The 50473-nt window shown below is 40.5% G+C and carries 34 protein-coding genes and 1 CRISPR repeat array (1 of these 35 running past the window's edge); of the genes, 1 reads left to right on the forward strand and 33 read right to left on the reverse strand.

All coding sequences use genetic code 11. From position 1 onward, the window contains the following. The 13 genes from FC093_RS18930 to FC093_RS18990 form a co-directional block, all read right to left on the reverse strand. Positions 1 to 637, reverse strand: the 5' portion of a protein-coding gene (locus FC093_RS18930; RefSeq protein ID WP_137263377.1) for a sugar kinase. 398 nt of this gene lie to the left of the window's left edge; the window shows 637 of its 1035 coding nt (coding positions 1-637); it begins with the start codon at positions 635 to 637; the stop codon falls past the left edge of the window. A gap of 21 nt (positions 638 to 658) precedes the next feature. Next, positions 659 to 1489 carry a 5-dehydro-4-deoxy-D-glucuronate isomerase gene (gene kduI / locus FC093_RS18935; protein ID WP_137263378.1) on the reverse strand — a complete coding sequence of 277 codons (831 nt, stop codon included), beginning with the start codon at positions 1487 to 1489 and terminating at the stop codon, positions 659 to 661. A 51-nt stretch (positions 1490 to 1540) separates the two neighbouring features. Further along, a complete protein-coding gene (locus tag FC093_RS18940; protein WP_137263379.1) occupies positions 1541 to 2308 on the reverse strand; it encodes an SDR family NAD(P)-dependent oxidoreductase in 768 nt (255 codons plus the stop codon). A 44-nt stretch (positions 2309 to 2352) separates the two neighbouring features. Next, positions 2353 to 3804 carry a glucuronate isomerase gene (gene uxaC / locus FC093_RS18945; RefSeq protein WP_137263380.1) on the reverse strand — a complete coding sequence of 484 codons (1452 nt, stop codon included), beginning with the start codon at positions 3802 to 3804 and terminating at the stop codon, positions 2353 to 2355. 195 nt (positions 3805 to 3999) lie between these two features. After that, a complete protein-coding gene (locus FC093_RS18950) occupies positions 4000 to 5643 on the reverse strand; it encodes a UxaA family hydrolase (RefSeq protein WP_137263381.1) in 1644 nt (547 codons plus the stop codon). Further along, positions 5644 to 7164, reverse strand: coding sequence for a tagaturonate reductase (locus FC093_RS18955; RefSeq protein WP_137263382.1), 1521 nt, complete (start codon positions 7162 to 7164; stop codon positions 5644 to 5646). It lies immediately after the preceding gene. A gap of 52 nt (positions 7165 to 7216) precedes the next feature. Beyond that, complete coding sequence (locus FC093_RS18960) at positions 7217 to 9142, reverse strand: glycoside hydrolase family 88 protein (protein WP_137263383.1); 1926 nt, start codon at positions 9140 to 9142, stop codon at positions 7217 to 7219. A 1137-nt stretch (positions 9143 to 10279) separates the two neighbouring features. Next, positions 10280 to 11776: a RagB/SusD family nutrient uptake outer membrane protein gene (locus tag FC093_RS18965; RefSeq protein ID WP_137263384.1), complete on the reverse strand. Its 1497-nt coding sequence runs from the start codon at positions 11774 to 11776 to the stop codon at positions 10280 to 10282. A 24-nt stretch (positions 11777 to 11800) separates the two neighbouring features. Then, positions 11801 to 14851: a SusC/RagA family TonB-linked outer membrane protein gene (locus FC093_RS18970; protein ID WP_137263385.1), complete on the reverse strand. Its 3051-nt coding sequence runs from the start codon at positions 14849 to 14851 to the stop codon at positions 11801 to 11803. Positions 14852 to 15136: 285 nt separating this feature from the next. Beyond that, positions 15137 to 15940, reverse strand: coding sequence for a glycoside hydrolase family 16 protein (locus FC093_RS18975; RefSeq protein ID WP_137263386.1), 804 nt, complete (start codon positions 15938 to 15940; stop codon positions 15137 to 15139). A gap of 66 nt (positions 15941 to 16006) precedes the next feature. Then, positions 16007 to 17221 carry a glycoside hydrolase family 27 protein gene (locus FC093_RS18980; protein ID WP_137263387.1) on the reverse strand — a complete coding sequence of 405 codons (1215 nt, stop codon included), beginning with the start codon at positions 17219 to 17221 and terminating at the stop codon, positions 16007 to 16009. 185 nt (positions 17222 to 17406) lie between these two features. Further along, positions 17407 to 19686, reverse strand: a complete 2280-nt coding sequence (locus FC093_RS18985) for a glycosyl hydrolase family 95 catalytic domain-containing protein (protein ID WP_137263388.1) — start codon at positions 19684 to 19686, stop codon at positions 17407 to 17409. A gap of 253 nt (positions 19687 to 19939) precedes the next feature. Beyond that, positions 19940 to 20161: a hypothetical protein gene (locus FC093_RS18990; RefSeq protein ID WP_137263389.1), complete on the reverse strand. Its 222-nt coding sequence runs from the start codon at positions 20159 to 20161 to the stop codon at positions 19940 to 19942. Between the two features lie 561 nt (positions 20162 to 20722). On the opposite strand from FC093_RS18990, the gene FC093_RS18995 reads away from it, so the two are divergent. Then, complete coding sequence (locus tag FC093_RS18995; protein WP_206106627.1) at positions 20723 to 23173, forward strand: alpha/beta hydrolase-fold protein; 2451 nt, start codon at positions 20723 to 20725, stop codon at positions 23171 to 23173. Here the strand turns inward: FC093_RS18995 and FC093_RS19000 are convergent. From FC093_RS19000 to FC093_RS19095, 20 genes are all read right to left on the reverse strand, one after another. Next, positions 23119 to 24513, reverse strand: a complete 1395-nt coding sequence (locus FC093_RS19000) for an NAD(P)/FAD-dependent oxidoreductase (RefSeq protein ID WP_137263390.1) — start codon at positions 24511 to 24513, stop codon at positions 23119 to 23121. The two genes, FC093_RS18995 and FC093_RS19000, sit on opposite strands and share 55 nt — an antisense overlap. Positions 24514 to 24669: 156 nt before the next feature. After that, positions 24670 to 25446, reverse strand: a complete 777-nt coding sequence (locus FC093_RS19005; RefSeq protein WP_137263391.1) for an alpha/beta fold hydrolase — start codon at positions 25444 to 25446, stop codon at positions 24670 to 24672. Positions 25447 to 25514: 68 nt separating this feature from the next. Continuing rightward, positions 25515 to 25706: a hypothetical protein gene (locus FC093_RS19010; RefSeq protein ID WP_137263392.1), complete on the reverse strand. Its 192-nt coding sequence runs from the start codon at positions 25704 to 25706 to the stop codon at positions 25515 to 25517. 301 nt (positions 25707 to 26007) lie between these two features. Next, on the reverse strand, positions 26008 to 26763 hold the full coding sequence (locus FC093_RS19015; protein ID WP_137263393.1) for an SDR family oxidoreductase: 756 nt from the start codon (positions 26761 to 26763) through the stop codon (positions 26008 to 26010). A gap of 176 nt (positions 26764 to 26939) precedes the next feature. Further along, positions 26940 to 27926 (reverse strand): alpha/beta hydrolase, encoded by a 987-nt coding sequence (locus tag FC093_RS19020; protein ID WP_137263394.1) that lies wholly within the window; start codon positions 27924 to 27926, stop codon positions 26940 to 26942. Between the two features lie 50 nt (positions 27927 to 27976). After that, the gene (locus tag FC093_RS19025) at positions 27977 to 29209 is read right to left on the reverse strand and encodes an NAD(P)/FAD-dependent oxidoreductase (RefSeq protein ID WP_137263395.1); all 1233 of its coding nucleotides are present in this window, start codon (positions 29207 to 29209) and stop codon (positions 27977 to 27979) included. 399 nt (positions 29210 to 29608) lie between these two features. Beyond that, complete coding sequence (locus FC093_RS24145; RefSeq protein WP_206106628.1) at positions 29609 to 32857, reverse strand: sigma 54-interacting transcriptional regulator; 3249 nt, start codon at positions 32855 to 32857, stop codon at positions 29609 to 29611. Positions 32858 to 33408: 551 nt separating this feature from the next. Further along, complete coding sequence (locus FC093_RS19035; RefSeq protein WP_137263396.1) at positions 33409 to 34830, reverse strand: Gfo/Idh/MocA family protein; 1422 nt, start codon at positions 34828 to 34830, stop codon at positions 33409 to 33411. Between the two features lie 412 nt (positions 34831 to 35242). After that, entirely contained in the window at positions 35243 to 35791 is a 549-nt protein-coding gene (locus tag FC093_RS19040; protein WP_317129055.1) for a sulfatase/phosphatase domain-containing protein, read from the reverse strand. Between the two features lie 17 nt (positions 35792 to 35808). After that, positions 35809 to 37669: a CRISPR direct-repeat array (repeat unit 37 nt; unit sequence GTCTTAATCCTTATTCTAATGGATGATGTTCTTCAAC). 102 nt (positions 37670 to 37771) lie between these two features. Beyond that, positions 37772 to 38245 carry a CRISPR-associated endonuclease Cas2 gene (cas2, locus tag FC093_RS19045; RefSeq protein WP_137263397.1) on the reverse strand — a complete coding sequence of 158 codons (474 nt, stop codon included), beginning with the start codon at positions 38243 to 38245 and terminating at the stop codon, positions 37772 to 37774. Then, positions 38242 to 39267 (reverse strand): CRISPR-associated primase-polymerase type B, encoded by a 1026-nt coding sequence (locus FC093_RS19050; protein ID WP_137263398.1) that lies wholly within the window; start codon positions 39265 to 39267, stop codon positions 38242 to 38244. Before FC093_RS19050 ends, cas2 begins: the two co-directional genes overlap by 4 nt. 3 nt (positions 39268 to 39270) lie before the next feature. Further along, on the reverse strand, positions 39271 to 40248 hold the full coding sequence (gene cas1, locus FC093_RS19055; RefSeq protein WP_137263399.1) for a CRISPR-associated endonuclease Cas1: 978 nt from the start codon (positions 40246 to 40248) through the stop codon (positions 39271 to 39273). A gap of 11 nt (positions 40249 to 40259) precedes the next feature. After that, on the reverse strand, positions 40260 to 41627 hold the full coding sequence (locus FC093_RS19060) for an ATP-binding domain-containing protein (protein ID WP_137263400.1): 1368 nt from the start codon (positions 41625 to 41627) through the stop codon (positions 40260 to 40262). A 158-nt stretch (positions 41628 to 41785) separates the two neighbouring features. Then, positions 41786 to 43255, reverse strand: a complete 1470-nt coding sequence (locus FC093_RS19065; RefSeq protein WP_137263401.1) for a hypothetical protein — start codon at positions 43253 to 43255, stop codon at positions 41786 to 41788. 29 nt (positions 43256 to 43284) lie between these two features. Next, on the reverse strand, positions 43285 to 44424 hold the full coding sequence (gene csm5 / locus FC093_RS19070; RefSeq protein ID WP_137263402.1) for a type III-A CRISPR-associated RAMP protein Csm5: 1140 nt from the start codon (positions 44422 to 44424) through the stop codon (positions 43285 to 43287). A 9-nt stretch (positions 44425 to 44433) separates the two neighbouring features. After that, complete coding sequence (csm4, locus tag FC093_RS19075; RefSeq protein WP_137263403.1) at positions 44434 to 45438, reverse strand: type III-A CRISPR-associated RAMP protein Csm4; 1005 nt, start codon at positions 45436 to 45438, stop codon at positions 44434 to 44436. 3 nt (positions 45439 to 45441) lie between these two features. Then, positions 45442 to 46170, reverse strand: coding sequence for a type III-A CRISPR-associated RAMP protein Csm3 (csm3, locus tag FC093_RS19080; protein WP_137263404.1), 729 nt, complete (start codon positions 46168 to 46170; stop codon positions 45442 to 45444). 26 nt (positions 46171 to 46196) lie between these two features. Beyond that, positions 46197 to 46712: a type III-A CRISPR-associated protein Csm2 gene (csm2, locus tag FC093_RS19085; protein ID WP_137263405.1), complete on the reverse strand. Its 516-nt coding sequence runs from the start codon at positions 46710 to 46712 to the stop codon at positions 46197 to 46199. A 23-nt stretch (positions 46713 to 46735) separates the two neighbouring features. After that, on the reverse strand, positions 46736 to 49384 hold the full coding sequence (cas10, locus tag FC093_RS19090) for a type III-A CRISPR-associated protein Cas10/Csm1 (protein WP_137263406.1): 2649 nt from the start codon (positions 49382 to 49384) through the stop codon (positions 46736 to 46738). After that, positions 49384 to 50070 carry a CRISPR-associated endonuclease Cas6 gene (locus FC093_RS19095; RefSeq protein ID WP_137263407.1) on the reverse strand — a complete coding sequence of 229 codons (687 nt, stop codon included), beginning with the start codon at positions 50068 to 50070 and terminating at the stop codon, positions 49384 to 49386. The genes cas10 and FC093_RS19095 overlap by 1 nt, the downstream gene beginning before the upstream one ends. Positions 50071 to 50473 lie beyond the last annotated feature (403 nt).

Genomic DNA, 50473 nt, shown 5'->3' on the forward strand with positions numbered 1-50473 from the left:
GAATGTATTCATCTACTTCAATGCCTAAGAGGGTGTTGGCGCTCCAGATGTTTGCCATTACCACATCGCAGTAAGCTACAAGCTCCGGCATTATTTCTTTTGGTTGCTTGCCCCACTGCCAAAGCTTTGCACGATAGTTTAAGTCGACAGATGTAGTAATTCCTTTTTTGGAAGCAGTTTCCAGCGCTTCTTTACACACGCTTACCAGATTACTACCAAGTGCGGGTGTAATAGCACTGAAGTGTAACCAATCTACATTTTCTAATATCGTGTTCCAATCAATGGTACCGGGTTGTAACATTGAAAAAGAAGAATAAGCGCGGTCATAAATAACGCTGGCATGTTTTAAATCGGCACCCTGCGGAAGGAAATACAAGCCAATACGATTGCCGTTATACACAATGGCAGAAGTATCTATGCCTGTATCATTCAGGCACTTTACAATTTCATGCGACAGATAATTATCGGGTAATGCGGTGCCATATTTTACAGGCATATTCCATTTTGCTAAAGCCTGCGCCACATTTAATTCAGCACCACCGGTATATACAGGCATCAGCGAATGATGCAACCAGTGTTGTTGTAACACCGGAGACATACGTAATAACAACTCGCCAAAACATAATACTTTTTTCATACTGCAATCGCTTTTTTATTATTATAACAGGTCTGCTACGGGCACCCCATCCATATCGGTAAATTCTTTATTCTCGCCAGCCATGCCCCAGATAAAACCATAGCTGGAAGTGCCACAGCCAAAATGTACTGACCACGGTGGCGAAATAATTGCCTCATGGTTCTCCACCACTACATGGCGCGTTTGCTGAGGCTCGCCCATACAATGAAATACACGCTGAGATGCAGGTATATCAAAATAAAAATAAGCTTCCATACGGCGGGTATGGGTATGTGGCGGCACCGAGTTCCAAACACTGCCCTCTTCCAGTATTGTTAAGCCCATTACCAACTGGCAGCTTGGAATACCATTATTATGAATGTATTTGTAGATAGTTCTTTTATTGGAAGTGGTTTGTTCACCAAGCGATACAGGAGCGGCTTCTTCTTTTGTCATTTTTAAAGAAGCATATTTATGATGCGCAGGTGCTGATAAAAAGTAAAATAAAGCGGGATTTGATTGATCGTAACTTTTGAATGTTACTGTTTTAGTTTCTTTACCAAGATATAAGCAATCCAGCTTATTCAGAGTAAATGTATTATCCTCCGTTATTATTTCACCAGTGCCACCAACATTAATAATCCCGGCTTCTCTTCTTTGTAAAAAATAGTCAGCTTTCAATTCGGGATGATTGGGTAGTGCAACAGCAGCAGTAACGGGCTTTATGCCACCAATGATCACCCGGTCATAATGCGAGTAAATAAGTCGTATCTTATCATCCTGCATCAGCGCTTTACAAAGAAAGTGCTCACGTAGCTCATCCGTATGCATCCCCGCTACTGCTTCAGGACTATTTTGAAAACGTACTTCCATGATAATAACTTGTATTGAATATGTTTTAATTAAGAAAATAATTGTTCCATCTTACCTTCCCATCCAGCCGCCATCTACTGTCAATATGGTTCCGTGTACATAATCAGCCGCTTTGGAGGCAAGAAAAACAGCAGGACCTTTAAAGTCGTTACTATCACCCCACCTGCCCGCAGGAATTCTATCCAGTATAGTTTTATTTCTTGCCGCATCGTTGCGCAGCGCTTCTGTATTATCGGTAGCAATGTAGCCCGGCGCAATACCGTTTACATTTACACCATGCACCGCCCATTCGTTAGCCAACGCTTTTACCAACGATGATAAGGCACCTTTGCTGGCTGCATAGCCCGGCACATTAATACCGCCCTGAAAAGAAAGCAGTGAACAGGTAAAGATGATTTTACCGGACCCACGCTGTACCATTTCTTTTCCAAATTCACGGGCAAGTATAAAAGGGGTATCAAGGTTAACTGACAATACTTTATCCCAGTAGTCATCCGTATGTTGCGCTGTCGGTGCACGTAATATGGTGCCTGCATTATTGATTAAAATATCAACAGTAGCGTGAGCTGCTTTTACTTTACTGATAAATTCATATAAGCTGCTTCTATCTCCTAAATCGGCCTGGTAAGGAGTGAATGTAGTACCTGCAGCTTTTATTGCTTTTTCAATCTCACTTCCTTCCAAAGCCATAGAACGCGATACGCCTATGATAGCAGCACCTGCTTCTGCAAGTCCAATTGCCATAGCCTTACCAATACCACGATCGCAACCTGTAACTAAAGCCGTTTTGCCAGAGAGATCAAATAAAGTGATGCTCATAAATAAGATAAGTAATTGAAATGCTGTACTTTGTTTACAGCCAGTTATACTTCCTGCAATGTTTCTCCGTTCAGTACCTTATCCTCAATCATTGAATCCCAGTTGAAGTACTGTTTTGCATTATTAAAACAAATGTCCTGTATAATTTTACCTGTCCATTCCATATCATCCGGCAATTCGCCGCTTTCTATTTCTTCGCCAAAAATGTTACATAATAAACGCCTGAAATACTCATGTCTCGGGAAAGAAAGAAAGCTGCGCGAATCGGTGAGCATACCTACAAACCGGCTCAGCAACCCCATGTTGGAAAGTGCATTCAACTGCCTTGTCATACCCTCTTTCTGATCTAAAAACCACCAGGCAGAACCCCATTGTATTTTACCGGGGATGGTACCATCATTAAAGTTACCGGTCATGGTTGCCATCACTTCATTATCGGCGGGGTTCAAATTATACAAAATGGTTTTAGTGAGCTTATCTCCTTTATCAAGGGTGTTTAAAAATTTAGCTAATGATCTTGCCTGCGGAGAATCGCCGATAGAATCCCAGCCTGTATCAGCGCCTAACTGCTGCATCATACGACTGTTGTTGTTGCGGATAGCACCTAAATGATATTGCTGCACCCAGCCCTTTTCATGGTCCCATCCGGCAAAGGTGATGAGCATGGCAGACCTGAATTTTAGCACCTCTTTTTCATCCAGCTGTCGACCACTTCTGATCTTATCAAAAATGCTTTTGATCTCATTTTCTGTATAATCTTCTGCATCTATTTTTTCTAATCCATGATCGGATACGCTGCAACCATTTTCAGCAAAATAATCATGACGTTTTTTAAGTGCTTCCAAATAACCGTTGTAATTATGGATGGAAGTATTGGCACTTTTTTCAAGCTTTGCTACATAGTTGTTGAATGTAGTAACATCGGCTACATTCATAGCAGCATCCGGGCGAAAAGCAGGGAGCACCGGAATTTCAAAACCTTCTTTTCTTAACTGCTGATGGAAGGCTAAATCATCCACCGGATCATCGGTAGTACAAACCAGCTTTACATTCATTTTACGCAGCAGGTTGCGAACACTATATTGCGGCGTACGCAGCTTTTCATTGCATTCTTCATAAATTCTTTTAGCACTCTCCGCATTTAGCAATTCATACACATCAAAGTAGCGCTGCAGTTCCAGGTGTGTCCAGTGGTAGAGCGGATTACGTAATGTATAAGGCACTGTTTCAGCCCATTTTTCAAACTTTTCCCAATCGCTGGCATTGCCGGTAATGTATCTTTCATCCACACCATTGGTACGCATTGCACGCCACTTGTAATGATCGCCATATAACCACGCCTGCGTAATGTTTCCAAACTGCATATCGGCAGCGATCTGCTGAGGCGGCAAATGGCAGTGATAATCTATAATGGGCATTGGCGCAGCATATTGATGATAGAATTGTTGTGCTGTTTTATTGTTCAGTAAAAAGTTTTCATCAAGAAATGGTTTCATATTAAGTTTTTAATTACTAACCGTTTATAAATAAGTGTGTCGTTAGCTAAGTTTGTTTAAATCTTGCCGGTGTTGCCCGCAATGACGTTTATTCATCTTTTAAAGTTTATGATGCTTAACATCCGAAATCTATTTGCTTATCCGAAATTTACTTAGTTGACAATGTAATAAGTTATACGAAAATTATTATTTTCATCACAAACTAATGCCCCGCTTCCACGGAATAAAATCATCCTGATTTAATTGCACTGCTTTTGGAATTATTTCTCCACTGGCTGCTTTAATACAATATTCTAAGATTTCTTCGCCCATCTGTTGTATTGTTTTTGTCCCTTCTATAATGCTGCCTGTATTGATGTCAATAATATCTTTCATACGTTTTGCTACAGATGAATTAGTTGCCACTTTGATGGTAGGACAAACCGGATTGCCGGTAGGCGTTCCCAGGCCAGTTGTAAATAAAATCAATGTAGCGCCGGATGCTGCTTTACCAGTAGTAGCTTCCACATCGTTGCCTGGCGTACATACTAAACTTAATCCTGGCTTTGTAGCTTGTTCTGTATAATCCAATACATCCACCACCGGTGAAGTGCCACCCTTTTTTGCTGCGCCGGCACTTTTAATAGCATCTGTTATTAAGCCGTCTTTGATATTGCCGGGCGACGGATTCATATAAAAACCGGAGCCTACCGCATGTGCTTTGGCATCGTAGGTTTGCATTAAATAAGTAAACTTTTCTGCCATCTGTTCATTCCGCATACGGTCAATTAAATTTTGTTCTACGCCACACAATTCAGGAAACTCAGCCAGCAATACTTTACCACCTAAAGCAGCTATCATATCGGCGCAATAACCCACTGCCGGATTAGCAGAAATACCGCTGAAGCCATCGCTGCCACCGCATTTTACACCAATGCATAAGTTGTTTAAAGTGGCTGGCTGGCGTTGCAGTTTGTTAATCTCAATCAAGCCTGCAAAGGTTTTTCGTATTGCTTCTGTAATCAACTGCTCCTCACTTCCAGATTGCTGTTGCTCGAAGACATGCAAAGGCTTATCAAACTGAGGATTGAATGCTTTTAAATCCTTTAAAAAATCCTGCACCTGTAAATTCTGGCAACCCAAACTCAGTACAGTAACGCCACCTACATTCGGATGATTAGCATAAGCTGCTAACAATTTGCTTAGGATTGCAGCATCCTGCCGGATACCACCGCAGCCGCCCTGATGATTTAAAAATTTTATACCATCCACATTTGGAAACAAGCGTTGGCTATACGGAGTATTATTGGCATTTGTCAACCCGGCAGTTAACACATCTTCACCCTGTTTATACAACTCAATCAGTTGCCTTGTTTTTGATTTATATTTTTCCGTTACGGCATAGCCCAATTCGTTTTGCAACGCTTCGCGTATCACATCCATATTACGGTTTTCGCAAAATACCAATGGAATAAATACCCAATAATTGGCAGTGCCCACACGTCCGTCGTTACGGTAATAACCCATGAATGTTTTGTTCTTAAACTTAGAAACATCCGGCGGCTGCCATTGATAACGATAGTCGCGCCAGGCATAACCTTTTGCAGCGTGTTTCACATTAGAAGTAGTCATCCGTTCACCACGGTAAACGGGTATTTGTGTCTTGCCCACCAGCACGCCATACATTTTTACCTCGCCGTCTGCAGGCATATCCTGCATAAAAAATTTATGCTTGGCAGGTATATTTTCTGTTACCGTACATTCTTCACCCTCATACACCACAGTGCTACCGGCAGCAATGTCTTTTAAGGCTACCAACACATTATCATCAGGATGAATTTTAATGACCGCTCTTTCCATTTACATGACTGTTTTTTGTTTATCTGCTTCATATAATGCGGGCTGAACACCATTATGCATCAGCTCATTCATAAAATAAATCACTTTATCTGCAAAACCGGATAACGAAAGCAAATCTTCGCCCCACAGCTCTTTATTTGAAAGGATAGTGGTGGCAACGGCTTCTACCCGTTTTTGTTGTTGCCATACTTCCGCATAATAAGCTGCATTATCATCATTCACTACATACGCTTGTCCATTGACTTTACCATGCCATTTTCCATCTTCTTCCTGCCGGCACCTCATAAAAAGCAGGTGCGCGGCAAAGCCCAATGCCATACGTACCGGAACGCTGTTAAACCGATGAAAATAACTTGTAATCAGCGGCACATTACGCATAGCCATTTTGGAGGAATATTGCAGCGTAATATTGAGCCATTTATGTTCTATAAACGGGTTTCTGAACCTATCCAAAACGCTCATGGCAAATTCTTCTTTCTTGCTTTCGGGGATAGATGCATCCTTTATTGCAGGCGCAATTTCATCGAGCATCAATGATTGTATAAAAGATGCAAAAGCCTCATTGTGCATAGATTCTTCTACCGAAACAAAACCTGCCAAATGTGCGAGCCCGCAACTAAATGTATGCGAGCCATTCAGCAGCCGCAACTTTAATTCGCGATACAACGAAATGTCAGGAGCAATAATAACAGTATCATCTGCCAATGCAAAAGACAGCATTTCTGTTGCCTTTGAATTAGCAGTTTCAATTGCCCAAAGGCTATAGGGTTCCGACATAATCAGCAAATCATCGGTATAACCAAGCGAAGCTTCAATGGCTCTCAGAAAAGGAGCTGCCGGTTTGCCAGGCACAATGCGATCAACCAAAGAATTACAAAATGTGTGGCTGTTCTGCAGCCAATTAATAAAGTCTTCAGGTAAATTGTTGTATCGTGCAAGTTGTTGTAGAATATCTTTCAGCTTTACCCCATTATCTATGATTAGCTCTGTGGGAACAATGACCATTCCTTTATCAGCCGCACCATTGAACACCTCAAAACGGCGATATAAAAAAGCTAATAATTTACCCGGAAAAGAAGCGGGTGGTGTATTGAAAATACTTTCTTCTGTATAAACAATTCCTACTTCGGTAGTATTGGAAATCACAATTTGCAATTCAGGGTTAGCGGCACATTCCAAAACAGCTTCCCACTGGCTTTTTGCATGTAATACGCGGCTAATGGCAGCATTGATAATATTGTAATTAACCTGCGCTCCTTTTTGCACACCACAAATACATTGCGTGTACAAGCAATCCTGGTTTTCAAATTCAGCCGTATCGCTGTTGCCGGTAGATTTTACCACTACGATGCGTCCGTTGAATATGCCCTGCTTATTGGCTTTATCAATGTAATAATCGGGAAGCCCACGCAGCAAAACGCCGGTGCCAAATTGTATTACTTTTTCAGGCAAATCGAAACAGGATGCCGGAGGTACTTCAGCACCTGTTATTTGTGATAGAATATGTTTTGAAAGTTGCATGTTTATCTTGTTTATATGCTTCCGTTTCTTATTAAATATATGCTGTTGAATATTACTTTTTATAGACTGTTTGCTTTATCAGCCATTGTGCCAGGTCTTCCGCAGCTATGTAATTTTCCAGATCAGCAGGCAATTTTCTGCCATCCAAATATTCATTGTACAACCAGGGATCACCTACAGCAAAAACGGTTCCTTTACCTGTTTTTGAAACAGCCATAATCACATCTCCACCTTCGGTAAATACCGCGTAAGCAGGCGGTTGTACATAGAATGTTGATAGTTCTTTTATATAAATTTTTTTGGCATTTTTGAATATAGAATCATCTGGCTGAATCTTAAATGTGCCGACTGCAAAATTGCGCCCCTGCACCCTATTGCGCGAATCTTCATTGAATCGTATTCCAAACTTTGCAGCCAGTTGATTGAAATGTTTGAACTCTACATTGCCGCTGTCATTTCCGAATAATAACAACACTCCACCATTTTTTACCCAGTTGTAAATAGTTGTTATGTTGCGTGGTTCGATATAATGCGAATGTGGATTTTCTTTGGTCCAATCAGGGTCAACAATCATGTACATATCCGCGCCATTCAATGCTGATGGCGTTACAGAAGTAGTCAACAATTTTGTTCCAATACCATATTTGGTAAAAACATTTTTCAACATGGAAAATCCATTATTATCTTCTTCCTTCCAGATGTAATGGCATTGAATGGTATCGCCTGTTATAGGGTCTGTTTTAGTCTCGTGGTTAAAATAACCATCTAATAAAATAGTCTTTCCTTTACCTAATTGTCTGGTAGGCAGCAGTTCCATCTCGCTGCACATTTGTATAAACGCACCAATGCCTTTCAAATCATTCGTTACTACTTTCTCCCGCAGGTAATATTCATAGCTGCCATCGCGGTAAGGATCACCGCCCAGTCCACTTACATTCACCGTTCCATTCAGACTCAATAAACCATTATCATCCTTTGCTATGAAGGTGTTGCAGATGCCTTTAAATCCCTTTTGAGCAGGTGTTAAATAAGTGTTGGGCAAATAGCCTAAACGCACCCCTTTTGCCAGTGTATAAACAAACATGCACGAAGCAGAAGCTTCAGGATAGTTGCCTTCGCGCGCCGGAAAATTGAGCACATTCCACCACAAGCCGGTGCCTTTATCCTGCACTTTTACAATGGCCGCTGCATAGCGATTTAAAATAGAGCGCAGTTCTTTTTTTCTACTATTGGTGTCTGGAAAATGTTCTAAGACATCTACCAACGCCATTCCATACCAGCCCATAGCGCGTGCCCAAAAGTTAGGAGAAGTGCCGGTGGTTTTGTTTGCCCATTGCTGTTGTTTGGATTCATCCCAACCATGATACATCAATCCGGTAGTACTATCTCTCGTATGCTTTTCTGCATATACAAACTGGTCAGCCACATCATTAAAAGCGGAATCATTATGTGTAATTTCAGCATACATGGTATAGAATGGCTCTGCCATATACAAGCCATCGAGCCACATCTGATAAGGATATACTTTCTTATGCCAAAAGCCTCCCTCGTTTGTACGCGGTTGTGTTTGCAGTTGATTATAAAGCAAAGAAGCAGCTTTCCGGTATTTCTCTTCACCTGTTATTTTATACAGGAGCAATAAAGCATCGCCATTTCGTATATTGTCTAAGTTGTAACGTTCTTTATCATATGTTCTGATACTTCCATCTTCCCCTACATAGTAATCAATATGTTTTTTTATAAATCTGAAATAATCTGCATTACCGGTATATTTCCAGAGGTCTGCCAAACCATTGTACACAACACCTTGGTCGTAACTCCAGGCTGCCGGTCTGGAGTGGCCGTACACCACAGAATCTTTCCACAACGTCATTATCGTAGCTGCCATCTGCTCGCCATAAGACAAAGTATTCTTTTGTGCAACTGCAAACTGCACGAAGAAACAAACAAAAAGCACTATGTTAAAACGATATTTCATGTAAGACAATTCAATCCCGATATGTTGAATATACTTTATGTACTATTCTTTTATTAATACATCTTCATTGGCTCCGGCGCCATATTGTATAGCGTTTAGGCACCTCCACTTTAATGGTATCGGCATGCAATAGGTTGATGTTTTTACACCGGTTTCTGGCAAGTTATAACAGCCTGTTTACGTTATCATTGCAACGCGCACCATTGAAAGTAATAGTACTGTTATTTAATGTACTGTAAGATTATCAGTCCGGCAAAACAAAGAGTAATAATACCTTTCAACATGGGCAATACGATAATTTCATCCCCTAAAAAGAATAGAATATAACACGTTGACAGTGCGACATGGTTACTTGCAAAACATACAATTTAATACTACACTGCTATTGTAATTAGAATGAACAGAATCGTACTACAATTCTTTTTTACAGATAAAGATGCCCCAGCATATCTTTCTCATGCAAGTGTACTCAATTATCTACAATGTATGTGATTGAGATGCTGATTTATTTACGCAAACGTTTTCATTCCGTGAAGTTCTTTGGACATTTTATTCATGTATTTCTTGCCCAACGAAGTGATTAAGTGTAAATTTTACTTTTATTGCATCAGTACTATAATATGCACCATTAAAACATTGTATTGACAAGCAGTAGCAGGAAAAGAACTGCAATGGAACAGGTGCTAAAGTGGGTTGCGCAGCAATTAATTAAAGAATTTAATTACTATTACTGCAAACGAACTTAACCGAAGTGTATTGAAAAGGTTTTTGGAATACCGTAGTTTCAAATATTACCTATGGAAATTCATGTTTAATTTCATTTTACGCTCTTTCGGAGTACTGCAAAACTTTTCAAGTGTTGAAATGTGAAAGTCTGGTTTAAATTTCTTCCGGACAAATTGAACCGGGTCAGGAAAAGAATTTTTGTAATGCCAATCAGATGATATCCTCAGTGAGGTAAACTTGCCGCTAAAGATCCTTATTAATGTTGCTGCATTTATGTATTCTTCAGGAAGATTGTGTGAAATTGATGCACTATCTGATAAAAGGTTTTCGGCGGGTGTACCCACCCGCCGAAAAGGAAAATAGTTTGTATTACATGTATTAAGCGGAGGTTAACGACAAAATAGAATACTATTAATAACCCGGATTTTGCTCTAAGTCAGGTTGATTGCGGTCAATTTCCGTTTGCGGAATTGGCCAAAACTGGTATTTATCCTCATATTTTGTTTTGATATTTGGAAACAAAGGATTGGGAACAAAACCATTCAGTTTTTCTGTTGCTATTCCCCACCGGCGCAAATCATGATAACGCAAACCTTCTAATGCAAACTCTACCCTTCTTTCGTGCCTGATGCGTTCCCGCATTTCTGCCTGGGATAAGCCTGCGGGCAATGGAGGCATGTTTACATCCGGCCTTGCACGCACCTCATTAACTTGCTGATAAACGCCTGCATCCGGACCTACGGCTTCGTTTTGGGCTTCGGCATACATCAGCTTAACATCTGCATAACGCAGCAGTACAAAATCATTATCATCCAGGGCGCCATAATCGGGGTTAACCATTCCGGGTGTAAGCCATTTTTTTACAGCATAATACCCGTCTATCCAGCTATCTTTTCCCGGAGTAGCTACTGCAAGGTCGCCGGTAAACGGCCATCCCTGTGCCTGCGTATCCCCGATAAAGAAGAATGTCATTGTTTTTCTCGGATCGCCGGGTTCATATTCATTAATCAAATCCTGCGTACCCAATTCGCCTTTCCATTTTTGTAAATGTACTGCCAACGCAACATCCTGGTGTTGCACGTTTGGCAACTGGTATTTTACAGAGAACATAATTTCGGGGCTGGCATTTTGATCGGGCTTATAAAAATTGCCGGCATAATTAGGATTGAGCGAAAACTTTCCACCATCAATGATTTCTTTGGCAAGTGCGGCAGCTTCCGCCCATTTTTCTTCTAATAGTAAAGTACGCAGCTTATAGCCCTGCGCTGTTCCCTTTACTGCATGACCGGTAGTATAAGGCTCATCGGGCAAGCCGGCAATTGCCGAATCGAGATCGGATTCTACCTGCTTCAATACCTCTGCTTTAGAAGATTTCCCTTGGGTAGATTTAAAATCAATCAAAAACGGATCTTCTAAAGTGATGGGAACATTTCCGTAAAGCTGCGCCAGCCATTCATAATAGAAACCTCTTAAAAAGTAAGCTTCGGCTTTATATTGCGTTAATTTATCGCCGGTTAACACCTTTCCTACATTGGCAAGAAAGGAATTGATAGCAGCTATTGCCTGGTAAGAATTTGCATAATAGGAATATACAAATCCACCCGATTGCGGGGTAATACCACCGGTAAGTGCAGAAGTACCGCCACCATAATCGTATTGTCCGTAAGCATCATCACTAAAGTTGTCCCACGACATTATTGTAAACTGCGAAGTGGCATAACCGCCGCCGGGAGCATACAAATAATTGTACAGCCCCGTTAATGCAAGGTCTGCATCCGATTCTTTTTGCCAAAATATGGCAGTAGAAAGTCGGTCAGTTGGTGTGCGGTCTAAAAAACCTTTTTTACAGGAAGATATGGACACTGCTATGGGAAGAAACAGGATATATATTATTGTAATTTTTTTCATTGTAATTCCGTTTAAAAGATTGAACTAAAATTGTACAGATGCACCAAACGTAATTGTTCTGTTTTGCGGATAAGAAACATACGTGCTGCTAAAACTGGTGCGTTCCGGGTCTAAGCCGGGAAACTTACTGGCGGTGAAAACATTGTCGGCTGAAACAAAAACACGCAAATTTTTGATGCCTGCTTTGCTCATAATGGAGGCAGGAAGCGTATAGCCAAGCTGTACATTTTTTAATCTTAAAAAAGAAGCATCTTTTAAGAAATAAGTAGAAGCATAATTCTGAACGGCAGGATAACTATCGGCTACGTAAATCTTAGGTAATGTAGTGGAATGATTTTCCGGTGTCCAACGGTTAAGCCAATCTGTAGTTGGTAGAGAGCCTTGGCGAAATGGCTCAATTCCCCAGCCGTTTACATAAATTTTTTGTCCTTGCGACCCAAACAACTGCGCACTAAAATCAAAGCCCTTAAAGGAGGCGCCCAGGTTAATTGCATATTGAAAAGACGGGTATCTGCCACCCGTATAAGTGCGGTCATCAGTATTAATAATACCATCTCCATTTATATCTTTAATTTTAAGATCTCCGGGAGTAGGCGTAACAGGCTGCGTGGGCGATTTATCAATTTCTTCCTGGCTCTGGAAAATGCCATCCCATTGATATAAAAAAAACTCATCGAGCGGGTGACCTTCTTCGCGAATAGTATTGCCTCCAATTTCGGTTTTTCCAAATTCTTCCAGCTTGTTCTTGTAGGCCTGTATATTGCCTCCTACATACCAGGAGAAATTTTTTCCGATCACATCCCTGTACTGTGCTTCCAATTCAAAACCGGTATTTCTTAAGGCACCATTGTTTATGGTAGGCGCATTTAAACCCAACCAGAGTGGCACTTGCGAAGCACGAAGAATATCAAAAGTGTATTTATTAAACCAGTCGGCTGTAAAAGTGAGCCTGTTATTCAGCACAGTCATATCAAGTCCTACATCAACCACTCTGGTCGTTTCCCAGGTAAGGGAAGGATCAACCAATGTACTGGCAGCAAAGCCTGTTTGTACGGTAGTTCCAAAAACATAGCTACGGTTATCAAGTGTTGCCTGATAGGGATAAGTACCAATGTTTTGGTTTCCTAACTGCCCCCAGGATGCACGTATTTTTAAATCATTCAGCCACGATGCATTCTTAAGGAAATTCTCTTTTGAAATGCGCCAGCCGCCCGAAAAAGAGTAAAACAAGCCCCATCTTGAATCTTTTGGAAGGCGTGAAGTGCCATCGTAACGAATACTTGCGCCTAACAAATACTTATCCTCAAAACTGTAATTGGCATTTCCATAAAAAGAGCGGATTGCCCATGCTGAAGAGGTTCCTCTATTGGTTTGTCCATCTGCAGGACCGGCGTTCAGCTCTCTTAAATCATTAGTAGGGAATTGGATTCTTGACGCATCAATGTTGCTGGCGCCATTGTATTCCTGCTGAAAACCTGCAAGCGCAGAAATATTGTGGCTGCCCAGTTGTTTTTTGTAAGTCAACTGACTGTAATAAACGGTATAAATATTATCAGCCCTGCCTACATTGAGTCCCGGCGTTCCATCGTCGAGGATACCTGCGGGACTTAAATCGTTGTAATAATACGTTTGTACCACCGGCCTGAAATCGTTGTATTTATTGGCATCAAAGTTCATCCCCGCACGGTTTTCCCATTTCAAGCCATCAATAATATCTACATCGAGCGATAGATTGCCTTGTGCATAGTAATCATCGTATCTGATTACCGCATCTTCTGCAACAATGGCAACTGTATTTTTATTACCTAATTCATTTGGATAAGCTCTTTTTATCCAAAGTCCGTCAGCAGTTCTTGGCGGATACAAGGGAGATTGAGCAATAGTAGATAAAAACATATCTGTTCCACCGTTTTCAGGAGCTAACCGGTGGCTATACCGCATCTGGATATTGGTACCGATAGTTATACGCTTGCTTACGCGTGAAGAAAGACCAAAATCCATTGTATATTTCTTTTCATTAAAACCAATCATCACACCATCCTGATCGGCGTAGCCTATACTCAGGCTGTAATTGGTATTTTCTGCTCCGCCGGTCATATTCAGATAATGATTTTGAACCGTAGCTGTTCTGAATACATCGTTTAGCCAGTTATGATTTGGATATTTTACGCGGTCGGTAGCATCTTTATATAAGTCAATTTGATCCTGCGTATATAAAGGTTGCAGCCCGGAATTAAGTCTCGCTTCATTGGACAATTCCATAAACCGGGCAGAATTGGTAACCAAATCGGGCAATGCTGTTGCTTTTTGTATTCCCAAACTGTAGTTGTAGTTGACGCTAAAACCGCTGTTCGGCTTGCCTTTTTTTGTTTTAATTACAATTACACCATTCGCACCCCTGGAACCATAAATAGCAGCCGATGCAGCATCTTTAAGCACCGAAACAGATTCTATATCGTTAGGGTTTAACACACTCAAACTGCCGGGCAAACCATCTACAATGATCAACGGAGCGGTACCTGCACCGCTAAAAGTTCCTACACCGCGTATCAGCAGGCTTACACCTTCATTACCAGGCTGTCCCGAATTTTGAACTACCTGAAGACCTGGCAATTGACCTTGCAATAAAGTAGCGGGGTTTGTTTGTACGCGCTTATTTAACTCGTCGCCGCTTACAGTAGCCACGGCGCTGGTAAGATTTCGCCTGCTTTGCGTATTGTAGCCTACCACTACTACTTCATTTAGTTTGGTTTCGCCTGGTTGTAATACAAAAGAAAGCGGCTCACTTCCATTAACTGTGATCTGTTGATTGATATAACCAACAATAGAAGCTTCTATAACATCGCCGGCTCTTGCAGCAATAGTAAACGCTCCATTGTTATCGGTAACAACTGCTTTGTTTGTATTCTTATTAGTCACCGATGCATAAGGCAAAGGCTCATTGGCAGCATTGGTTACGCGACCACTGATATTGGTTTGAGCAATTGCACTTGTAGCAAAAAGAAAAATCAGCACGTTGGAAATACAGAGTAAAAGCAATGTTTGTAGAAGATTTTTGTGTGGGGAATTCTTCATAGATTAGCAATTGTAATTATTAAAATGATTATGCTAATTTAGTTCACCACATACGATAAGCCTTATGCCCGGTTACCTTCTTTAGGGTTTTTATTATCAGCAACTATTCAGCGGAAAAAGATGAAAGTGCTTATTCAAGCGCTTAGCGGGTTAATGAGCGTATTATATGCGTCGCTTTTCCAATAACAAGTTTTTTTCATTTATTCATTTATTTGATTTTCTAAATTGTTAGTATAAAAACATTTATGGAAGTAACGTGAATGCAGGCTTTCTCAATAACACCTTTTATTTACTTTTATTTTTAAACTCATAAAACCTTACCCAATCAATTTCCATTTCTACAGGTAAATTGTCAGGATCTATTTTTCCTACCCAATTGCCGCCAAGCTGCATATCAATGAGCAAATAATGTTTGCCATCTGCATACGGGAACTGCGCTTCTTTATCGGTTTTTATGCGTGGGTAGGTAAAGGTTTTCTTATCGTTTACATAAAACACAAGACTATCCACATATTTTTCTACTGCATAGGTATTAAATTCGTTGGGATTGATAGCTGCGGTTGCGTAGTGTGGCGGATTGTCCTTGATGTTAAGCGTAACGGTGTAGTATGAATGAACGGTTTGATAAACGATACTATCAAAATTCAACCGTTCCATAATATCTATTTCGCCGCCTGCCGGCCATTCGGCATTTTCCGCCAGCATCCAGAAAGCCGGCCATGCACCTTTAGCCCCATTCAGTTTTGCCCTCACTGCTAAGCGTCCCAACCCAAAGACAACTTTATCTTTGGTGTACACTCCGCCGGTAAGATATGTTGAGGTGTCATCTGGCAAGCTATTGTTTTTAATGCCACGCAGTATCAGCTTTCCATTCCGCATACCATAACAAGAATCAAAATCACTCATGTGCCTGTTCCAGTCGCTGGTACCGCGAGGAATCTTTGACCACCTGGTAATATCAAACGATACCGGCTGGTTGAAATTTTCTTCCCACTGCAACGCACTTTTTTGTACGTAAGCAGGCTTTGAACATGCCCAAAAAAAAATCAATGCTGAAAGCACTGTAGCTGAAAGGAATTTTTTACTCATTGAAAAACTATTTTAACAGAGATGTATTTGTTACACAGCACGGACAATTTGTTTATAATAGATTTCCTATCGCATCATACGATACACTGTGCATGCATGTGCTTCGAGCTGATAAGAAAGCTTATCTGTTTTCTTTACAGTTTTGTTTTGAAAAACTTCTTTTGCAGCAGTAAAGGGTTTCCATATATCAAGGTCTTTTTGCAGGCTTAACAAACCAGACTTAGGGCTATTACTTCTATTTAAAATACAAATAGCCACATCGCCATTAGCCAATTCTTTTTTCAATACCTGTATATCTTCCTTTTTATAAATTGTTTCTGCCTGTTTACCCAGGCTGTCCTGATTGACAGCAATAAGGTCTTTGTTGGTTAGCAACTGCAAGGTTTCTGCAGAAAGGTGGCGCAAATCGGAATTTACAATTAGCGGTGCAGCCAACATGCACCACAATGCAAAATGCGACTTGTATTCTGCCGGAGTACAACCTTTACCATTCGTGCCTGCATTGGAAGACGAACCTTTGCCATATAAACCCACCATCAGCAAATCAGGGTCGTTCCAGCTGCCGGGGCCGGCATATTGCGTTAAGCCTTCCTGCTGGTCGAATACTTCCATAATGCCGGTAAGATTTTTATTATTCGATTGCCAGGTATCCCGCAGGTCCCAGGTGGTTCTCCATAACTGTCCGCCTGCAGCGCTTGCCCAAAGCCAGGGCTTACGCTGTCCCCATTCGCAAATGGCATATACAATAGGGCGACCTGTTGCCTTTAATGCATCGCCCATTTTTTTATAACGGGCAAATGCCGTTGTTACATCTTCCGGCGCATTACAGTAATCGTATTTGAGATAATCAATACCCCACGAAGCAAATGTTTTTGCATCTAATTCTTCAAAGCCATAACTGCCTGTAACACCACCACAGGTAAGCGGCGCAGCATCGGAATAAATACCCAGCTTTAATCCCTTTGAATGTACATAATCAGCCACCGCTTTCATCCCATTGGGAAAACGCACCGGATCGGCAATCAGCCTGTTTTTATTATCCCGTCCTCCTGTCCATAAATCATCAATGATAATGTACTTATAGCCTGCATCTTTCATTCCATTGGTAACCATCGCATCGGCTATTTCATGTAACAGGGAATCACTTACTTTCTCTTCAAACAAATTCCAACTGTTCCAGCCCATAGGCGGCGTAGCACATAACATAGCAGTACTGTCTTGTGCTTTAATGGAAGTGTATGTTGCCAACAGCAGGCAGAAAAAAAGACAAATTGTTTTCATTCTCATCAACAAATTAATTTATAAAGTCAAAAACTATTTGGTAGTGTTCATAATTGTATGGTAGCAGTTTTACCATGATAGCATCATAGGAACATAGAAAGAAACACATAAAAAAGTTATGTAAAATATTATGTTTCTATTGTGTTTATGTAGTTTGTTATGCAATTGAAAACATAGCAATTATTCTACTCATATCCATTCTTTAAAAGAATCATTCCGCCAGGATTGCAAGCGAGCGTTACAAATCCATCGCCGGTATTTTTTACTTCTACATTCCTTTGCGAAGCAATGACCATCGTTTTAAAAGGCAGCTTCAATTTGGTAGTACCACCTTTTTCCGAAATGACTTTTACTTCATCTGTAATGCCATTTGTTTTTTTTGCACTTATTAAAAAAGCGCCTTCTGCTCTTAAACTATCAAATGAAACATTTTGCCAGGAGGAAGGCACCGCAGGAAAAACCTGTAGATATCCATTCCTGCTTTGTAATAATAATTCCTGCACACCTTGTGCAAAAGCAAAATTGCCTTCAAGTGTAAACGGGCGATACGTGAAGTTGGAATACTGTCCGCCTTTTTGATCGCCATTTAAATGGAAACTATTGGGTGAGCAAAAATTAGAAGCAAAGATTTGTAATTGTTTTACTGCTTTATCCCCTTCGTACGCTCTTGCATACAAACAAGCCATCCAGGCAAATGAATATCCGCACCAGTTTTTGGTACCTTTTTCTTCCAACTGCTTAAAAGAATTATCAATAATTGTTTTATGCTTTGGATTATTTATATCCAATAATGCCAACGGATAAATTGCCATGTACGGCGATAGATGCCGGTGCGATTCATCTAAGTTTTGCCCCGGTGCTATGGTAAGTCCTGTTTCATTTACATCATAATCCGGTAACTGCTGAAGTACCTGTTGCCAGTGAGCAGCCTCGTCCGTCTTGCCCGATGCTTTTGCCACTTCGCTTGCTGCAGTGAATAAAAATTTTGCCAGCGATAAATCATAGTTTGTCCAGTTTAAAAACCATGCATTAACGTTATTGTCGTTATACTCCGGGCTTGAGCTTAATGGCAATTTTCGGATGCCGTTTTTTAATGGCGCAATGTTTTCCATGTAAGTAGCCACCTCATGAATGTAGGGATAAGCTCTGTTTTTCAGAAACTGTTCATCCATTGAATATTTCCATTGCCAGAAAAAATGCTGCGCACCCCACGCACCTATCGTTGGCGATAAGGAATATTGAATCCATCCACCCATCGGTTCTCCATCAAGCGTAACTACCCCGGGAACATTCAAGCCTGCAACCCCGAAATATTGTTTGGTGTATTGCTGATTGTTTGGTTTGATTTTCCATAACCAATCGGTATATGTTGCAGCTTCCTGCAAATGATTGCCGGTGTAAGAAGGCCAGTAACTGAGTTGCGTATTCAGGTCGTTGTGAAAATCCCCTTTCCATGGCGGAAGGCTGCCGTTATCTGCTGTCCATACAGCTTGCAAAGTGATTGCAGGTGCGCCTTTTCGGGACACACAACCCAACTTGTATTGTTCCAGATAATATTGTTTTTCGAGCAATGTATCGGGAATATTGATGGATGATTGTGACCAGAAATTTTTCCACCAGTTTACATGCGCATCCCATTCTGTTGGCTCTGATGCTTTAGCACTTAATGAGGAAAATACAGCGGGCTTATCATTCGAAATAGTCCAGGTGCCGATAATTTTATTATCCCGTATTTTTTTCCATTGTATCAACACCTCATAGTAGTGCCCGTTGTAAGTGGGTTGATGATACTGTATAGTATTTCCTGTTTGTGTAACAGTACCTTTTACATAACCAAGCTTTTGCAAACCTTCACCGGCATGGCTGTTATCATTTTCATGCTGAGTTTGATTGCCGGTATAATTAGGTGTGATAAGATGGGGTGCGATAAGTGCAGCTATTTTATCAACCGCTGCTGCAGGTACATGTTCAAAACTAAAATAGCCTTGAGGCTGTAATGCATGTATATAACAATTAAACACCACACCGTTTTGAAACTTTACAGTATTAAGCGCAGTTTTAATATCGAGTACATTGGAGACTACAATTCCAAGAGAGCTAATGTCAAACTCTATGGCAGCCGCCGGCAGTTTGGTGGGATAAACAGTATTATCATAAGGCGCATCGCCGAGTGCATGTACAGTATCATAATCATTTGCCAATACATGTTGTGTAACCCATTTGAAATTAAATGCAGAAAGGTCTAATGCTTTGCGCTCATCCCACAAGTCTGCCCTGTCAAGCGAAAGCCGCAGCCTGCTATCTTTTTGCCAAACCAAAGCGCCCAGCATACCATTGCCCAATGGCATTGCTTCGTCCCATCTTGTTGCCAGATGCTTGAACTGCAAGTTATATGCAGGCTCCGGCTGGGCAGATAACTTCAGCACACAAAAAATACAACAAAAAAGAGTAATTATTTTTTTCATCAGTTACTATTTAAAATCTGCGGTTTACTGGTAAGGGCCAATAAAGCAACCATTACTAACAGTCTTTTATGTCCTATTACCGTATAAGTATCCATCTTATTGTTTAACCGGATTGCTATCAGCAATGCTGCTTCCCTTTCAGGCTGACATACCAAAATTAGCCTTGCCTCCGATAAAATTACCAGCCCTCTATCTGTATTGTCTTTTTAGCTTTACAGATGAACAAAAGTCTTAAAATACATTTCAGCATACATTACTTTACTTCTGCCTTTGCCTGCTGAACCGGATGTACCCTTACATCTGCAAATGAAAAAGTCTTACCCTGCCAATCTTTGCCTAACGTTGCTTTCAGTGGTTTTTTATCTATATAAATCAGTTTATGCGAGCCTTGGAAAACAGCACGCCACGTAATCGTTTTTTGTCCGTTATTACTGAGCGAAGACTTCTTTTTACCTGAATGAGTTAGGTTGATCATCGTGCCGCAAACAGGTACATTATACGTTTAATACTTCACTACTTGTCAAAATACGTTTAGTAAAGTAAGTAAACCAACACCTTTAGATTAAAACATATACCGTATGATTTATGCACAAAAATGCACAATAGATTGCTGTCTGCACTCATCCCTCTCTCTGGCCAATGCCCGGCTGCCTAAGCACCTCATCACACAACCCTTAAGATAACTGGTGGTTATTATGCAACCCATAGCGATTGCTGCGCTAAACATAGTTATTGCAAGCAATAAATCCGGATTATTATTGAACAGCAGTGCGCTTGTTATTTAGCTGCCTTCCTGTTATGATAACCAATAGGCGCTCCTCCCCTGCCGCTGTATGTGAACCGATTAGCTGGATAGAGATTGATTGGCCATTTACATGTAAAAGTCATCATTAAACGCAAAGATTGCTTATCTGTTGTGACTTCATTTTTACCTCCCTCTAAAAAAAATTTCACCTCTTTTTTCATCTGCCTTATAACATTGCTACATTGCAGCAAACTAAGGTAATCCGCCTTCGTTTTTTAATTTCCATTGCTTATGAAAATTTATAGAATAGGCGCTTTATGCAGTTGCGTATTGTTACATTCTTTTTCTTTTTCGCAGGATACTGTCTCACTAACAAAGGCACTCGCCTTAAGAGATGCTTACCACTACGGCAGAGAAGCTGTATATACCGATGCGCTGGCATATCAGTTATTTAGCAATACGCTGCAGCAACCATTAGCAGGGCAAGCGCTTGATATAAATGCTAAAGCCGACTCTTTAAAGTGGGAAGCTGCTACAGCCGACAGCAACAATATATTCAGCAGCCGCGGACGCTACTTCAACAATCGTTATTTATATTTTACATACAGGGCAGATAAAGAAGGCGCTGCTATACTCAACACTACCGGCAGCAGCAGTGTATTTGTAAACGGTGTATTACATGCCGGAGACCCTTACGGTGCAGGCTGGCTCAACATTCCGGTATGGCTTAAAAAGGGAGAAAATCAAATCATAATCCGTGCTTATGGAAGAACAAAGGTCAATATCATCAAACCAAAAAAGCTTATTAGCCTGCAGGTGAGTGATGCTACTCTGCCCGGCATTGTTTTAAAACAGCAGGATAGCCTGTTGAAAGGTGCAATAGTGGTGCTCAATGCTACAAAACAGCCATTAATCAATTATACAATTACAAGCACCATCGCAGGCAAACAAAGTGTAACCAGCCTGCCTGTTGTACCTGCCATAAGCAGCCGCAAGGTTATCTTTACAATTGATCCATCGGCTGTTGATGCTACTGGCAAATATGATTGTGTATTAAAACTAACCGGTGCAAATGCAGCAGACCAGCAAACAATTACTATTGAAGCAGTGAATGCTACAGACAGGTACAACAATACTTTTATAAGTAATATAGATGGCAGCCTGCAGTATTTCGCAGTTACTCCGCAGCGTTCCAGGAATACAGCTAACAGTGCATTGTTTTTATCGGTACATGGTGCCGGCGTAGAAGCCACAGGACAAGCCGCTGCTTACGATTATAAAGACTGGGGCACTTTGGTAGCAGCTACCAACCGCCGTCCGCGTGGTTTTAACTGGGAAGACTGGGGACGAATAGATGCGCTTGAAGTACTGGATATTGCTACCCAAAAATTTAATCCCGATCCGGAACATATTTTTCTTACCGGACATTCTATGGGCGGGCATGGCACCTGGTTTTTAGGCGCCACTTATCCCGATAAATGGGCTTCCATTGGTCCATGTTCGGGTTATCCTTCACTCAAAGATTATGGCTCTGCTGATGGTAAAATTCCCGACAGCAGCCGTCTGCCGGCAGAAAAAATGGTATTGCGTGCCGGCAATCAAAGTGATGTACTAAAACTTATTCACAACTATAAGCCATTTGGTGTGTATGTGTTGCATGGCGATTCGGACCATGTAGTGCCTGTACAGTTTGCACGGCAAATGCGCGACTCTTTGGGTACTTTTCACACCGACTTTGCATACCACGAGGTGCCCGGCGCAGAGCATTGGTATGGCAATCAGAGCGTGGACTGGCCAGCATTATTTCAGTTTTTTAAGGATCGCCAGCGCCTGCCCGATAGTGCGGTAAACGAAATTGATTTTATTACTTCCAGTCCTGGCATTTCTGCTGCTTATCGTTGGGCATCGGTGCTGCAGCAAATTCATCCGCTGCAGTACAGTCATATTGTATTAAGAAGATACTTAGATAAAGACTCTATAGCTGGTACTACCGAAAATGTGCAGGTCTTACAACTTAATTTGAAAGATTTCGAAAGAAATAAACCTGTAAAAATACAGTTAGACAGTTTGAATACGCTTACTATAACTGCAGCAGGCAATACGAACATAATTTATTTAAAGCGGAATAATGATACCTGGATAATTGCAAGCAGACCAGATGAAACAGAAAAGAATCCTTTACGCTATGGCACCTTCAAGGAAGCGTTTAACAACAGGATGGTTTTTGTGTATAGTACCGGTGGTACTAAAGAAGAAAATGAAAATACGTACCACAAAGCCATTTACGATGCTGAAAGCTGGTACTATCGCGGTAATGGAGCAGTAGATATAATTGCCGATAAAGATTATACACCTGCAAAATATAAAGGACGAAACATCATCATTTATGGTAATGCCAACACCAATAGTGCATGGAAAACCTTGCTGGCAAACTGTCCGCTGCAGGTAAGCAGAGGCAAAATAACAGCAGGTGATAAATCATGGGCGGGCGATGACCTCGGTGCTTATTTTGTATGGCCGCAGGCAGATGCGCTTACCAGCGTAGGTGTAGTTGCAGGCACCGGCATTAAAGGTATGAATGCAGCTTCCGCCAATCAGTATTTCGCTGGCGGCAGCGGCTTCCCCGACTTTATGGTTTTCAGGCTTGCCATGCTAAAAGATGGCGCTAAAGCCATACAACTTGCCGGCTATTTTGATAATAATTGGAAATTGAGTAATAGTGAGATGGTGGCCACTGAATAACTCTTGAGACTTTCATCAAACGTCATTTTTTTTCTGTCAGTACCTTTTGCAGCTTCTCTTTCCCTGTCTTCCGAATGAAAGATCATCCGTAGAAACTGGTCTTTGGTAAGGTAAGCAATCGTCCAGCCATAGAGTGTTTTAATTTTGTTGTTGTAATTGACGAGTGATATGAGGTGTATAAACAACCAGCTTAACAATCCAGGCAATCCGCCAAAGTGCAGTTTGTGTTTGAAGAGGTCTGCCACCGCATAGTTTCTGCCAATGATTGCCATCTCACCTCTATCAAAATAATCGAAGGGTTTCATCGGTTTGCCTTCTGCAAGGCGTTTCAGGTTTTTCGCCAGTTGCGTTCCCTGCTGAATGGCAGGCTGCGCTAACTGTGGGTGTCCCTGCGGGTAAGCAGCATCACCAAACTGAATGCTGATATCGCCAACCGCATACACATTATCATAGCCCTGCACCCTGTTGTAATCATCCGTTATCATGCGGTTACCTTTATTGATGCTACTGATGGAAATACCATCGAATGTATTGGCTATAACACCGGCTGCCCAGATAAGTGTTTTGGCTTCAATGATACTGCCGTCTGACAGGTGCACTTTATCATTTTCGAAAGAATCAACTCTTGTGCTGAGTTTCACATGCACACCCATTTTTGTCAGCCTTTTCAAGGCATCGGCATGTGATTGGTCGCTCATGGGCTGCAGCAGATTGGGTGCTCCATCTACTACATGAATCTCCGTTCCTATGCTTTGCAATTCAGGATAATCTTTGCCAAAAATGTACTGCTTAAATTCAGCCAGCATACCGGCTACTTCTACGCCTGTTGGCCCGCCACCTGCAATAACCACGGTAAGTAGTCTCTTTCGTTCCGCCGGATCTGTTTCAACAGATGCTTTCTCCAATACTTTAATAAGCTCATTGCGCATTAGCAAAGCGTCATCAATGCCCTTTAATGAAAAAGCATTTCGCTGTATTACTTCATTGCCAAAGAAGTTGGTCTTAGAGCCGGCAGCCAGTACCAGTATATCATACGTCAATACGGCACCATCATGCAGATAAACGCTATTGGTAGCTGTATCAATGGAAGTTACAGTTGCCATCCTGAAATAAATGCCTTTGTTTCTAAACAACTTGCGGAATGGATAACTGATACTGGACGGCTCTAAAAAACTGGTGGCCACCTGGTATAGGAGCGGCGTAAAATAGTTGTAGTTATTTTTGTCAATTAATGTAATATCATAATAATTGCTGTTATATAGATGCCTGATAAAGTTGAGCCCCGCAAAGCCGCCGCCTGCAACAACGATGTGCTTTTTATTTGCTTTTATCGTATTCATATCAGTATGTTTGAATAATGATTATCTGTAAATAAAACTGCTCAAGCTGGCAACTTTGCCAGGCCGCTCCCATCCGGTAATCAATACATTTGCGCTTCACAAAGGTATTCCAATAGTAATTTCAATAAAGTTTATAATTGATACCGGTTTCACTCCTTACAATGCCTGCGTTGCGCTAATAATGAAATCTGCTACCTTATTCGGCTGCGATACCATAGGAACATGACTCGATGTAAGCTCCAGCGTTTTTGCTTTGATCATCTTTGCTTCTGCTCTTGCCAAATCAGGAGTTACCATATAATCTTCTGTACCAATGATAGCCCATGATGGTTTTATTTTCCAGGCTGCATTGGTTATTTTACGTGTTGTAGCTACTGCTGCCCAGGGAACCTGGGTGGCAAATATTACTTTTCTTTCTTCTTCGGGAAGGTCCTGGGCAAAATAGGAATTGATTCCTTTTAAAGAGAGCGACAAAAAGCCTGAAGCGTCCTGTTTAAACTCAGCACTGCCTGGTGCCTGTGGAAATGCACTTACAACATCTCCTACAGATTGTTGGTCGTTTGGTATCAACGCACATACATAAAGCAGTCCGGCTACTTCAGGATCGTTGCCCGCTTCGGTAATAACCATTCCGCCATAGGAATGTCCTACTAACAATACCGGTCCATCCATGAGTGCAATAGCACGTTTGGTAGCTGCCACATCATCTTCCAATGAAGTGAGCGGGTTTTGCACCGCAATTACATTAAGCCCTTTGGCATGTAACAAGGGAATAACCTTTGCCCAACTGGAACCATCGGCAAAAGCGCCATGTACTAATACTACATTTTTTACTCCTTTTGTTATAGATTGAGCCGGTGCAGGTTGTGGCCGGGATAAAATGGCAGCTTCTGCAATTGAAGCATCTGATGAAAATTCTTGTAATGTAGACATAAAACTTGTTTTTTTGATTAAGAATTGTTGAATTACAAAACCGTTTGTAGCAGTACTTGTTTGCCAGCTTATTCATTTTTATTCGCTGCTGTAATATCCAATGGCTGGTCTTCTATTGCAATAGCATCATCGAGAAATTCACTGCCTTCCGTTATATTTACTTCATGCAGATATGGATGTATGCTTTCCTGCATTTCTTCTGATGGATAATGGCTTCCCCCGGAATTTTCTTTAGGTGTATGAGAAAGAAATGTGAACATGGCTGAAGATTTTTGTGATTTGAATATGTGTTTAAAGCAATGCTTACTGATGTGCTTTTTTATTCTATAATCTTTGGAATGAATAAGTTCATTTTAATAAGAACAATGCGTTCCATTCAAATATGTTTGCCTTTACCTTCGAATCATTGTTTAGCTCATTGGTTTCCGCAGAGACGCCGCGCCTACGTGGGGTTGCCTCATGCACGAACGGGTGGAAAGTGCACGCCCTTACAGCCTTCTCAACGAACTAACACCCGTCATCTTCGTTTCAATTGGGAAGAAGCAAATACTCGAATGATAGTTACGCTATTGCGTGTTGGGCGTGCAGCCAGTCTTTAAACCCGATTTTACCAATGCGCGGATTTTCGCCGGGAACAAGTGTTTGATCGTTTACTACTGCTCCGAAATAAGGGGCATTTTTATCAGGCACCAACCTGCGTGAATCTTCTGTTTCTTTCAGAAACATTCCAACAAATTCATCCATACCCAGCCTTTCAGGACCGGCAACTTCCACAGTAGCATTGAGCGGTGCCCCAATGGTAATATCAAATAAAGCAGCTACCACGTCGTCGGAAGCAATGGGTTGAAACAATGCAGTTGTAACGTGCACTTCATTACCAACTTCACCAGATTTCGCAATCCCGCCTGCAAATTCAAAGAACTGTGTAGAATGTAAAATGCTATACGGAATACCTGATTCTTTGATGAGCTTTTCCTGCGCCTCTTTTGCATGGAAATAGCCAATGTTAGAAGGACGTTCAACACCTACGATTGACAAAGCAACATGATGACCAACGCCTGCTGCTTTTTCTGCTTTCAGAAGATTGGTGGTAGAAGTTTTAAAAAACGCCATCACTGCTTTGTCTTCGAAAGACGGCGAGTTGGAAACGTCAACAACAACCTGCGCATTGTTCAGCACTTCATCCAAACCTTCACCGGTAATGGTATTAACACCCGAAGAAGGCGATGCTGCTACTACTTCGTGACCAAGCTGGCGAAGCTTGTTTACGAGCTTTGAACCAATAAGCCCTGTTCCGCCGATTACTACAATTTTCATAGTTTTAATTTTTGCGGTCTTTTATTAAGACCATTGTTAGAGAAAAAATTACTGTTGAGAAATACGTGTGAGGAATGAGTTTGAGACATAGTATTATCCTTTCACTTCTGTCATTGTTTTTTAAAGAAGCAAATAATTAAATGGATCTTATCCTTCGGAAATAATGATAAATGGAATTAATCAGCGAGTGCTTTTCTGATACTCGCACCTGCATGAAGCAATGCAGTTTGCACCGCAGGAACGTAGGCTATCGCATTCAGCAAACCATAATCGTGAATCAAACCATTAAATCTCGTAATGGTTACGGGAACACCGGCTTCGTCTAATTTTTGTGCATAAGCTTCACCTTCGTCCCGAAGCACATCGTTTTGCGCTATTTGAATTAAGGCTGGCGGAAGATTCTTTAATTGATCAACACTTGCCTGCAGTGGGGATGCATAGATTTCTTTGCGCTTATTTACATCCGGCAAATAATTATCCCAAAACCAGATCATCATATTCCTGGTAAGAAATCTTCCTTCGCCTAATTCCTTATAAGAACCGGTATTAAAATCGGCATCGGTTACCGGCCACAAGAGTACCTGTAATTTTATTTCCGGGCCTTTTTTGTCTTTTGCCATCAATGCTACGGCTGCTGCCATATTTCCACCCACACTATTGCCTACTATAGCAAGGTTTTTTCCATTAACACCAATTTCATTGCCATGGTCAGCCACCCATTTTGTTACTGCATATATTTGGTTAATTGCTACCGGGTATTGTGCTTCGGGCGATGGCGCATAATCCGGAAATACCGCCACTGCCCCGCTTGCCACTACCAGGTCTCTCACCAATCTTCGGTGTGTTGGATAATCTCCCAGCACCCATCCACCACCGTGAATAAATATAAAAACAGGAGCATTGGGTTTAACGCCCACCGGTTTTACAATATGCACTTTAATCTCCTCATCATTGTGCACTACTGCTCGTTCGGACTCTTCAATACCAGCATAATCTACCGTTACTGATTGTTGTGCATTCACCAATACCTGGCGTGCATCTGCTGGAGTGAGCTGCTCAATGGGTTTTCCATCTCCTGAATTAAGCACTTTTAAAAACTCCCTGATTGTAGAAAGAATGCGGAGGTCATCTTCTGCTTTTACCCCTTTATTTTGCGGTGTCATAATTGAAGTATTTATAGTTGTTAAAGATTGTTGTAGTGCAAATTTTATTTTCAGAAACGGGATATAATGGATTGGGTATATTGAACCAGCATGTCAGGATCGGATGCTTTCACCGTTTCTTCAACATCCTGCCAGGGATACATCGTTATCCTGTTGATGTGTTTCTCCTTTGCTGTCTGGTAATATTTTTCCCTTTGCAGATCCCGCTCCGCATCGTTGATACATTGCGGTTGTGGTTCTCCTAAATCAATACAATTGGCATAACCTGGCTGCACATATTTTTTCATAGGAACACCAAATAAATCGTTTACTGCATTATGCCCAGCCCACCTTCCCTCAAACTGTGCATATTGACAATCCATTAATGAGGAAGTTCCTTGCCCGGACGAATGGGCGACATTGCCGGCTGCTATAACGTTATTATACGCTGGCAATTTCAAAAATTGATCAACATGAAGCCTGTCAAATTCATCTTTTGCACCCTTGAAAAACTGCGTAAGCGAACTGGCAGCCAAGCCTTTTGTCCAAATGACTGTTCTTGTGGCTATACGATCTCCATTGCGTAAAAGAACAAATGCTGGTTCAATCCTTATTATTTCGCTACCGGTTATAACCTCTATATTTTTTGATGTTATTACATCCTGTACATATTGGTTGCACGCTTTTGAAAACTGCGAAGCCATTCTGCTTTCACTTTCCAGTAGAATACTCCTGAATGTTGATTTTTTACCGGAATAATATAGCTGAATAGTATGTGCTTTTTGTTCAACGCTGGTTACCGTTTCAAGACCGGTAAACTCTGAACCTGCCACCACAAAAGTAGAAGCACCTTCTTCATTAAAATCTTTTTTTGCAAGCTCAATAAGGTGGTCTTCGAGTATCTGTGCATTAGCAAACGAATCAATTTTGAAAGTGTTGCCAATACCAGGTATATCCGGCATTCTTAATGAAGCTCCTGTTGTTAAAATAAGATAATCATAATGGAAGTTGCTAAGACTTTGAACTGTTGAGATGATAACTTCATTTTTTTCAGGATGAATTATTTCAGCTCTCCCAAAAATTTGATGAATGCCTAATGGCTTTAAATATTTATCCAGCTCAAAGCGCAGTCCTTCTAATAATGGCTCATTCAACGTTGGGCGTAGGGTAACTTCGTTATCGGGATTAACGAGTGTTATTTCAATATCTCCTCTCTTTTTAATTACCCTGCTCTGGCGAATGGCACTGATGGCACTCCAGAATCCGGCAAATCCACCACCTATTATTAAAAGTTGCTTTTTCATTTTTATCTTTTACAATTTCTTAAAACTCCTGCTACCAATCTAACAATTTCAAATAAGTCTGCACTGGATTTGCAATGTATGTGCCGCCATATAACCTGTTAGCCTACAATAAGTTGCGAAAAAGAGCTAACTTTTTTCACACGATATTTCGTCAAAGCACGTCAGGATTAACGAAATATCGTGTCTTGAATAAGAAATTATTACTTAATACTAAAGGCTGATGAGGAAAATAAACACTGTGGTTGTAGTAAGCAGTATCGGTTGCAGAAATTAAAAGTAGGAACGGGTATTTTTAGTGAAGGAATTTAGGAAGGAAATGTATTGTAGTAGTTATCATTTTATGATGTAAAAGGCCATGACGAAACGTTTAAAAATAGAAATATTATCAGCAATTAATTACTACTTTTTTTGGAAATAATCCTTTTTTGAAATACCTAACTTTTTCATCTTGGAGTGCAAGGTGGTAGGGGGCATTTCTAAAGCATCAGCCGCTCCTCCGATACCCGCAATTTTTCCATTGCACCGCACTAATACTTCTATAATGTGTGAGCGTTCAATTTCATGTAGTGTTTTATACGAGATATCAAGTTCATCCACTTTTCCTTTGCCGACGTTTTTGGGTAACTGTATTTCTTTCAAAACATTTCCACTCGTGAGCAGGATACTTCTTTCAATCAAATGTTCAAGCTCTCTTACATTGCCGGGCCAGGGATAAGCCTTTAATTCTTTAAGTACATTGGAAGAAATAGCGGTTACTTTCCTGCCCGTATTTTTACTGTACCTGGCGAGAAAAAAATAAGCCAGTGGCTCTATATCGTCAAGCCTTTCCCGTAGTGGCGGCAACTGAATGGGAAACACGTTTAGGCGGTAATAAAGATCAGATCTGAAATTACCTGCATTTACTTCTTCTTCAAGGTTGCGGTTGGTGGCGGCAATAATCCGTACATTAATGCTGATGGTGTTTCTTCCGCCTATTCTCTCCAGTTCCCGCTCCTGGATAACACGCAATAATTTAACCTGCATATCAAGTGGCAATTCGCCTATTTCATCCAAAAATAAAGTACTGTTATTCGCCAGCTCAAACTTGCCAATCCTTCGTTCGGTTGCGCCGGTAAAAGCACCTCTCTCATGACCAAACAACTCACTTTCTATGAGGTTTGGCGGCAGTGCGGTACAATTTACCTTTATCATCAGCTTGTCTTTTCTCGGCGATGCGTTATGAATAGCACGGGCAATCAATTCCTTGCCGGTTCCTGTTTCGCCCAGCAATAAAACGGTAGAATTGGATGCGGCTACCAGCGACATTAAATGATATACCTTTTGCATGGCTGTACCATTGCCAATAATTTCATTAAAATTGTAAATGGTTCTGATCTCTTCTTTAAGATGATCGTTCTCCATTTCGAGCATTCGTTTATAGGCAAGTAACTGTTCATTCGCCAGAATATTTGAAACAGCCACCGATAAATGGGAGCATACCGCTTTTAGTAAATTAGTTTTTATTTTTTCTGTTTCATTACGGTTGATATGCAGGAAAACACAACCAATGTTTTTTCCACCAACACGCAATGCCATGGCTAACACACACTGCAGCCCTACATGCTTCCAAAAGGTCACAAATTCAGGCATTCCTTGTTCCACTGCAATGTTGTTTATATCCAGGAGTACCGGATCTTCCGCATGCATAATACGGCTGAACAGCGGATCATTTACGCTGTATGCAGCAGAAGTAATTTCTTTAAAACCCGGATGATTGGTAATATTCCCGGTGAGGTCCATTACAAAGGCGCTGTAAGAGGATTGATCTTCGTCTATCTGCGCGATGCCAAACTCCTTAACTGAAAACAACGCTTTAATTCTGGTGTTCACGATATGCAACAAATCATTCCTGCTTCGTAGTGCCGCAATTTCTTCGCTTAAAGCAAGCAATATCGTCTTTTCAGCTTCCCTTTCTGCGATTTCCTGATTGGATTGTATGTTGGAAATCGCCACTGCAATCTGGTCGCATATTCCTTCCAAAATAGGCATGTTTATTTTGTTGGTTATTACCCAAAGAATGCCTAACGTGGCGCTACCAAACCTGAGCGGCGTGCCTATAATTTTTTGAAAAGCATCCTTACCCGATTTTAAGTTCTTCCAGAATTCTATATACGCATCTGTATTTCCTTTACCCGCCTCCTCTCCAAGATCAATCAATAACGGAGCATGACTGCTTAATACTTTTGCTGTTATACCAACATTTACCGGAATTTTAGTGGCAAGCAATTCCTTAAATTCGGGCGTATTGATATAATGCACTTCATCATCGTGCATAAACGGACTCATGGTAACGCCATCTTCATTGATGGTGCGTATAAAATAAGCGCTTATCTCGCTTAACTTTTTTAGGGACTGATGGATGGCTGCACTAAGCTCGTTTTTTGTTCTTGCAGACGCTATATCATGGCTGAATTCCAGCAGGAAGGATTTGTCTTTTTCTTTTCTCAGTATCTCCTCATTTGCCGAAATATTGCTTGCAGCGGTGGATAATTGGCTGGAAATGCGTTCAATAATATTTATTGACTTATCGGTGAAATTATTCAGTCTGTTTGAAAATAAGATGATACCATGCTTGTGTTTGGCTTCACCCGGCAGTATTTTCATCAACATTTCTTTTGCACCCGCTTCATAATTAAGCCGGAACCAAAGTGGGGCTTTGGAAAGTTCAATGGAGGACATATTAAACACTACGGGTTTATCGGAGACTGCTGCAACATCATAAATGCCATCTTGTACTGGATTTGGCGTAGTGATGGCTTCGGTATATTCGGGAAACCTTTTTGCCTGCGAATCCGGATCAAGTAAAAAGGCATGATAGGTTTCGCCGGTTTCACTTAATTCAGTCATTACACTGTGTGTGAAATAGATCAGTTTCTTTAAACCAAAGTTGATCACTTTCAGCAAGTCTGTTCTACTCCGAACGGTTACGGTATCATTACTTAGTGAAAGCAAAATCTCATTCTCCCTTTCTTTATAGCTCATCTCGTCATTAATGATAATGTTAGCAACTGCATTGGACAAGTGTGGCACTATAGCTTGTACCACCTTTTTAAAATCATCCGAAAAACTATCGTTCCGGTCAGAATAAATAAACAGAAATCCAATGGTTTCCATTTTATTCTTCAACTTCGCGATCAATGTTTCTTTTATACCACATTCATAATTCACTTTTAGAAATGCCGGTATGCCGGGCTTATCTATTATTTCATCCAATAGAAAAGACACTGGTAATGCTGCATCGGCAACCTGGCTAATAAATGGATCACTTAAAACATAATGCAGGTTTAATAATGTGGGAAGTTCAGTCCGGTGCTTAATGGGTAATGCCGCTCTGTCGAGCAGGAAAGGATAGTAAGTGTTGCTTTTTCGATCAATCAATGAAACAACAGCATGTGTAAAATAGAAATAACTTTTTAGCCTCGACGAAAGAATCCTGATCAGGTCATTCTTCTCGCGAACTTTCGTAATATCATTACTTAAATCGAGGAGAATATGTTTTTCCTGTTCATAAGAAGCAAGCTGCTCCCGAAGCGGGTTGATATCGTTTTGTGCCAGGTTCGCCTGGGTCTTATTTTCTCTTACATTTTCAACCTTCGGGGCAGTTTTCATGTTGAATGCATTTTGCAGTTATCCTGGAAGTTCATTTTCCGTAGAAAGCCTTATCATAACCATAATGAGGTCCAAAGTCTTATGAGTCAGAAAAAGCTGGCTAAAACTACAAAATTGTTTACCGGGTGGTCCTTATTTTGTTTTAAGTGGAACACAAACCGGATAATTGCGCTTTATTATTGCTTGTTAGTGTTTTCAAATGTATATGCAGGTTGATTGCGTTTGCCTAAGATGCGCTGATAAATACATAGAGTGAAATTGCCTGCATTAGCAATTCAAATGAAAGGAAGGGGGGACAGGTACAGGGGTGATTAAAGTTGTGCAACGGGGCAAATATATGGAAGGTAGCAAGTGGTATTGGATGCATTTCAACTTTTCGCTGATAACAGTTTATTGCCCGGCATGTATGTTGGCAGATGAGGGTTATAGCCAAAAGTACGTACGCTGTTTGGTTACAACCCTTATCCTGCCCCGTTTACCACTCCCGGCAAACATGCCGGGGCTATGATGCGAACATTTGAAATGCACCTTTCAGTATCATGGTTAATAGCCTATAATTTCACCTGTGTATTACCACCTTCCTTCAATAAAATATCAACCGGCTTATTGGTTTCCCAGGATCCGGAAGTGAAGTCGGGGACATCTACAGTGGCGGAACGGTTAGCTACCGACTGCTCGGTAAGCGGCGCAATAGCACTCCATAAGGCAGCATCATATACATCCTGATCGAGCGGCAATCCGTTGCGCAGGCAATCTATGGTGCGCCAGTCCATCAAAAAGTCCATGCCGCCGTGACCGCCTACTTTCTTTGCCAGTTCGCCCACCTTTTTTACAATAGGCGGCTGGTATTTTTCTGTTAATGCTTTTATTTCCTGCTCATTCAACCAATCCTCACCGCCGTTAGAGATTTTTCCCGGCTCAGGATATTTTAATGCCGTTCCGTTGGTACCCACTACTTTGTGGATTCTGGAATATACATTGGGAGAAGTAACATCGTGCTGTATCATAATGGTTCTCCCGGTATTGGTACGAATAGAAGTGGTGTTCATATTGCCACGGTAATGCGCATACGCATATGGCTCAAAGAAATTATCTTTTGCAGCCAGTTCTTTTGCTTTGCCTGCCATGATAAAATCTTTGCCTGACATAGAAACCAGATAATCCATTTTTTCTCCGCGATTAATATTCATGAGCTGGCAAATAGGTCCCAAACCATGGGTAGGATACAGGTTTCCGTCTCTCCGGACGTTTTCCCGCAGGCGCCACATTTCGTAATACCCATCTTTATCAAAATTAAGTCCCAACAGATTATGAATATAAGCACCTTCGCCATGTACAAGTTCTCCAAAAAAACCTTGCCTTGCCATGTTTAATGTAAGCAGTTCAAAGAAATCGTAACAACAATTCTCCATCATCATACAATGTTGGCGGGTTTGTTCAGATGTTTCCACCAGTTGCCAGCATTCCTCCAGCGTTACGGCAGCCGGTACCTCAATACATACATGTTTGCCCTGCTGCATGGCATATACCGCCATGGGCACGTGCATATCCCAGGGCGTAGCAATAAATACGAGGTCAATGTCTTTACTATCGCACAACTTTTTCCAGGCATCAGAAGTACCCGAATAAACCTGCGGGTTATGACCAGCACCTTTGGCCATTTTTAGTGCCTTATCAGCAAAATCAGGACGAATGTCACACACGGCTTTAATTTCAACGCCCTCCAGTTTGGTCATGTTATTTAAATGTGTAGGGCCGCGCATGCCCAACCCTATAAAACCTACCCGCACGGTATTTAGTTTAGGTGCGGCATAACCACTCATGTTAAAGTGCTGTTTCAGCGGCTGGTAGTATTTACCGTTAGCGCTGGTATTCGCCAATTCTCCCGCCACGCCTTTCAGAACGCCGCCACCTAAAATTCCAAATCCTGTTAATCCGCCAAGTTTTAAAAAGTCTCTGCGATTATTTTTCATTTACTAAATATTTATACTTATTTAAAAATAGAATTTATTTCGCTTGAATCAGTTATGTTGTCCTGCATTTACAAGTGATATTGTGCCGGAAAGGCAAACAGCATGATGTTTACGCCAGGCAATCGTTTAATGACATAAACATACATACTTAATGCTTTCATTTTTTACGAAAACGTTTGCTTAACTTTTTAATTACAGGAAATTACAGGTATTATACATCTTCTTTCAGAATTTTTATACATACGAACATATTTACGGCTACACAACAGCAGCATGAAAACAAATACCTGCACAGATGACTGCCAAACACTGCCCATCTATTTTTAAATAAGTAGCAGGATATGCTCATAACCCGCGGCTCACCGCTTGCAGCTTATACATAACCTACTTGAATTCCGTTCTATTGCTTATTTCACGGATAGGCTTTGAAAAGCGTTAGCAAATGTTGCTTTTGCATCTCATATTTCGCATCTTCAAAAAGATTCACTCTTTCCGAAGGATCCCAGGAAAGATTATAGAGTTCGTACAGTTGTGTGCTATCTTTCTTTGTTATCCGCAGCTTCCAATCGCCGTCCCGCACGCCTTCCGGCTCATAGTTGTGATAATAAATGGGGCGATGTGGTTCATTATAATTTTTATCAGTAAGCAGCCCTGCTACCGATTGTCCGTCGAGCATTTTGCGTGGCAGTGAGGTATGTGTCCATTCGGCAGGCGTGGGTAATATATCCAGATTTGAAAAAGATTGGGTTAATGCAACATTGGAAAGCGTATGGTCCTTCCAGTAAACAATAAAAGGAACGCGATGACCACCTTCGTATGAAATACCCTTGCATCCTCTGAATATGCCCGCCGAACCTACATGATACAGTTTGGTAAAGCCATCCTGAAACATGCGTGGCGGTGCATTCAGCCATGGACCATTATCACTTGTAAAAATGAAGATGGTATAGTCAACTGGTATCTTACGGTCTTAACAGAGTCTTAATCCTTATTCTAATGGATGATGTTCTTCAACTACCTGCTCGAACAAATAATGCAGGATATAGAGTGTCTTAATCCTTATTCTAATGGATGATGTTCTTCAACTGGCAGCACTTGGCTCAATTGAAAAACAAAAGCGTCTTAATCCTTATTCTAATGGATGATGTTCTTCAACCTATGTAGTAATGTTTGTGGACAAAGGCACAAGCACCAAGTCTTAATCCTTATTCTAATGGATGATGTTCTTCAACACAACTACGATAACAGCAAAATGGAAACAAAATTTAGTCTTAATCCTTATTCTAATGGATGATGTTCTTCAACTGTTTCTACAGTGGCTTTTATTTAAAGTAATTATAAAGTCTTAATCCTTATTCTAATGGATGATGTTCTTCAACTGTTTCTACAGTGGCTTTTATTTAAAGTAATTATAAAGTCTTAATCCTTATTCTAATGGATGATGTTCTTCAACTGAAGAAAACGAGGATGATGAAGAATAGGTCGCGTGTCTTAATCCTTATTCTAATGGATGATGTTCTTCAACAAGCTTATCTAAAAAGGATAGGGATGAAAATAACGTGTCTTAATCCTTATTCTAATGGATGATGTTCTTCAACACTGCGGCCAGCAAAGCAACGGCCGAAGCTTACAATGGTCTTAATCCTTATTCTAATGGATGATGTTCTTCAACTTTAAGCAAAAAAAGGATTGAAAATATTTATAAAGTCTTAATCCTTATTCTAATGGATGATGTTCTTCAACCAAGCGTTTGTGGGAGAAATGGAAACTACCGGAGAAGTCTTAATCCTTATTCTAATGGATGATGTTCTTCAACATCATCTATATAAATTCATTATATGCAGCATAATTGGTCTTAATCCTTATTCTAATGGATGATGTTCTTCAACTTGCCTATCCAATAATAATAATGGCAATATATACTGTCTTAATCCTTATTCTAATGGATGATGTTCTTCAACGGTAGGAAAGCCTCCACATGGGTACTTAAACACATAGGTCTTAATCCTTATTCTAATGGATGATGTTCTTCAACCCTGGTGAACGATGCTTCTCAAAAAGTTGCTTTCAGTCTTAATCCTTATTCTAATGGATGATGTTCTTCAACTTTGGACAGGGAATCGCCTTGTGAATCTGGTGATTAGTCTTAATCCTTATTCTAATGGATGATGTTCTTCAACTACTTATTCGTCAGCCGACAATGGCGCAAAACATATTGTCTTAATCCTTATTCTAATGGATGATGTTCTTCAACCAGCACGAAATAAGCATTAAAGATGCGGTTAATTGTGTCTTAATCCTTATTCTAATGGATGATGTTCTTCAACTGAATAAAAACTATAAAGGTGAACCATATACGCAAAGTCTTAATCCTTATTCTAATGGATGATGTTCTTCAACTGCAGCCCTTAACGCTAACAACGCCGCTACAGCAGGTCTTAATCCTTATTCTAATGGATGATGTTCTTCAACCTGTTGCACCTCGGCCTAAAGGTCGCAAAGCTCCCAAAGGTCTTAATCCTTATTCTAATGGATGATGTTCTTCAACATTTTATTGAAGGCATTGGAGAAGTCTTACAAGGGGTCTTAATCCTTATTCTAATGGATGATGTTCTTCAACCCTTAACGCTAACAACACTGCACCTGCACCGGCTAAGTCTTAATCCTTATTCTAATGGATGATGTTCTTCAACTTACAGACAAATTCTGTCATACAACGAAAGTATCGGGTCTTAATCCTTATTCTAATGGATGATGTTCTTCAACTATTGTACACAGCCATTACCAGACCAAGCAGGCTATGTCTTAATCCTTATTCTAATGGATGATGTTCTTCAACAGCATTTTTGCTTTTGAATTGATTTTCAGGCTTATAGCTGTTGTTTGCAAATCAAAAGGCATGTTTTGTGCCCGCATTTCTTTCATTATTTACCGTACAAATTTAAAAAAATAACGTATTCGGCTTGTTTATAATGGTGCTTACCTGCACATCTTTACCTATAATTTTCATACTCCGGGCATCGGTGGTATTAAAAGGCACCAAAATAATACTGTCGCTATTGTCGTAATGCTGTTGCACTTCATGCAGGTCTTTATACATCTGCTCGTATAGCAGGTGTTCGGCACTCGCCATAAAAACCGATTTCTGTATGCGGATGCAGCCTTTTTGCTTCAGGTACTTGGCTACTTCTTTGCGCACTTTATCGTCTTCTATATCGTACAAAATCAAAAAAGTCATTCGGGTGGCTTTTACCGGCGTTGTTTGCAGTAAATATAGTATCTTTTTAATGCGCTCTGCCAATGTTTCATCTGCTTCAAATACTGTTGCCCTTACTGGTACAAGGGCAAGACCTGCATCTTTTATTTTTTGCAGCCGCTGCTCCAGGCTTTGCACTGTTTTTCGTGGCCGGCTCACCTTGCTTTATTTGAGTTGTACAAATTTTCTTCCAGCACCTGCACACACAAATCGGCCAGTTGGCTGTTGGAGCCGGTTTTGGTGGTTTTTACAAAAGTAAAACCCCTGCTGCCATAAAAAAGGTTAATCTCCGCCCACATACCGGTAGTGCCGATTCTCAGTTTTCGCCCGTAGTGAATGGGGCTGGTTTCCAGTAACTGAAGCTGATACTCTTTTAGCCTTTCAGTTATTTTTTCAATGAATGTATCCACTTCGGGCGGTATATAGTATTGTTTCTTTTCGGGCTTGCGGTAGTGCGGGTTCAGCTTTTGCCTGATGGCAGCCAGCACCTCGCTGCCGGGTGATGTTGTAGGTCGTTTTACTTCACTGCCGGTCTTTTCCTTTTCTTCTTCAAAAGCCGTGGATGCCTGCTGTGCAGCATGCCACAGCGTTTCCGGTTCTTCCATGTTATACTCCCTCATGTCCACGGGCGCTGCACCGGCATTGTAATACGCATGTTCATCATAACTGATAAAGCAGGCCCGCGTAACGTCAGAGGTCGCCGTATCTATCACCGGGTGCAAATGAAAACGGCTGGCAAGGTGCTGAACAAATTGCTTGTAAAAAGCGCTGAACAATCCGTAATCGCGGCATCGCTCCTGTAGCCGGTATAGTAGTTTAAGCCCATCCCCGCCGGGCGAAGTGAACAGGAGTACCAGCCTGCTATCGGTGACCAGTTGCCGCCAAAGCATTGCTTTATCAAAATGACCGGCAATGCCATCCAGGTCAATGAAAAAGTACTCGATGTATAAAAAGTTTTCGCGGCGGCGGATGGCGGGCTTAAAAGCGGCACATACGAGGTAAGGCAATAGCTTTTTTTGTGTCTTGTAGCTGTTTTTATCCAGTGTTTGTATCACTCTCAACTGGTCTATCAGTTGGCGTGTTTTAGGTTTGGGATGTAGCAACGCTTGGTGCAGCGTATCCACAGCAATAGGTTGCAGTACATCGGCGGGGGTAGTAATAGCAGTTCCAAAATAAAGCATGTGCTAAGCTTTTAAAAATTCCTGTGCAAGCGATTGTGCATAAAGGTCTATATGGGTGGCGCGGCTGCGGGGCAGCCCTTTAATGTCTATAATTTCTGCCAGGTAGTCGTACATGCTTTGTATCACAATACGCTTGCCCAGCCCATCCAGCAATACCGTGTCTTCTTTATTTGTAAAACAGTCATCGTCCAGTACTTCCTGTTGTGCCAGCCGTATCATTACAAAATCCACCCAGATGCGAAATTTTTCTATTACATCAAATACCAGTGCCGGGCGGTTATATTCATCGCGGTGAAAAACGCCCACATAGGGGTCGATACCGGCTTTTATTAACGCGCCTTCTATTTTTCCATACAAAATGCCATAGCCATAGCCTAGCATGGAATTAAACTTATCATGCGGCGGGTACTGGCTCCTGCCCTCAAACCGGAAAGAGGGCGGTAATACCAGGTTGATAGCTTCGAAGTAGCGCCTGCCGGCAGCGCCTTCCCATCCCCGTATAGAGGGCGCCACATCCGAAATTACTTCACCATCCGTTTTTTCTATTTTGCTGCGATGGTCGGAGATGCTATTGATAGCTGCCTGTATCCGCCGCTGGTCGGCTGTATCGCACCCATCTTTAAATGTAAGTAAAAGTGCAAGTTGGTTATTTATTTTTTCGGCAATTAACTGCTTTACCCATGCAATGCAGGTAGGTCCGTATAAAAATTCTACCTGCTTTTTCCGGATGTCGGAGATACTGCCATATTGCACGCTCCATACCCTGCCTTTAGGCTTACCCAGGTTATCTACAAACAGCACATCTATTTCGTTTTCTACCGCCAGCAAAATGGCATCCGATGATATTTTGGCGCTGCGGCTAATCATAATCGTTTTTACATCCTGCGGGTGAATACTTTGCGAAGTTTCGGCAGAAGTTACATAAAACAGTCCGTCTTTTTTGGTAAGCGATGCGCCGAAAGAGTTTAGAACAAGCGTCATATTATTTGTTTTTAGCGGGCAGCAATGGTTTGAATACGGGTTGCCTTAGGACCTTTATTTCCTTTAGGCGGCATAATTTCATAAGAAAGCTTCAGTCCTGGTTGGAGGATAGGATAAAGCGGATTTTTAGCAGACAGGATAAAATAGATTTCTTCTTTTGTATTATCTGTTTTAATAAATCCGTTAACGCCCTGCTCGTTCTGATTCAGCAGCTTGCTTACCACACCTGTTAACCGGCCCGGTGTATATACCTGTACCCGTGTGGCTGCGGCCGCTTTTGCTTTTTGCAGGTCTCTCCAGTACCGGCTGTTTTCTTCGGGGTGTCGTTGAGCAAACTTTTCTATAAAGGGACAATCATTTACTACCAGCTTTTGTTTGGCACGGGTAATAGCGGTATAAAACCAGCGGTGATACCGGTCGGCACCATCGGGATGTCTGCCACCTTTATTATGATACACCTGGCTGTAAACAGAACTGTTCAGGTACAAAAAAACTACATCCCATTCGCCTCCCTGGGCTTTATGTACCGTAATGGCATAGCCATATTTTGCCCGCAGGGCATTCAGGTATTCGTCTTTCTTCATTCTGTTTTTGTATTCTTCGCTATTGCGCTTTACTTTCTCCTGCCGCATCCGCTCATCAAAATCTATCAGCAAACGCTTTACTTCATCGCTGGTAAGTGCCGGTTGATCATTATACAACAAGTCATTAATCAGCAGCACCTGGTATTCCTTACCGGCAAACAGTGATGCTACTTTTATCTTTATAAAGGAAAATCCTGCCCGGCTACTGCTGCCTGTTACTTCTTTTACCAGTACCTGGTCGCCATTTACGAGTTCAGTACCGTAGCTGTTTTGCACTACCATGAGCAAATCGCCCGCCTGCAGTGCGGCCTTATTATGCAGCCGGCGGCGGATGAGGTTGTTGAGGTCGTGTGCCTGGGCATTGCTATGGCAGATGGCTACTGTTTGGGTAAGCCCTTTTTCCTGCACTGCCATAAAATAGCAGTTCAAAAAGGTATCTTTTCCTAATGTGGCAAAAACATTGCGTTGTTTGGGTACCGGCAGCGACAATAAATTGTCTGCACCTGCCAGTTCTATGCGTCGCCGGAAGCGGGAAGCTATTTCCAGTATTTCGTTGTGTTGTTGCTGTCGTACTATCTGGGTGAGCGTAAACAGCCGGGCTGCCCGGTGCTGCTCCTTCCAGTATGCAGGACTCAGGGCTGCACTCAGGGAGGCTTCTGCAACAGGCGGCAACTGGCAGGCATCGCCTACAAAAACAATTTTGGCAGTACCGGCATACTGCAACAAGTCATTCAGCAGGTGGCCGCTGCCAAAGCGGGCGGTATGGCTGTCCGCCGCCGGCAAATGCGATATCATAGAGGCTTCATCTACAATAATAACGGCTGGCAAAAGCTTTTAATAAGTGTTGTCTTTCCGGTACCGGCAGCCCCGTTAAGAATAAAAATGGCATCGCCCGACTGATAAAATTCGTTAAAGCAGGCAGGGCTTCTGTTTGTTAGGCGTTGAGCTTAACGTTATTCATAGTGCATTAAAATGTGCTTTCTAATATCATCATATAAGCCAAAATTGGCTACTGAAAGCCATGTATCCAGATAGGAGAAAAAACAATCTTCGTCTGGTATCAATTTCTTTATATCACTTTCTGTAATTGTTCCCATCTTATGAGCTAAACCATTACGTCTTTTTGAGAGACTTTCAATTGTATCAGTTAACTGGATAAAATCATCAGTTGGCATTCTTTCAACAATTTTACCATTATGTAAAAGAAAAAGATAAATGGCTTTATAAGAGAATCGGTTAGGATTGTGGGTATAAATTCCTTGTGCTTTTAAAGAAGGTAATAAACAGGAATCAATGCTATTTAATGCCTCATTCCATTTCGGGTTTTCATCTTTTATGTTCAGGTTTGGTTTGAAATGCTCATGCATACTATCGTAGCCAAGCAATTTGTCCGTTTCATCCTGAGTCAGATTTTCATTAACAGTATAAATCCGCCACAAAAATTCATTATATCTTTTCTGATGAAATGCAATCTTAGCCGCTAAATAGAGATCAACAATCTTTATCCTGTTTTGTTTTACTCTGCCTATTTTATTCCATTCAAGGTCTGGTGCTAAATGGCCCAGGTCAATAGAACGAAGCATTTTAGATAACTGTTGGATATTACTAATAGATGAATAATTGAGCATAAGTCGGGATGAAGCATAGTTACAAAGTTTTATCACCCAACTCTCCGGCTGCAATGTGTCGTCTACTTTATCAAAATCATAATCACTTACATGTTTAATGATGTTTTGCCTAATTAAGTCTTTTATGAATAATTGAGGGAATGCCAATTCTTTCGTAGCAGTTTCTTCAGCCTTTTGCAGGATGTGTACTCGACTTTTAAATGCCTGTAATAATTGCAGACGTATAGATTGATTGATTTGGTCAATACCGCCCTGATCGGCAAGATAAACATGTGAACCTTCATCTAAACCTTCCCTCCAAAATTTTACTTTATTTCTAAATCTCGGATATAGGTGATCAATATCAGTTACTTTATCTACACCTATTTCATCAAAGAAAATTTTAGGATAAATAGTTTGTAACCATAGCTTTATGATTTCTTTTGTAAATAAAGTATCAGATTTTCTAAAATTTATGTCTTGTTGATCTGTATAAACAAAAGCAATCTTACTTAATTCAATGTTGTTATCTTTTAAATATTGAATTATAGGTGCAATCAAAGGGAAGTGAAGTAAGTGCTGTACCTTATCTATGTTTTTAAGAAGCACCTCACCGTCTTTACGGCTCTCCCTAATTAAAAACCAATTGAAATAGTTCCTGTTACTTGTCAGACGCGCAATTGAGTTATCAGAAAAGATTAAGTATTCTCCGTTCTCATCTTTATGCAGATAATAGTCCGTATTGCTTAATTGCTCTAATTCATTTCGATCAAATTGCAGATCACTGTTACCTATAGTAAGTACTAAAAAGTTCATGTCATAGACGCTTTACATGAATAGCTAGATTAATGTTCTTTAAAACTAATTTTTACAAACCCTAAAGCAATTCCACCAATAGTCATTTTTCGGGTTTTAGGCCAGAAATCCATATTACTGTAGTCCCTCTTTTGAATAGTTCGCCTTAATTGCAGGTAATCTTCATCACTTATGGGTACTGCTGGTTTTGTAATCCACCCACCTGTTGTAAACTTCCAGCCACTACTACCACCTACCCTAAGGATTGTTTCATTGCTTTGCTTTTTTTCAATTTCTTCTATTTGTTTGTAAACAGAATTTAAAGTATCCAACATCCTTTCACCCTCTTTCTCTCTATCAAAGCCATTGTTTTCAAGGTCCATAAACTCCCAATTTATTAGCGTTTTCGTATATGTATTAATCCGTTCGCAAAAAAGGTGAATATCTTCAGTGATAAAGCTGGTATCAGTAGCTTGCCACTTTTCTCCATACCTTTCGATATTACATTTTAGCAATAGCCGGTCTAATTTAATCTCAGTTTGAGCAGTTGAATGGGCCGGGATAACTTCTGCTAAAAAACTATTGCCGTTTTTAAAATCCCAACTTTTACGATAAGCATTGTAGATACCAACTTCACAAATCTGCGTAGGAATATCAGTGAAATGGCAGTCTCCTACTTTCAGGAAACGGGTAGATTTTTCATTAGCGTTTTGTCCAAATAACTTTTTATCAACTGTTGCATCCTTCCACTTAGGCGGAAAGCCAAAGTCGGTTCTTTTTAAAGCATTAAGAAAATCATCTGTAGCAAGCGATTCCCAGATAGCTGTTTTAATAGCTCCCTTTAAAGAACTTCCTGGAATACAAGCGCCTTTTATGGAAACACGATAATGCTCCTTTAGCTCAGTGGTATTGGCGCTTACATTAACAGCTTCAGCTATTCTGACACAAATGTCTTCCAGCTTATAATTTTTAAATCCTCTGCCTTTACGCAAAAACTCCCCCAAAGGTTCACCTTTTTCAATAGCCGCAGACAATTGGGGAATAGAATCTGAACCTATAAGATTTACTATTTTATCAATGTCTAGAAAACCGATCTTGTTTCCTTCCTGAATAAAGTCAAATCCTTTTCTTAAAGTTTGTCCGCTACCTACATGAACAGGGGTTAAGGTTGTAAATGTCGCCTTTGCCATAACGTAGGTTTAAATGGTAATAAATAAAGGTTGCCCGCAACGATAAACCGGATGTAGTTCAACATCATTAAATTCAGGCCTTAAATTGGTATAACGCCCCTTTAAAGCGTGATCTGTTTTAAACACACTGCCTTCTGCAAAAAAATAAATACAGTCTTTACGTAGTGACATAAACTTCTCATGGCTACTGCCTCCGATGTACCCTCCCCGTTTATTTAACTGCCAGTAACTTTCATCCAGATTAATCAAAGAGACTTCTTCCCGCTTTGGCAGGTACAAACCAAGATTCAGCCGGAAATTGCCTTGGGAACTATCCGGAAATTCAAAGGGAGAAATATGAACCTTTGTATCAAAAGAAAAAAGGCCATTACCCACAGTACGGTCAGTACCAATACCTAATTCACCCAAAATAGCTAGGGCATGAAGCACCTGTTGACGTATCATTTCGTTATGAAAATGTACAAGAAAGAAAAGTCCAGCATCCCTTTCAAAATATAAGCGGTCAAAATAGAAAGGTCTTGATTCACCATCTTCGCCTTCAGACGGCACCTGCACTCTTTGTTGTACTTCGGCATGCAAAAATGCTTTTGTCTTACTAGGATGGCTGAATAAATAGCTACCGCCCGGGCTAACCTGCGCTTCCTCTACTGCCAAAGGTTTATCCCTTTGTTCCATCCATTGCCTAAACATGGTGGCACTGATGAAGGATATCTTCTTTGCTTTCTTAGCTTGTTTTTCTTCCGTTGTTTTAGCAAAATCGAACCGTATACCATAATAAGGCTTAGGCATGAACAGTTCTTCTTCACAAAAAGGAAAAAGGGATGAAATATGGAAGCTGTTAAAAAAAGAGTCAGGCATTGTTTCCCATTCCTGGTAATAAGACAGACCTACTGCATAAAGTGCTGATTTTAAAGCATCTGAATGATAAATACTGCTTGTTTTGTCAAGCTCAATAGCACCACGGCCAATATGCAAAGGTGTGTTGAAATGCAGTTTGATAACCTCAACAATCATAAGTTAATTTTGGTGCAGACTTTCTACTTCTGCTTTGTATTTTTCTTTAATAGATTTTGCACTATTGCCTGTTTCACTGTAAAAGGAGGATACATTTTTTTCTTTGATATCAGCTATTTCAAAAGCGACTTGTCCATATCCTCTGCTACCATGCCCACCTAAGTAATCATCTTTCAGCAGCTTTAGACTTTTAAATAAATTTTTCATCAGTTCCTCCTCATTATTATCCTTTTCCCAAATGTTTACTACAAGATTTAATGAAAATTCAGCGCCTCCGGGTACACGTTCAATTTGACGTGGATTAGCAGCCGAAGTAATGCGATCAATAACTACTTCTGTTTTGCCCTCCGTATAGGGCAGCTCAGTTTTTTCAAATACATATTTTGCATTTGTCATAACGCAATCACGTACAATAATGCGTGAAGGCTTCTGTGTATCATTACCAGTTGCGTTTCCAAACAAGTCGGCAGCAGAGCCATCTTTAGAAGGTCCGTTAGGCACTTGTGCAGATGATCTTTGAAGATTAGCACCTATTGATACTTCTAATAAACTTCGCATTTTACCTTTAAGAGAGGAACCCGGAATAAAAGGCTGATTAGTTAGTGGATTACGGATAACGGCTTTATCAATACCACCAATAGACATACTACTGTTGGTGCCACCAATATGTAAGCCGGTAAGCAAAGTGATCATGCCTGTTATTTCAATTTTTTTAATGAGCTTATTTGCCATTGTAGTTTAAATTATAGATTAATAAATTATTCTTTCCCACCATGATATTTGTGGTAAGCTAATACAGCCTCAATTATCTGTAAGAGATTATCAAATTGCTTTGTCCCCGCTTCTACGTTCTTTGTATCAACTTCATTATAGGCTTTACTGAAAAGATTGTAAAATTCTGTCAGCCCTATTTTATCATGACGTTTAACAGCATAAGCTAACTTGGCTTTTAGCATCAAAAAGCTGGTTTTCTCTTCATTAAAACCATTCATTTGAATTTTTCTTAATTCGCCAAAAGCTATGCGGATTTGAGAGGTGGTAAGTGCCTCGTTTTTATTGTTTGGTGCTTTTCCGGCAATGAAACCTCCAAATTCATCTGCGAACGAAATTGTTTCTTTATCAATTTCATTTCTTACCCATGTTTTAATTTTTTCATTCCAGGGGTTAAAATCAAAAGTTGCTTTTTCTTTTCTAAATCCACTATCGTTTCCGCGTGTATTACTACCTTGATATCCTCCACTTTGGCGAGAATAGTTTTGATTATAGTCAGGCATATTAAAGTGTTATTGGGTTAAGTTTATAATTTACTTCTTTCTTCTAATGATGCCCAGCGGGCTGCAGTTGCTAATAGTTGTAAAGCATGATAAGACGTATCCGGTACCTCGTCTATTCTTCCGGTCATAATATTTTGTACCCATGACTTATAAAAGCTTTTTGCTGCGTCACTCTTTTCCTGGGCAGAACGTTTAAATTGATATGCTGTCAGCCAAATCACTCTTACTGCTTTTGGCAGATACCGCCTTTCCTTTTCATCATAATAAAAGTCAGCCTGCTGCATTAAATTATACATAGCGGAAGGAAATCCTTCAGCTATATCTTTTTTATATAGTAAGACTTTTATGTATTCTTTTAGCTGTAGAATATATGGGAATTCATTCGGCCAGTTAAAAGCCATCGTTATTTCTTGTGGCTTACCACTTATATACTGTGTATAGTTTATGAAGGAAAAAGCATTTTTTGCGCTTTTATCAGTTATATAATCTTTCGCTGCCTTTTCAAATCGCTCACTATACGTTGCAGCCTTTAGCAAAGGAAATTTCGGACCAACCGAAGCCATGCCACCGGAAAGCGTAATATCAGGATTATGACACACCCATTCTTTAAATTCTTTTTGTATAGCATAAGCCATTTCTATTACAACATCCCACTTGCCTACAATAAATAGGTCATCACCGCCTGAATAAATGATTTGGGTGTACATTGAAAATTCTTTATTGTCTTTCCAAATAGTATTTATATAGCCCTTAAAAAAATAATCAAGACTCCGGCTCAGCGTGCTGTAACGACTGAAAGAACGTTTACTTTCAGGTAAGCCACGCCGGAAAATGGTACCTAAGTTATCGACATCCATTCTTAACACACCGAGGCGCACCAAAGAAGGTCCTGACTCTCTTTTGGCGTCTTCTTTCGAGTTTGGTGCATTCAATGTTATACCACTTAGTTCTTCAAAAACTTTTGGCTCTCCAAATTGGTTGATCGCATATTTATTGCCGCCGTACCATTCAAAGCCGTAAACATTATTAATGCCTTTAGAAGCTGATTGAAGAAAATTAGTATTGTTAATTCGTAATACCCGTACATTATCTGCAGATCCTTTTAGTCTTTCTTCATATTCTTTAAGTCTGATTTCAGAAACAAAGTAGTTATACAAATTCAAACCTAAAGGTTCAAATGCTTTATCAGGAAAATAGGAAAGTTCTTTCTGTGAAAATATCCAATAATCTGCATCCTTTAGCTTTTTTCCAAGCTCTATTTGCTGGTAAGTGGTTTTATTAATCATCAGAGCACCTCTTCCATTATCTTCCTTATCTAATTTATATGCGCCCTCGCTAAGCTCTTCCCCTGTAATTGCATCTTTAGCTTTTTCTGGCGATACTGCTATAGGTTCGAAAAATTCTTTGAATTTAGTAGATAGCAAATGGCTAAACCTCTGACTTTTTTTCGCTGATAGTTTATCACTTAATTCTTTCCAGATATCGCCAATGGTTCTCGAGCTTCCTTCTTTATAAAATAAATCTGCTTCACCAAAAGGCACATAATCTAATGCCAGAAAGAGACTTGTGCCGTGCGCATTAAATAAATGTTCCACAATTTTTTCTTCCAGCTTTTTTAATTTTTCTGGAAGATTGATTGTATTGGCCGTTAAAATATAAAATCCACCTCCACTGGCATAAATGATATTACCACTTAGCAAGGCAAATTCATTTAAAATAAGCTGAACAATATTATCTACCAGTAATTGCAGATAAAAGCTGCGGCCCTTTAAGTTCTTTGCCGCTCCCCTTGCTATAATATTATAAATAAACTGTTGTATGCCTGAAAGATCACCACCAATTAAAGCAAATGGCTTTTCATCCTTATCCGGTAAAGTCTCGCTTTGAAAATAATGCTTATCAACCACATAGTCATATAAGGAAATAGCAAAAGCTGCCGTTGTTTTTAAATGGTCGTATAAGGATACATCAGGAAGATTTATGGTACTGGCCGGAATCCGTGACATGTATTTTTCTAGCAGAAAAAGTAAGCTTTCATTAAAGCTGTGGCAATCGCGGCTTTGAATAAGCTGCAATTCTGCAATAAACTTTTTCCAGACTTCCTCATACGTATTTTCTGAATCTGATTGTTCCGGAAAGAAGCTTCTATCTAATTTTATTTCACTAATTGGTAGTTTATGAATCTCTGAAATCTTTTTACTTTCTGTGAGGCTTACTTCATCAAATACACTGCGCATTGATATCCTCTTAAATGCATCCCATTTCTTATCCCCTTCTTCTTCTGCATCTTTCCAGGCTTCTGTACTTACAGAACGGTCTGCGCCTGAACTATAATGGTCAGCCTTGCGAATTATCCTCTCAGGAAAAGAGGTAGGTTGGTGATGAGCAGCCGCTAAACGAAGCATAGCGTCGTAAGAAAATTCAGGAGTAAACATTAAATATTGTTTCAAATGACTTTCAAAGTCCTCAAAAAATTGAGCTGTCCACAATACATGTTTATGGCTATATTTTTTACTGACAGGATGTAATGGGCAAATAATTCTTTCTAAACCCTTTACATTATCACTCAAATTTTTTGATGTGCTTGCACCTGATTCATCTGCCCTCTGATAAAATTTCCCTATGTCATGCAATAGTCCTGCTAAATAAATTTGTTCTCTGATATAGTCCATTAATCTTGGTTTCTTAGTTCTCTAAATTGTCTGATTACCCCAAATCCATGGCTTGCACTTTTCCCCAAGCCAAGATAGTTAGGCAAAAAAACATTGCAGCTAAAAATAACATCAAAAGCCACTAAAGGAACACCTTTATACCTGATTATTTTCTCCCCCTTCAACTCCTGTATGGCTACTGTTACAGGCTTTTCAACCCGCCATTCAATGCCTTTTGCAAACGAGAGAATATTACCCGTAAGTAAGCGCTCCAGCAAGGTTACTTTCTCTTTTAAACTGTTCAACTGTACATATTTCTGGTAATTGACCTCATTTAAAGCCAGCCAGTTTTGTATGCTGTATTTAAATTGTTTTTCCCAAACGTTGACCGTTATATTATTCATGTCGAGCCGGTGAATTTTAAGGGCATGCTTTACTCCGTTGATATGCACATCCCAGTTTCGCAGCCCAAAAAACTTATGTATTTCATCCACGCCATCTCCCAGGCACAGTAAGGATGGCTTTTGCTGTACACTTTTATATTGTATAACGGGATACTGATAAATAAAGCCTTCCTTTCCATTGTGTTGATGGAATAAAACATTTTCACGGCCAACCTTTTCTATTACAGCACCTCTGAAAGAAGGAATTTCCCATGCAGCAAGCGTATCATCAAATTGAACAAACAGGGTTTTGAGTTTTTTCATCGGACTAATATATAGAAAAAATCTTTTTACCGAAAAATTTCTACGACTCAAGTACAAGAATATACCTGTACCATCAGATAACCTATCGCATCAAATAAGGAAGAATGTGTGACAGCAAGGCAAACCACCGGCTATTATGATAGATAATCCGTATGCTACATGTAAAAACAGTATTTGCAATCGTTATTACGTTATTTTTTAAACAATTCCACTATTATATACCGCTCCGGCTAAATTACCAGCATCTGCTGTATAGCTATAGATATTTTACGGACCCTAATGTCTTGTCCTGAAATGGCTATACGCAAAATCAGGTGTATATGTCTAAAGAAGTTGAACAATTTAGTGTTCGTCCTAACCGCCTTTCACGGTATGATAAGCGGTTGATTTTAAAGGTTGTAGC

This window comes from Ilyomonas limi, assembly GCF_005233845.1.
Lineage (GTDB): Bacteria > Bacteroidota > Bacteroidia > Chitinophagales > Chitinophagaceae > Ilyomonas > Ilyomonas limi.

Excerpts from the sequence above, each read along its gene's own strand:
- kduI (WP_137263378.1), bottom strand. The coding sequence starts at position 1,489 with ATGGAAGTACGTTTTCAAAATAGTCCTGAAGCAGTAGCGGGGATGCAT.
- FC093_RS18940 (WP_137263379.1), bottom strand. The coding sequence starts at position 2,308 with ATGAGCATCACTTTATTTGATCTCTCTGGCAAAACGGCTTTAGTTACA.
- uxaC (WP_137263380.1), bottom strand. The coding sequence starts at position 3,804 with ATGAAACCATTTCTTGATGAAAACTTTTTACTGAACAATAAAACAGCA.
- FC093_RS18950 (WP_137263381.1), bottom strand. The coding sequence starts at position 5,643 with ATGGAAAGAGCGGTCATTAAAATTCATCCTGATGATAATGTGTTGGTA.
- FC093_RS18955 (WP_137263382.1), bottom strand. The coding sequence starts at position 7,164 with ATGCAACTTTCAAAACATATTCTATCACAAATAACAGGTGCTGAAGTA.
- FC093_RS18960 (WP_137263383.1), bottom strand. The coding sequence starts at position 9,142 with ATGAAATATCGTTTTAACATAGTGCTTTTTGTTTGTTTCTTCGTGCAG.
- FC093_RS18965 (WP_137263384.1), bottom strand. The coding sequence starts at position 11,776 with ATGAAAAAAATTACAATAATATATATCCTGTTTCTTCCCATAGCAGTG.
- FC093_RS18970 (WP_137263385.1), bottom strand. The coding sequence starts at position 14,851 with ATGAAGAATTCCCCACACAAAAATCTTCTACAAACATTGCTTTTACTC.
- FC093_RS18975 (WP_137263386.1), bottom strand. The coding sequence starts at position 15,940 with ATGAGTAAAAAATTCCTTTCAGCTACAGTGCTTTCAGCATTGATTTTT.
- FC093_RS18980 (WP_137263387.1), bottom strand. The coding sequence starts at position 17,221 with ATGAAAACAATTTGTCTTTTTTTCTGCCTGCTGTTGGCAACATACACT.
- FC093_RS18985 (WP_137263388.1), bottom strand. The coding sequence starts at position 19,686 with ATGAAAAAAATAATTACTCTTTTTTGTTGTATTTTTTGTGTGCTGAAG.
- FC093_RS18990 (WP_137263389.1), bottom strand. The coding sequence starts at position 20,161 with ATGATCAACCTAACTCATTCAGGTAAAAAGAAGTCTTCGCTCAGTAAT.
- FC093_RS18995 (WP_206106627.1), top strand. The coding sequence starts at position 20,723 with ATGAAAATTTATAGAATAGGCGCTTTATGCAGTTGCGTATTGTTACAT.
- FC093_RS19000 (WP_137263390.1), bottom strand. The coding sequence starts at position 24,513 with ATGAATACGATAAAAGCAAATAAAAAGCACATCGTTGTTGCAGGCGGC.
- FC093_RS19005 (WP_137263391.1), bottom strand. The coding sequence starts at position 25,446 with ATGTCTACATTACAAGAATTTTCATCAGATGCTTCAATTGCAGAAGCT.
- FC093_RS19010 (WP_137263392.1), bottom strand. The coding sequence starts at position 25,706 with ATGTTCACATTTCTTTCTCATACACCTAAAGAAAATTCCGGGGGAAGC.
- FC093_RS19015 (WP_137263393.1), bottom strand. The coding sequence starts at position 26,763 with ATGAAAATTGTAGTAATCGGCGGAACAGGGCTTATTGGTTCAAAGCTC.
- FC093_RS19020 (WP_137263394.1), bottom strand. The coding sequence starts at position 27,926 with ATGACACCGCAAAATAAAGGGGTAAAAGCAGAAGATGACCTCCGCATT.
- FC093_RS19025 (WP_137263395.1), bottom strand. The coding sequence starts at position 29,209 with ATGAAAAAGCAACTTTTAATAATAGGTGGTGGATTTGCCGGATTCTGG.
- FC093_RS24145 (WP_206106628.1), bottom strand. The coding sequence starts at position 32,857 with ATGAAAACTGCCCCGAAGGTTGAAAATGTAAGAGAAAATAAGACCCAG.
- FC093_RS19035 (WP_137263396.1), bottom strand. The coding sequence starts at position 34,830 with ATGAAAAATAATCGCAGAGACTTTTTAAAACTTGGCGGATTAACAGGA.
- FC093_RS19050 (WP_137263398.1), bottom strand. The coding sequence starts at position 39,267 with ATGCTTTATTTTGGAACTGCTATTACTACCCCCGCCGATGTACTGCAA.
- cas1 (WP_137263399.1), bottom strand. The coding sequence starts at position 40,248 with ATGACGCTTGTTCTAAACTCTTTCGGCGCATCGCTTACCAAAAAAGAC.
- FC093_RS19060 (WP_137263400.1), bottom strand. The coding sequence starts at position 41,627 with ATGATATCGCATTTGCCGGCGGCGGACAGCCATACCGCCCGCTTTGGC.
- FC093_RS19065 (WP_137263401.1), bottom strand. The coding sequence starts at position 43,255 with ATGAACTTTTTAGTACTTACTATAGGTAACAGTGATCTGCAATTTGAT.
- csm5 (WP_137263402.1), bottom strand. The coding sequence starts at position 44,424 with ATGGCAAAGGCGACATTTACAACCTTAACCCCTGTTCATGTAGGTAGC.
- csm4 (WP_137263403.1), bottom strand. The coding sequence starts at position 45,438 with ATGATTGTTGAGGTTATCAAACTGCATTTCAACACACCTTTGCATATT.
- csm3 (WP_137263404.1), bottom strand. The coding sequence starts at position 46,170 with ATGGCAAATAAGCTCATTAAAAAAATTGAAATAACAGGCATGATCACT.
- csm2 (WP_137263405.1), bottom strand. The coding sequence starts at position 46,712 with ATGCCTGACTATAATCAAAACTATTCTCGCCAAAGTGGAGGATATCAA.
- cas10 (WP_137263406.1), bottom strand. The coding sequence starts at position 49,384 with ATGGACTATATCAGAGAACAAATTTATTTAGCAGGACTATTGCATGAC.
- FC093_RS19095 (WP_137263407.1), bottom strand. The coding sequence starts at position 50,070 with ATGAAAAAACTCAAAACCCTGTTTGTTCAATTTGATGATACGCTTGCT.